Below are 55,744 nucleotides of genomic sequence, written 5' to 3'. Positions count from 1 at the left end.
GACTATGCAGTGCATCGCCGGTATTCATTACAACTTTTCGCTGCCTGAAGATGCCTGGGCACTCTTGAAGCAGACCGAAGATTTTGCCGGTGACGCGCGCGACTACCAGTCGCACTCCTACATCGCGCTGATTCGTAACTTCCGCCGCTACAGTTGGCTGCTGATGTACCTGTTCGGCGCCTCACCGGCGCTGGATGCAGGCTTCCTGCGCGGGCAACCGCACATGCTCGAGCAGTTCGATGGCGATACACTTTACCTGCCCTATGCGACCAGCCTGCGCATGAGCGACCTGGGTTACCAGAGCAACGCTCAGGCCGATCTGACGCCGTGCTACAACGATCTGGTCAGCTACACCGACAGCCTGCGCAAGGCCGTTGCCACGCCCTATGCGCCTTATGTCGAGACCGGCACTCACGACGCCAACGGCGAATGGGTGCAGCTCAACACCAACGTGCTGCAGATCGAGAACGAGTACTACTCCAACATCCGCCCCAAGCGGGTGACCTACACCGGCGAGCGTCCGATTCAGGCACTGATGTCGCGTGGCGTGCAGTACGTCGAAGTCCGCTGCCTGGACATCAACCCGTTTCTGCCGACCGGCATCAGCCTGGAGCAGTCGCGCTTTATTGATGCCTTCGTGCTGTATTGCGCCCTTGAAGAAAGCCCGCAACTGGCCGGCCACGAGTGTTCGAACGCAGGCTCAAACTTCCTGACTGTGGTCAAGGAAGGGCGTCGCCCGGATCTGGAACTGCTGCGCAACAACGACCCGATCAAACTGAAGGACTGGGCCAACGAACTGTTGCAGAAAATCACGCCGATCGCGCAGTTGCTCGACGAAGCTCAAGGCACAGACGAGCATCTGAAATCGATGGCTGTGCAGCATGCGAAGGTTGCCGATGCATCGCTGACGCCTTCGGCGCAGGTGCTGGAAAGCATGAGAGCGCACAACGAAGGCTTTACCGGGTTCTCGTTGCGCCAGAGCCAGCTGCATGCCGAATATTTCCGCGATCACCCTCTGACGGCCGAAGAGCAGGCGCACTTCGAAGAACTGGCGAAAACCTCGATTGCCGAACAGGCCGAACTGGAAGCGACTGAAGAAGTGGTGGATTTCGACACCTTCGTCGGGTCGTATCAGGCGAGTATTCTGGCGATCAGTAACTGAGGGCTGGAATACGAACCACAGGGGAGGCGGCTTCTCGGCCGCTCCATCAGCGACTGAACTGACGCCATCGCCAGCAAGCTGCCTCCCACGGTTTTTACGTCAGACGTCGATCAGATCGCCTTCTCGAATATCTTCGAATTACGCTGGTAGTTATACAACGACGCACGGGCGCTTGGCAGGCGGTCGACGCTGCTTGGCTCGAAGCCACGCTCGCGGAACCAGTGTGCTGTGCGCGTCGTCAGCACGAACAACGTCTTGAGCCCCAGCGCGCGGGCGCGGTTTTCGATGCGTTCGAGCAACTCGTCACCACGACCACCATGACGATATTCGGGATTCACCGCCAGGCACGCCAGTTCGCCCGCCTGAGAATCGGCAATCGGATACAGCGCCGCACAGGCAATGATCAGACCTTCGCGCTCGACCACGCTGAACTGAGTAATCTCGCGCTCCAGCACTTCGCGTGAACGACGCACCAGAATGCCCTGCTCTTCCAGCGGCGTGATCAGATCCATCAACCCGCCCACGTCTTCAATCGCCGCCTCACGCACCAGTTCGAACTGCTCCTGAGCCACCAGCGTACCGCCACCGTCGCGGGTGAACAGTTCGGTCAGCAGCGAGCCGTTTTCGGCGTAGCTGACGATATGACTGCGACCCACGCCGCCACGACAGGCCTCGGCCGCGGCATCGAGCAATTCGGCCTGATAGTTGCTGCCCAGGCGCTGTAAGTGCGCGGGCACCTGCTGAGGACGCAATTCGCGCACCAGATGGCCCTGCTCGTCCAGCAAACCGGTTTCGGCGCCGAACAGCAGCAGCTTGTCGGCCGCCAGATCGATGGCAGCGCGGGTGGCGACATCTTCACAGGCCAGATTGAAGATCTCGCCAGTGGGCGAATAACCCAGGGGCGACAGCAGGACGATATGGCGCTCATCCAGCAAGCGGTTGATACCCTTGCGGTCGACCCGGCGCACTTCGCCGGTGTGCTGGTAATCGACACCTTCCAGTACGCCGATCGGCCGCGCCGTCACCACGTTGCCGCTGGTCACCCGCAGACGCGAGCCCTGCATCGGCGAAGCGGCCATGTCCATCGAAAGGCGCGCCTCGATGGCGATGCGCAACTGACCGACAGCGTCGATCACGCATTCCAGGGTTTCGGTATCGGTGATGCGCATGTCGCGATGGAAGCGCGGGGTGATGCCGCGCTGCGCCAGACGGCTTTCGATCTGCGGACGCGAGCCGTGGACCAGCACCAGCCGCACACCCAGGCTGTGCAGCAACACGAGGTCGTGGACGATGTTGCCGAAGTTGGGGTGCGCGACGCCGTCGCCGGGCAGCATGACGACGAAGGTGCAATCGCGGTGGGCATTGATATAGGGAGACGCATGGCGAAGCCAGTTAACGTATTCGGGCATGACAGCAAGAGCCTGTAGAAAAAATGGACGAAGGGCAGAAACACGCACAACGCTGGGCGGTTATCGTCGGAACAGGCTTGGCAACACGCGCACTCTCCTTTTCAAGGTTTCCGACCCGCCTCACTGCGGGGTCAGGCAATAATGTTCGATCAACTGGCGTAGCAGAAGCACTGTAGGCTCCAGGCGTGACATTTCAAGGTATTCCCCCGGCTGGTGCGCACAGGCGATATCGCCCGGACCCAGCACCAGCGTCTCGCAGCCAAGGCGCTGAAGATAAGGCGCTTCGGTGCCAAATGCTACCGCAGCCGCCGTATGACCGGTCAGTCGTTCAGCTACACGCACCAGTTCAGCGTCGGCCAGCTGTTCAAACGGAGCGCATTCCGGGAACAGCGGCGCGTAATCGATTTTCACCTGATGCATTTCGGCGAGCGGTTGCAGCTTCTGCCGGATCGCCGCGCGCAATACATCCGGGTCCATGCCCGGCAATGGACGCAGGTCAAATTCCAGCGAGCACTGCCCGCAAATACGGTTCGGGTTGTCGCCGCCGTGGATGCAGCCCAGGTTCAGCGTGGGCTGCGGCACGGTGAACTGGGGATTGCGGTATTCGAGCTGCCATTGCTTGCGCAGCCCCTTGAGTTCGCTGATTGCGTCATGCATGGCCTCCAGTGCGCTGTGGCCCAGGCTCGGGTCGGACGAGTGACCGCTGCGCCCGAGAATATCGATGCGCTCCATCATCACGCCTTTATGCATGCGGATCGGTTTGAGCCCGGTCGGCTCGCCGATGACCGCAGCGCGACCCAACGGACGTCCGGCGTCGGCCAGCGCTCTTGCGCCAGCCATGGAGCTTTCTTCATCGCATGTGGCGAGGATCAGCAGCGGCTGCTTGAACGGCTGATCCAGCAGGCCGCGCACCGCTTCGATCACCAGCGCGAAAAACCCCTTCATGTCGCAACTGCCGAGACCGACCCAGCGCCCGTCCACTTCGGTGAGCTTCAAGGGATCGGTTTTCCACAAGGCCTCGTCGAACGGGACGGTGTCGCTGTGCCCGGCCAGTACCAGACCGCCGGGACCGGTGCCGAAGGTCGCCAGCAGGTTGAACTTGCCGGGCGACACTTGTTGAATGTCGCAGGCAAAACCCAGATCGCCGAGCCATCCGGCCAGCAGGTCGATGACCGGGCGATTGGACTGGTCCAGGGAGGGCTGGGTGCAGCTTACCGACGGCGCAGCGATCAAGGCTGCAAACTGGTCTTTCATGGACGGCAAGGGCATGGGCGCTTCCTGTATTCGGGTCGAAACACGTCCATCATAGGGTCATAACGACCCAGGAATAAACCGTTACGGGCCATGTCCTGTACACTGCCGCCCTCAGCAGCCATTCAGTCACGGGCTGCGCTCCCGATATCAGCTTAAGCGTTTGGATTCCCCCGGCCATGCAAAAAGAAACAGAAATCAAACTCCGCGTCAGCCGCGAGACCCTCGCTGCACTGCGCGAACACCCGTTGCTCAAGAAACGCAACAAAAGTGGCTGGGAGCGCCTCGATCTGTCGAACCAGTATTTCGATACGCCCGAGCGTGAGCTGGCCCATGCCAAGGTTGCCCTGCGCATCCGCCGCGACGGGGACCAGATCATTCAGACCATGAAGACGCGTGGTCAGAGTGTGGCCGGCCTGTCCGAGCGCAACGAGTACAACTGGGACCTGCCCAAAGCCAAGCTGGACCTCAAGAAGCTGGAAGGCGACTGCTGGCCCGAGCAACTGGCCGAGCTGGACAAGAAAACCATCAAGCCGCTGTTCACCACCGATTTCGTGCGTGAGAAAGCCGAAATCGCCTGGGGCCGTGGCAAGGCCAAGGTCGTGATCGAAGCCGCGCTGGATCTGGGTCAAGTGGTGGCAGGCAAGCAAAAGGAAGAAATCTGCGAGCTGGAGCTTGAGCTGCGCGAAGGCGAACCTGCCGCGCTGCTGGAACTGGCTGCCGAACTGGCTGCAACCCTGCCACTGATGCCCTGCGACATCAGCAAGGCCGAGCGCGGCTACCGCCTGCTCGACGCCAGCAGCTACTCGCTGAGCCTCGCGGCGCCTGAACTGACGGCCGAGACGTCGCTGGACGACGCTTACTCGGCACTGGCCTGGCACCTGCTGGGCAGCAGCCAGCGTCTGGCCGAGCAATACCGCTTCAATGGTCACTGGCGTCTGCTGCAGGACTGGGTCGAATTGCTCGCCGAACTGCGCGCACTGACCAGCAGTCTGGGTCAGGCCGCGCCACGCGCATCGACTGCTCAATTGCGTACTGCGCTGGACGCCTTGCTGGAAGACTGGCGACCGCTGGTTCTTGCCGGTCAGGAAGACGGTGACGTGCGTGCCGCCGCTCACGAGCAGTTTCTTGAAGAGTTGCAGGACACCCGCTGGGGCGAGTTCTCGCTGAACACGTCGCGCTGGTTGCTGGAGCGCAGCTGGACTGCGGAGCGCAACAACCGTGGCAACCGTCAGGGCGCTGCACTGCTGGCCAGCTGGCTGCCGCGTTTACTGGCCGATGAAGCCACCGCGCTGCAATTGGGTCGTTATCAGCAGCAGCCGGAAGATCTGGCCGAACAGCTGCCACGTATCGAGCGCATTCAGTCCTGGCTGCACTGGGCACGCGGTGCGCTGGACCTGCCGGACCTTGATCGCCTGTACGGCGAGCTGAGAAAGCTGGAAGAGCTGGCCCATCAGGACATCAGCGATGAAGTGCTGGACGCTCGCGTCCATCAAGCACTGACCGTATTCCAGGGTCGCGCATGGAAGACGTTGTTGCGTTTGTAACGACGCGTACCCTGCAGTCTGTGGGAGACGGCTTGCCGGCGAGGCTTTTTCTGAAACGACATCTCGCTGACTGAACTGACGCCATCGCCGGCAAGCCGCCCCACGGCGTATGCATTCAGTCAGCGGCTGGATATCGTTCCCACGCTCTTGCGTGGTAACGCAGAGCTTCGCGGACGTCGCTTTCAGCGTAACGGCAAACTCGTGGTGGATTTGATTTCCGATAGCGCAACGGTTGAATTCACTTCCTGAATGCCCGGCACCAGCGACAGCTTTTCGAAGAAAAACCGCTCGTAAGCTTCAATGTCGGGCGTCACGATGCGCAGCAGAAAGTCCACTGACCCCATCAGCACATAGCACTCCAGTACCTCAGGAAAACCGCGAATCGAGTCGGTGAATTCCGTGAAGTTGGAGCGGCCGTGGGCGTTGAGTTTCACCTCGGCAAATATCTGTGTGTTCAGACCGATCTTCTTGCGATCCAGCAAAGAGACCTGCCGTCGAATCACGCCTTCATCCTTGAGCCGCTGAATGCGCCGCCAGCAAGGCGACTGTGACAGACCGACCTGCTCGGCGATCTGCGCACTGGACAGCGACGCGTCCTCCTGAAGCAAGGCCAGAATCCTGCGATCATAGGCATCCAGCTCGACAGACATAAACAATTCTCCAGAGCCATCAATGGCGCATTAACAAGTCGAATCAAGCGTAATTCATTCCATCATCGACCAGATATTTCTTTTTTCGCGTGCAAGAATTTCCCTCACTCGTATCGGAGAAACCGGCATGCCTGCTCTCGAAACCGTCCTCACCCCTGCACACCGCCCCGACAGTTGGTCGTCCGCCAGTCACACCTGCTGTGTGCGCTATCAGATCCTTGCCGAAGCGGAGCCGGCGCTGTTGTGCCAGGTCTTGAATCTGTTCGCGATGCAGTACCTGACGCCCTGCCATATCGAGGCAACGCGAGAGAACGGACTGCTGGTCATCGATGTGCAGGTCGACGGGTTGAGCTGGCATCGGGCCGGTGTCATCGGTGAAAAAATGCGCAATCTGATCGACGTATGCTCGGTTGAACTGACGCACAGCGAATCGCTGCATCCCGCAGAAACCTTCGTCGCGCTGGCTGCTGGCTGAATCCCCGAAGGCTTTTTGGAAATTCCCGGTCGCATAGAAGGCCCAACACTGGCACGCTTGGCAGCTAGTCTTGTTCATCTTCCGATGATGAACTGCCTCAAGGAGCGTGCATGGCATCCCTGGCCCCGTCTTCACAGGATCGCTGGCTCGATCTGAACGATGTACTCCGTGACCTGGTCGCTCAAGGCCTGCTCAGTCAGGACGACGCAGAAACTGCGGTCACCCAACGGCGCAGCGCCGCGAACATCCAACTGCACCCGCTCGCCTTTCTGGCCAGCCAGCAGTTCGATGACCTGAAACGTCCCGGCAAGAAGCTCGACCTCGAAACGTTGACCGCCTGGCTGGCCAACGCCTGTGGTCAGCCCTACATGCGCATCGACCCGCTGAAGATCAACGTCGCAGCGGTCACGCCGCTGATGTCCTACGCCTTCGCGCAGCGCCACAAGATTCTGGCTGTGGCCGTTGACCGCGAATCGGTCACCATCGCCAGCTCACAACCTTACGTACGCGCCTGGGAAGCCGATCTGGAGCATGTGCTGAAGCTGCCGATCAAACGCGTTGTCGCCAACCCGGTAGACATCCAGCGTGTCGGAGTGGAGTTCTTCAGGCTGGCAAAATCGGTCAGTGGCGCCAGCGCTACCGAACAGAAAGTCAGCAACATGGGCAATTTCGAACAGTTGCTCAAGCTTGGTGCCAGCGATCAGGAGCCCGATGCCAACGACGCGCACATCGTCAACATCGTCGACTGGCTGTTCCAGTACGCGTTCCAGCAGCGCGCCAGCGATATCCATATCGAACCCCGGCGCGAACAAGGCACGGTGCGCTTTCGCATCGATGGCGTGCTGCACAACGTCTACCAGTTTCCGCCGCAAGTGGTCATGGCGATAGTCAGCCGCCTGAAAAGCCTGGGACGCATGAACGTTGCTGAAAAGCGCAAGCCGCAGGATGGTCGGGTGAAGACCACGACACCGGAAGGCGGCGAAGTGGAATTGCGTCTGTCGACGCTGCCCACGGCGTTCGGCGAAAAGATGGTGATGCGGATTTTCGACCCCGAGGTGCTGCTCAAGGATTTCGACCAGTTGGGTTTCTCCAGCGATGACCTGCGGCGCTGGCAGGAAATGACCCGCCAGCCGAACGGCATCATTCTGGTGACCGGGCCGACCGGCTCCGGCAAGACCACGACGCTGTACACCACGCTCAAGAAACTGGCGACCTCGGAGGTCAACCTCTGCACCATCGAAGACCCGATCGAGATGGTCGAGCCTGCCTTCAACCAGATGCAGGTGCAGCACAACATCGACCTGACATTTGCCAGCGGCGTGCGCGCGCTGATGAGGCAGGACCCGGATATCATCATGATCGGCGAGATCCGCGACCTGGAAACGGCTGAAATGGCGATTCAGGCGGCGCTGACCGGCCACTTGGTGCTATCGACCCTGCACACCAATGACGCGCCCAGCGCCATCAGCCGGATGCTGGAACTCGGCGTGCCGCATTACCTGCTCAAGGCCACGATCCTGGGGGTCATGGCCCAGCGTCTGGTGCGCACGCTGTGCCCGCACTGCAAGGCCCCCATCAACCTGAACGAAACCGACTGGCAGACCCTGACACGCCCTTGGCAAGCGCCGGTGCCCTCCGGCGCGCATCAGGCCGTGGGTTGCGTGGAATGCCGCGAAACCGGCTACAGAGGCCGCGCCGGGGTGTACGAGATCATGCTGATGTCAGACGCGGTCAAGTCGCTGATCAGCGCGGATCTGGACCTCACCGCCATGCGCAGACAGGCCTTCAAGGAAGGAACACGCAGCCTGCGTCTGTCCGGTGCCCAGAAAGTGTCTGCCGGATTGACTACCATTGAAGAGGTGCTGCGCGTGACACCGCAAAGCGAACAGCGCTGAAAGCGTGAAGCCATAACGCCTGAGGCCGAACTGCCAGGGCCACGCGGCAGCTAAAATGAACAGGCTGGTACACATTGATTGAACTAGTACGTGGCTTTGGCTATCCAACCCGTCAGAACAACCACAGTTGGAGTACCTCACCATGCGTCTCAAGTTTGCTGTCGCCACCGTTGCCTTGCTTTCCATCCCGATGGGTTCAGCGATGGCTGACACCTTTTGGCGTAACGTGATTTCCTCGGGTGCCACCACTGGCTCGACTTACCTGACCTTCAAGGATCACAAACTGATCGTTGCCGCTCAGGACGACGCAGGCAGCTTCGTTGCCAGCGACGGCGGTATCCGTGGCCCGTTCCTCGAAGCTGCCATCCAGCAGGTTCGTCAGGACAACCCAGGCCTGAAAGCTACCGACATGGAACTGGCCAACGCAATTCTGGACAAGAACCTGGTTGCCGAAAACCAGTAATTGCCGTGATAAAAAAATGCCGCTCGATCGAGCGGCATTTTTTTGTCCGGCGTTTACTCGCCAATCGCGCTTTTGTAACCCGCAGCATCCAGCAGCTTGGCCAGATCGCCTGTCGCGTCGACCGGCTCGAGCTTGAAAATCCACGCGCCGTAAGGCTCGCTGTTGAGGCCTTCAGGCGCATCTTTCAGCCCATCATTGACAGCAATCACTTTGCCAGCAACCGGCGCGTAAATGTCCGAAGCGGCCTTGACCGACTCGACAACGCTTGCAGCATCACCAGCCGCGAAGGTTTTGCCGATTTCCGGCAGCTCGACGAAAACGACATCGCCCAACGCGTCCTGTGCGTGATCCGAGATACCGACCGTTACAGTGCCATCAGCTTCCAGACGCGCCCATTCATGGCTTTCGGCGAAACGCAGTTCGGCGGGAATATTGCTCATTTAGTCATCCTCAACATCGGGGTCAGCGGAAAACCCGCCAGATTAGGTTAGATCAGGGCTTTGCCATGACGCACAAACGCTGGTTGCACGACCCTCACCGGGTACCACTTGCCGCGGATTTCAACCTCGGCGCGGTCAGCGGTGGCCATCGGAACGCGTGCCAGAGCAATCGACTTGCTCAGCGTAGGAGAGAAACTACCACTGGTGATCTCACCTTCGCCAATTTCTGCGATGCGTACCACTTGCCGGGCGCGCAATACACCGCGTTCTTCAAGCACCAGCCCGACCAGCTTGAAGGCGATGCCCTCGGCTCGTTCGGCCTCGAGTGCCCGACGTCCGATGAAATCACGATCGGCCGGCTCCCACGCAATGCTCCAGGCCATGTTCGACACCAGCGGCGAAGCATGTTCGTCGATGTCCTGACCATACAGGTTCATGCCGGCCTCAAGGCGAAGGGTATCGCGCGCGCCAAGGCCAATCGGGGAAATACCGGCACCGACCAGATCATTGAAGAAGCCGGGAGCCTGTTCGGCCGGCAACATGATTTCCAGACCGTCTTCGCCGGTGTAACCGGTGCGGGCGATGAACCAGTCGGCGTTGTCATGACCTTCGAAAGGTTTGAGCTGGCGAATCAGATCGGCACGGGCACTGGACACCAGCTCGGCGATTCTGTTTCGGGCCTGCGGCCCCTGAATCGCCAGCATGGCCATCTCGCTGCGCTCGACCAGTTGTACGTCGAACCCTTCCATCCGGGACTGCATCCAGGCGAAGTCCTTGGCACCGGTCGCCGCATTGACGACCAGTCGATAGCCACTGGTCGTGAGGTAGACGATCATGTCGTCGATGATGCCGCCCTGACTGTCGAGCATGGCGCTGTATAGCGCGCGACCAGGCGTTTTGAGCCTGTCGACGTCATTGGCCAGCAGGTAACGCAGCCAGGCCTTGGCCTGACTGCCGACCACATCGATCACGTTCATGTGCGAGACATCGAAGACCCCACAGTCGCGACGCACCTGATGGTGCTCCTCGACCTGCGATCCGTAATGCAACGGCATGTCCCAGCCACCAAAATCGACCATCTTCGCGCCGAGCGCGAGGTGCAGGTCAAAGAGTGGGGTACGCTGTCCCATGGGTTTCTCCTTCCGGGCGTGGCGAAGGTGCGGGCAGACACATCACGGCAAGCCCCCCGCTGAGTCGGGGTTTGTGACCAATAAAGCGTGTCGAATTGTCTGACAGACCGCACCAATTGCGGCGCATTGTAGCCGCAAGGTGGTGGCCCCGCACCTAGCTAATCTGTCGGGCAGAGCGGCGAATCAGCCCGATGACGGGCAACAGCCCCACCAGCACCAGCGTCAGGGCAGGCAATGCAGCTCGCGCCCACTCGCCTTCACTGGTCATTTCGAAAACGCGCACGGCCAGCGTGTCCCAGCCAAATGGGCGCATCAGAAGGGTTGCCGGCATTTCCTTGAGCACGTCGACAAACACCAGTAACGCGGCACTCAAGGCGCCGGGAACCAGCAACGGCAGATACACGTCGAGAAACAACTTCGGTCCGCTGACGCCCAGACTGCGTGCTGCTTCAGGCAGCGAAGGACGGATACGCGAGAGACTGTTTTCCAGCGGACCGAACGCCACAGCGATGAAACGCACCAGATACGCCAGCAACAAGGCGGACAGGCTGCCCAGCAGCAGTGGCTTACCCGCTCCGCCGAGCCAGCCCGACAAGGGGATGACCAGTTCCCGGTCCAGGTAACTGAACGCCAGCATGATTGACACTGCCAGTACCGACCCCGGCAACGCGTAGCCGAGGTTGGCCAGGCTCACGCCCGAACGGATCGCAGGTGTGGGCGCCATGCGCCGTGCGAAAGCCAGCACCAGCGCGGCGCTGACGGTAATCAACGCAGCCATGCCGCCCAGGTACAGGGTGTGCAGAATCAAGCCGGTGTAACGCTCATCCAGATCGAAGCGACCCCGCTGCCAGACCCAGACCACCAGTTGCAGCACAGGCACGACAAACGCACAGAGAAACACCAGCCCGCACCAGAGGGTCGCAGCCACGGCCTTGAGGCCCCGCAGGTGATAAAGCGCCTTGCCTCGCGGCCGCTCGTTGGTCGCGCGGCTCGCGCCTCTGGCACGACGTTCGCCGTAAAGCAGAATCAGCACCGCCAACAGCAACAGACTGGCCAGTTGCGCCGCGCTGGAGAGGCTGAAGAACCCGTACCAGGTCTTGTAAATGGCAGTGGTGAAGGTGTCGAAATTGAACACGGACACGGCACCGAAATCCGCCAGCGTCTCCATCAGCGCGAGCGCCACGCCCGCACCGATGGCCGGGCGTGCCATCGGCAAGGCCACGCGCCAGAAAGCCTGCAACGGCGATTGTCCAAGCACACGGGCCGCTTCCATCAGGCCTTTGCCCTGAGCCAGAAATGCGGTGCGTGCCAGCAGGTAAACGTAGGGGTAGAACACAAGCACCAGAACGATGATCACCCCGCCCGTGGAGCGCACCCGGGGAAGTCGAAGGCCGCTGCCAAACCATTCGCGCATCAGCGTTTGCACCGGGCCGGAAAAATCCAGCAGACCGACAAAGACAAATGCAAGTACGTAGGCCGGAATCGCAAAAGGCAGCATCAGTGCCCAGTCCAGCCAACGCCGTCCGGGAAACTCACACAGACTGGTCAGCCACGCCAGGCTCACACCCAGCAGCGTGACGCCCACACCGACGCCGACCACCAGAATCAACGTGTTCCCCAGCAGGCGCGTCATCTGGGTGTCGAGCAGGTGCGACCAGATCTGCTGATCGATGCTTTGCCAGGACAGCAGCAACACGCTCAGCGGCAAAAGCACCAGCGCGGCGATGGCAAAGACCAGTGGATACCAACGGCGTTGGGCAGGATGGGCCAAGAGGTTCTCGAAGTCGGTAAAGGAATCGTGATCTTGTGATCGTGCCCACGCTCCGCGTCACATTCGAGAGCGGACGCGGAGCGTCCTGAGCGGCGTTACTGCGCGCAGAGCATGGGAACCTCTGCGCTGCCGCGTATTAAATCAATTCCAGCCCGCGCGATCCATCATGCGAATGGCTTCCGCCTGACGCTTGCCTGCCACTTCGACCGGAATGGTATCGGCCTTGAACTCGCCCCAGCTCGCCACTTCTTCGGATGGAGCCACTTCAGGGTTGGCCGGAAATTCCTGGTTGACGCTGGAGAAGATCTTCTGCGCCTCGGGGCCGGTCATCCATTCAACCAGCGCCTTGGCGGCGTCCGGGTGCGGTGCGTATCTGGTCAGACCAATACCCGACAGATTGACATGCACGCCACGGTCGGCCTGGTTCGGCCAGAACAGCTTTACCGCCAGATCCGGGTTCTGCTTGTGCAGGCGGCCGTAGTAGTAGGTGTTGACGATCCCCACGTCGCACTGCCCGGCGTTGATGGCTTCAAGCACGGCGATGTCGTCGGAGAACACGTCGGTAGAGAGATTATTGACCCAGCCTTTGAGAATTTTCTCGGACGCCTCGGCACCGTGCGTCTCGATCAGCGTGGCAGTCAGCGACTGGTTGTAGACCTTTTTGGCAGTGCGCAGACACAGACGGCCTTCCCAGTTCTTGTCGGCGAGGGCTTCGTATGTCGTCAGTTCAGCAGGCTTCACACGGTCAGTCGAGTAGGCGATGGTCCGCGCCCGCAAACTCAAACCCGTCCATCCATGGGTGGACGAGCGATATTGCGGTGGAATGTTGGCTTCGATGACCGGCGAGGTGAACGGCTGGAGGATGCCCATCTGCTCGGCCTGCCAGAGGTTGCCTGCATCGACGGTCAGCAGCAGGTCGGCGGTCGCGTTCTCACCCTCGGCCTTGATGCGCTGCATCAGCGGCGCTTCCTTGTCGGTGATGAATTTGATCTTCACGCCGGTTTTGGCTGTGTATGCGTCGAACACCGGCTTGATCAGCTCATCGATCCGGGAGGAATACACCACCACTTCGTCGGCTGCCTGAGCGGTGCCGCCCAGCAGGGTCAGTGTCAAAGCAGCCAGAAGACGCTTGCTTGCCTGCATGAAGGTATCTCGCGTTTGCAAATGAGGCGAAATGGTAGTGAATCCCATTTGCTATCTCAATCGAAGAGGCGCTGGAGGCGTTACTGGATGTTGCAGAAAAGAGGGCCCAGAAAACCGATCGTGCACATTACTCCGCGTGAGCGTGGAAACGATAGGCCGAGACCCTACAACCTCGCCAGTTCCGGCAGGTCTCCCGACAACCCCAGTGCCTCGCGAACGAACAGCGCCTTGGCTTCCGGCAGCTTGTTGACCACCTTGAGGCCGGTGTTACGCAGCCAGCGCAGCGGTAATGGATCGGCCTGAAACAGACGTTCAAAACCTTCCATCGCCGCCATCAGCGCGAGGTTGTGCGGCATACGACGACGCTCGTAGCGACCCAGCACGCGCACGTCCGACAGCAACTCGCCACGTGCCGCTGCATGAGTCAGCACTTCGGCCAGCACGGCGGCATCGAGAAACCCGAGGTTCACACCCTGCCCGGCCAGCGGGTGAATGGTGTGCGCCGCATCGCCGATCAGCGCCAGCCCCTTGGCAACGTAGCGCTTGGCGTGACGCTGACGCAGCGGTACGCACAAGCGCGCATCGACGACCAGCACCTGCCCCAAACGCCCTTCAAACGCCTGCTCAAGCTCTTTGCAGAAGACGTCATCGTCCACCGCCATCAGCCGCCCGGACTCGGCAGGCGTCACCGACCAGACAATCGAGCTCCAATGCTCGCCGTCGCGATCAAGCGGCAGAAAGGCCAGCGGCCCCTCGTCAGTGAAACGCTGCCAGGCGGTTTTCCTGTTCGGTTCGGCCGTGCGCACACTGGTCACGATCGCGTTGTGCAGGTAATCCCATTCGCGGGTCGGCGTAGCGGTCAGACGGCGCACCGCAGAGTTTGCGCCATCGGCAGCCACTACCAGCGGCGCGCGAAGCTTGCGGCCGTCAGACAGGGTCAGCAGCCAGTCATCGCCTGAATAGCGCATCTGCTCCAGCCGCGCGTTGGCCAACAAACCGATGTCACTGTCATGCAGGCGGTCGAGCAGCGCATCCTGGACCACCCGGTTTTCGACGATATGACCGAGCACATCGGCATGTACGCTGGAGGCGGAGAAGTGAATATGCCCGGTGCCGCTGCCGTCCCACACATGCATGTGGCTGTAAGGGCTGACGCGCCGCCCGGCAATGCCTTCCCACACATCGAGGCGCTGCAGAATCCGCTGGCTGGCCGCTGACAGGGCGCTGACACGCGGTTCGAACGCGCAGGCCACATCAAACGGCTTGACGCTCAACGCTCCGCCATCGACCACGATGACCTCCAGGCCGCTGCCCTGCAGAGCCAGCGCAAGGGCGCTGCCGACCATGCCGGCACCGACGATCAGCACATCTGCACGCGTTTCCATGTTCAAACCGTTCCCGCTTGCGGCCGCAGCCGTGTTGAAAGTGCCTGATTCAGACATCGGTTCGTGTCCCCAGCCCCATTGCCTGACGGGCAAACCAGCGCTTGGCAGTGGGCAGCAGATCCAGCCCCAGCAAACCGAGATTGCGTCCTGTGGTCACCGCCGACTGCGTGCTGCCGAACAGGCGTGTCACCTTGTCGGAGAACCCCACGGTCAATTGCTGATCGGCCCGCTGACGTTCGCGATAAACCTGCAGCGTCGTCAGATCGCCCAGCGCCGCGTCGCTGTCGAGCAATGTTTCGGCGAGGGCATCAGCATCGCGCAGCGACAGATTGAAGCCCTGCCCGGCAATCGGATGCAGGCTGTGCGCAGCGTTGCCGAGAATCACAAGATGTGAGCGCACCTGCTCTTCGGCTTCAACCAGCGCCAGCGGATAGACATGACGCGCGCCGACCTGACGCAAGGTGCCAAGGCGATAGCCGAACACACCTTGCAGCTCCTCAAGAAAACGGCGGTCGTCCAGCTCGGCAAGGCGCTGGGTGTCATTACCACGACGCGTCCAGACCAACGCGCAGCGGTTGTCCGGCAACGGCAGCAGGGCCATCGGCCCATCATCGGTAAAGCGTTCGAACGCCTGGCCGCAATGGGCCTCGCTCGGCGTGATGTTGGCGATCAATGCGCTCTGGTCGTAAGGCGTCTGCCGAACACCGATGCCCAATTGCTCGCGCAGACTGGAGCGGCCGCCGTCGGCCAGCACCGCAAGATCGCACTCCAGTTCGGTTTCGTCGGCCAGCGTCAGGCGATACCCGTCCGCCAGCGGCTGCATGCTGCGCACCTCGGCGGGCACGCGCCAACTGACGACGTCACGATCCAGCCCGGCCCACAGGCACTGCCCCAGCCAGGCGTTCTCAACCACGTAACCGAGCGCCGGCACGCCTTCCTCGATGGCCGAAAGACGCGTCGCGCCGAAGCGACCGCGGTCGGACACCTGAATCTGCAGAATCGGCTCGGCCCGGCGCGAGATCTGTTGCCAGACGCCCAGCCGCTCGTAAATCCGACGCGCGCCAAACGACAATGCTGAAGAGCGCGCATCGTAGCTGGGCTGATAAGTTTCGCCCGGCGCGAACGGCTCGATCAGAACGATTTTCCAGCCACGCGCCTTGGCACCTGCCTGCAACGCAAGCGCAAGGCTCGCGCCGACCAGTCCACCACCGACGATGGCTATGTTGAAACGGCTCATGCTGCCTGAACCCGTGAGGCGGCCATCAGTGCTTCGATCTCGGCCACGGTTTTGGGCACGTCGCCGGAAAGCACTTCACAGCCTTTCTTGGTTACCACCACGTCGTCCTCGATACGCACGCCGATACCTCGCCATTTCTTTGCGACATTCAGATTGTCGGGAGACACATAAATGCCGGGCTCCACGGTCAGCGCCATGCCGACTTCCAGCACGCGCCATTCTCCGCCGACCTTGTATTCGCCCACATCATGCACATCCATGCCCAGCCAGTGTCCGGCACGGTGCATGTAGAACGCCTTGTAGGCTTCGTCTTCGATCAGCTGGTTCACATCGCCCTGCAACAGACCCAGTTCGACAAGCCCGGCGGTAATTACCTGGACCGTCGCTTCATGCGCCTGGTTCCAGTGCTTGCCCGGACCGATGGCCTCGAAAGCCGCGTACTGGGATTCAAGCACCAGCTCGTAAATAGCCTTCTGTTCCGGTGAGAAGGTGCCGCTGACCGGGAACGTACGGGTAATGTCGCTGGCGTAGCAGTCGATTTCGCAACCCGCATCGATCAGCACCAGATCACCGTCCTTGAGTGCGGCGTCGTTCTGCTGGTAGTGCAGGATGCAGGCATTGCGCCCCGAAGCGACGATGGAGCCATAAGCAGGCATCTTCGCGCCGCCCTTGCGGAACTCATAATCCAGCTCGGCTTCAAGGCTGAACTCATGCAGCCCGGCCCGGCAGGCCTGCATCGCCCGCACGTGCGCACGCGCAGAAATCTGTGCGGCGCTACGCATCACCTTGATCTCGGCTGCCGACTTGTACAGACGCATGTCATGCAGCAGGTGATCCAGCGCGACAAATTCGTTGGGCGGCTGGGCACCCAGATGCGCCTTGGAGCGGATGACGTTGATCCACTCCATGAGGTGGCGATCGAATTCAGGGTTGCTGCCCATGGCCGAGTACACGCGGTCGCGGCCTTCAATCAGGCCTGGCAGGATGTCGTCGATATCGCTGATCGGAAACGCATCGTCCGCACCAAAATCACGAATCGCACCTTCCTGTCCGGCACGCAGACCTTCCCACAGCTCGCGCTCGGCATTGCGTTCGCGGCAGAACAGCACGTACTCGCCATATTCCCGGCCCGGAATCAGCACGACCACCGCTTCCGGCTCGGGAAAGCCACTCAGGTACTGAAAATCGCTGTCCTGACGATAGACGTGCTCCACATCACGATTGCGAATCGCCACAGCCGCAGCCGGCAGAATCGCAATGCTGTTGGGCTCCATCTGGGCCATCAGGGCTTTGCGTCGGCGGGCGTATTCGGCCTTGGGTATATGGATCATCGGCAACGTATGTCCTGATGGCGCGCATCGGTCGAAAATCCGGGCATCGACCGATACGCAATGATGGGCGATCAGTGCAGGGAAGGCTTGGGTTCCGGCGTGGCGGGCTTGTTGCACTCGGTGAACAGCAGCAGCGGCGCAACGCGCAGGTATTCCATGACTTCCATGTAATCGGTTTCGCCGTCTTCGGACTCTTCCAGCGCGTCCTGAACCTGGGCGATGGCCGCCAGATCCTGCAAAACTTCCGTTGCCTCGATGCTCAGCACCTTGTCGCCCGCCGCCAGGCCGAAGCCCGAGAGGAAGCCCTGGCACCACTGACCCAGCGCAGCAGCCCGGTCAGCCAGCGGCTCGTCATCGCCCGGCAGCAACAGCACGACGGTCATGTCGTCGCTGGTGAGTTCGCCCTTGACCATTTCCTGCAGGCCGATCAGCGCCTGGCGAACATTATCCTCTGGCTCGGTTTCCAGCAGCACTGAGGCATCGGCAAACCAGCCTTCGTTGTCGAAGCCGGCCCCCGCGCAGCTGCGGCCCAGCAGCAGGCCATGAAGTTCGGCGGGAGAAACCGGATGGCCACTGCCGTTGAGCAGGGTGGCGAATGCTTTGTACGGAGAATTCTGAATGGGCATGGGTAGCTAGTCGCCAAACGGCGCAATGTCTAGAATGAAGGCCTTGTATCCTAGACTATCCGCGCGCCAAGATCATCAACGCGACGGTTTGGGCTTGAGCGTGAACATGACACCCCTGCCATTCATCAGAAAGTACTCAGTGGAAAACAATGGAAGACACCGACCTGCAAGCGCTGATGAAACGAGTGGAGCTGCTGCTCAAGCACGCCGAGCAACTTAAATCCCAAAATGCACTCCTATTAGCTCAGGAAAAGTCCTGGCGCGAGGAACGCGCCCACCTCATTGAAAAGAACGAAATCGCCCGGCAGAAGGTCGAGTCAATGATTTCGCGCCTCAAAGCTTTGGAGCAAGACTCATGAGTAATGGCAACAGCGTGACCGTTCAGATCCTCGACAAGGAATATTCCATCATCTGCCCTCAGGAGGAGCGCACGAATCTGGTCAGCGCTGCCCGCTACCTGGATGGAAAGATGCGTGAAATCCGTAGCAGCGGCAAAGTCATCGGCGCCGATCGCATTGCGGTAATGGCCGCTCTGAATATCACCCACGATCTGCTGCACAAGCAGGATCTGCCTGACGTACAGGCCAGCGGGTCGACCCGTGAACAGGTCCGCGACCTCCTCGACAAGGTCGATCTGGTACTGGCCACCGACACGCCTGGAACACCGGATTCCACACGGGGCTGATTATTTCGGGGCGTTTCTGTATACTTGCGCCGCTCCCTGGAGTGCTTGCCAGTCGGTCATGTCCCTGAGCCGATACGCACAACCACGGGGGTTGCACGTTGGGGTTGGTGTGCATGTCCGCTCGACGGAAAGCCTTAAAACCTCCTGCAATCTCCACCTTGAACTTTCGGGTTCAAGGGCTACACCGACAGCGGTTCGTCGGGGAGTCCTCATTCAATCCATTGCCAGCTCAGTTGTCTGGCAATGACGATCCTGCCTTGATACTCACCTCAAGGACCCATCTTCCGGATCAGCCTGCATGATCGCTTGCTCATGACCAGCGCACCTTCGCTCTCACGCCCGCAATTGCGCCGCCAGTTGCGCAAGGCTCGTCGATCCCTGACCCGCAGCCAGCAGCGCGAAGCCGCCCGCGGCCTCTATCGGCAACTGGCGCAGCATCCCTTGTTCAGACGCGCCCGACATGTCTCGCTGTACCTGCCCATGGACGGCGAGATCGATCCCCGCCTGCTGCTGCGTGCGGCACAGCGTCGCGGCAAGGCGACTTACCTGCCTGTTCTCAATGCCTGGCCAAGAACCCGCATGGTCTTTCAGCGCGTGCGCCCCGGCGAGACATTCAGACCCAACCGCTTTCGCATTCCCGAGCCGCGTATCAACCGCGCAAAGCAGCGCAGGATCTGGGCACTTGATCTGGTGCTGATGCCGCTGGTGGGGTTCGATGACGAAGGTGGACGCCTGGGCATGGGTGGCGGCTTCTATGACCGCAGCCTCGCTTACCGGGCGCGCAGAAGTACATGGCGCAAGCCGGTGCTGCTCGGGCTGGCTCATGAGTGTCAGAAGGTGGAGCGATTGGCGCAGGCCAGCTGGGATGTTCCGTTGCAGGGTACGGTGTCGGACAAACGCTGGTATCTGGCCCAGGCACTCTGACCAGTCAGATTTCTTGCGAAAGCATGAAGAAGGTCAGAGCCAAAAAAGGACGTTTCGGTGTCAGCTCAAGGCCGACCGGGGACTTTCTGCTGTTGCTGGGTGATATCGACAGGCATGTCTGCCTTGCTTGTCCACAGGCTCTGCGCATAACCGGTTGTCACGACACCCAAGCCAAACAATACGACCAGAATCCAGAGTAAATCAGGCTTGCGTTTCATTGACTGCCCTCCTTAGGCAAATCAATACGGTGTCAGCAGCGGTTTTCTACGAGCCGTGCAGCAGCGTGGTGCTTGAAATGGCGGCATTCTGCGATAACGTGAACCAGTACGCAAATGCTGACGCCAACCGACTGTCGGTTTGTCATCAAACTCACATGAACTTATTACTTGAGGAGCAAACCGCAATGGCCTACTGGCTGATGAAGTCCGAGCCCGACGAGCTCTCGATCAGCGATTTGCGACGTCTGGGCAAGACCCGCTGGGACGGCGTACGCAACTATCAGGCACGCAACTTCATCAGGTCCATGGCGGCGGGCGACGAATTCTTTTTCTATCATTCCAGCTGCCCCGAACCCGGCATCGCGGGGATTGCGAAGATCACTGAAGCCGCTTACCCGGACCCTACCGCGCTGGACCCTGACAGTCATTACCACGACGCCAAAGCCACGCCCGAAAAGAATCCCTGGAGCGCCATCGACGTGGAGTTCGTGGAACACTTTGGCAACGTGCTCGGCCTCGGCTACCTGAAACAGCAAAGCCAGCTGGAGCAACTCCCTCTGGTGCAAAAGGGCAGCCGACTTTCGGTCATGCCGGTCACCGCCGAACAATGGGCGGCGATTCTGGCGCTGCGCTGATCGGGCTTACTGGACGATGAAGTTGTTGAACAGCAGGTCTTCAACGACCGGCTTGCCCTCTTCATCATTCATGACGCGCTGGACCTGCTTGAGCGCTTCCTGACGAATGTTCTCTTTCGCTTCGGCGCTGCTCATGGTGTCCACCGTCTGCTGCGTGAACAGCGACACCAACTGGTTACGAATCAGCGCATCGTTACGCTTCACGGCAGCTTCAGCGTCGGCACCGGTGACACGCAGGGCGATGTCGGCCTTGTAGACGCGCAGCTTCGGGCCGCCATCCAGTGCGTAATTGCCCACGAACGGTGGTGTCAGAGACACATAGGCCGCCTTGGGCGGACCTTCTTCCTTGGCTTCTTCCTGCGCCATGACGGGCAACGACAAGGCCAGCAACATCAGAATCCACGCTTTCACAGTCCACTCCTTAATACGGTTCGCCGCATAGCTTATACAGCCGATATAGCTTATGTGTACTTATCAGGCCGAGTCATGCTCATTGACCCATACACCCGCTTAACTGACTTTATCGGCCATCTCTGGAAAAGGAATAGCCCCGATGAAAGCCCTGTTGTGCAAAGCCTTCGGCCCCGCCAGTACGCTGGTGCTTGAAGACATCCCCGCTCCTGACGTCAAGAAGAACGAAATCCTGCTCGACGTTCGCGCCGCCGGGGTCAACTTTCCGGACACCCTCATCATAGAAGGCAAATATCAGTTCAAGCCGCCTTTTCCGTTTTCACCGGGCGGTGAAGCTGCGGGCGTCATCTCGGCGGTCGGCGAAAAAGTCACCCACCTCAAACCTGGCGACCGCGTCATGGCGCTCACCGGCTGGGGCAGCTTCGCTGAACAGGTCGCGGTACCGAACTACAACGTGCTACCGATTCCCGAGCGCATGGACTTCACCATTGCAGCCGCCTTCAGCATGACCTACGGCACCTCGATGCACGCCCTCAAGCAACGTGCCAACCTGCAGCCCGGCGAAACCTTGCTGGTGCTTGGTGCATCCGGTGGCGTCGGTCTGGCTGCGGTGGAAATCGGCAAGGCCCTGGGCGCCCGCGTCATCGCCGCCGCAAGTTCGGCAGAGAAACTCGACGTCGCCAAAAACGCAGGCGCCGACGAACTGATCAACTACACCGACACGAACCTCAAGGACGAAATCAAACGCCTCACCAATGGCAATGGCGTGGACGTGATCTACGACCCGGTCGGCGGCGACCTCTTCGACCAGGCCATCCGCTCCATCGCCTGGAACGGACGCCTGCTGGTCGTCGGTTTCGCCAGCGGCCGCATCCCCGAACTGCCGGTCAACCTCGCCCTGCTCAAGGGTGCCTCGGTGGTGGGGGTGTTCTGGGGTTCTTTTGCACAGCGTCAGCCGCAGGATAACGCCGCAAACTTCAAGCAGCTGTTTGCGTGGTTTGAAGAGGGAAAGTTGAAGCCGCTGGTGTCGCAGGTCTATCCGCTGGAGCGCGCTGGGGAGGCGATTGATGCGTTGGGTGAGCGCAGGGCGGTGGGGAAGGTAGTGGTTTCGATTGGTTGAGATATCTGAACCCAGTCTCGGCGGCCGGACACCGTTCCTGTAAAGATATAGCTGACAGAACCGCAAGCTTCTTACTATGGAACAGGCCTGAAAATTCGGCCTACTGATGCTTGATAACGGAAGACAAATGGCATGTCGACTAACGTGTGGCGAACCGACGTCACCACCGCATAAGATTTTCTAATAAAGATGCGATGACCCAGTCGATTGCTGGCACATTCAAAAATGCCCGTATCGAAAGATACGGGCATTTTTCGTCCAAAGACCACAATAAGATGATGGATAGCGTTTCAGGCTCAGTAATAATTTTCAGAGAGTTTACTCGCCTGTGCGCGAAAAACTGCGGACACATCCTGCTGCCAAGCTGAATCGTTAAACCTGCGAAGCGTTCATAAAACAACACGCCCAAGCCCCGATTTACGGGGTTTTTCAGTCAAAAGGCAGTGCTTTTTTCTGTAACGAAAATGTAATATTCGCTTTCGCAAAAAAATAAGAACCCGGAGCGTCTCTATGTTTGCGTTTTTCCGCCCTGCCAGGCACAAGGCACCCCTTCCCGAAGAGAAAGTCGACAGCACGTATCGCCGTCTGCGCTGGCAGATTTTCGCGGGTATTTTCATTGGCTATGCCGGTTACTACCTGCTGCGCAAAAACTTTTCGCTGGCGATGCCTTATCTGATTGAAGAGGGTTACACACGCGGTCAGCTGGGCGTGGCGATGTCAGCAATTGCGATTGCCTACGGTCTGTCGAAGTTCTTGATGGGGATCATCTCCGACCGGTCCAACCCGCGCTATTTCCTGCCCTTCGGCCTGCTGGTGTCGGCCGGGATCATGTTCATCTTCGGTTTCGCGCCGTGGGCGACGTCCAGTGTCACGATCATGTTCGTGCTGCTGTTCATCAACGGCTGGGCACAAGGCATGGGCTGGCCGCCGAGCGGACGGACGATGGTGCACTGGTGGTCGCAGAAAGAGCGCGGCGGCGTGGTGTCGGTGTGGAACGTGGCGCACAACGTCGGTGGCGGCCTGATCGGTCCGCTGTTCCTGCTGGGCATGGGCTGGACCAACGACTGGCACGCCGCATTCTACGTCCCGGCTGCAGTGGCTTTGCTGGTTGCCGTGTTCGCGTTTGCAACAATGCGCGACACACCGCAATCGGTGGGCCTGCCGCCTATCGAGCACTACAAGAACGATTACCCGGAAGGCTACGATGCCAGCCATGAAGAAGAATTCAGCGCCAAGGAAATCTTCGTCAAATACGTGCTGCGCAACAAATTCCTCTGGTACATCGCCATGGCCAACGTGTTCGTCTATCTGCTGCGCTACGGCGTACTGGACTGGGCGCCGACCTACCTCAAGGAAGCCAAGCACTTCACGGTCGACAAGACCTCGTGGGCCTATTTCCTGTACGAGTGGGCGGGCATTCCGGGCACGCTGCTGTGCGGCTGGATGTCGGACAAAATCTTCAAGGGCAATCGCGGCCTGACCGGCATGGTGTTCATGTTCCTGGTGACCATCGCCACGCTGGTGTACTGGCTGAATCCGGAAGGCAACCCGACGGTCGACATGATCGCGCTGGTGTCCATCGGCTTCCTGATCTACGGCCCGGTGATGCTGATCGGCCTGCAGGCGCTGGAACTGGCGCCCAAGAAGGCGGCAGGAACGGCGGCAGGTTTTACCGGCCTGTTCGGTTATCTGGGCGGCTCGGTCGCGGCGAGTGCGGCGATGGGCTATACCGTGGACCACTTCGGCTGGGACGGCGGCTTCGTGCTGTTGATCGGCGCGTGCATTCTGGCCATGGTTTTCCTGGCCCCGACGCTGCGTCACAAACAGGTCGCCAGCACCTCGCGTGAAGCCAAGGCCTGATTCAGGCCGTCGCTGACTGGCATCGCTTGAGCCGCGCCTCCAGATGCCGATCCGGCATGGCGTGGCTGCGCAGAGCGATGGCGGTCTGCTCGACGTAATCGCGGGTGGTTCCATACCGCCCGCTTGCGCTGGCCAGCACCTGGCTCAGCACACTGTCCGGCAGGTTGCCGGCATAGCTCGGCAAATGCCGCTCCAGCACGAACCCCAACGCCTGAACCTGCCTGCCATCTTCGAGACGGCAGCTGAGCCAGTGTGGGCGATAGGAGGGATAAGGCATCTCGCGTTGCCAGAGAGCCAGCAACGAGTCTTCCAGGCACTCGTCCGGCAGCCGATAGGCAAAGCCGGTGCAGGAACCGCCACGGTCCAGACCAAACACCAGCCCCGGAACCTCCGGCGTGCCGCGGTGTTCGTGGGACCATAGGTACAAACCGCGATGGTATCCATGCACGCGTCCGCGTTGACGCTCGACGGCGGTGCATTCAGGTCGCCAGATCAGTGAGCCGTAGGCGAACAGCCAGACCGGACCACCCTTGTGACGCTTCATCGTGGCGTCCATGGATGCGAGCAACTGCTCGCGCGTGAGTTGCGGGCCAAGATCGATGACAGGTGGATACGTCAGGCCCAGACCGTCGTGTACAGCTACGGCCAGTTCGTTGATTGGGTTCTCCATTTGCCTCCCTGACAGTCTGACTGCCAGTCTTTGCCGAGCCCCGCTGAATCGCTCACGGGCGAGCGGCATCAGGGTGTCGTGGTACGTTCTTCGCTGCAGGCCAGTGGCCTTTGTGCCAAAAAGAATCTGGCGACGATTTGACATCGCCAGACGCTATAAGGGTGATCCAAGCAATTTACAATCCAGCCGGACCGCCGTCAGTCAGGTATCAGGAACGTGGCGCGTAGGCAAACACGTCCGCACGCATCTGATGGGCGTCCATGCCGGCGCTGACCAGCGCGTCGAGGGTGCCGTAGATCATCGCAGGCGAGCCGCTGCCGTAGACGTGCACTGCCGAAAGATCCTTGATGTCGTCGCAGACGGCCTCGTGCAGCATGCCGCAGCGCCCTTCCCAGCTGCAAAGATCACTGACGACCTTGTGCAGGAACAGGTTGGGCAGCTTCGCCCATTCATCCCAATGGCTGATTTCGTAGAAGTCTTCGGGACGTCGCACGCCCCAGTACAGGTGCACCGGGTGACTGAAGCCGGTGACGCGGCAATGTTCAATGAGGCTGCTCATCTGCGCCATGCCTGTGCCTGCGGCGATCAGAACCAATGGCCCGTCAGGCAGCTCGGCCAGGTGCGTGTCACCAAATGGCAGTTCGACACGAGCCATCGCGTTGCGCTGCAATTGTTCGATAAGGCTGCGCGCGCTGTCTTCACGCACCAGAACGTGCAGTTCCAGATCGCGCCCTCGATGAGGCGCCGAAGCAATGGAGAACGCTGACTTCTCGCCGCTCTCACGCTCGATCATCAGGTATTGCCCGGCGTGGTAGCGCGGTGCCTTGCCGGCCGGAGCCCGCAGCCCGACACGCCAGACATCGCCGCCCACCTCTACACACTCACTCAGTTGGCAGGCAAAGCTGCGCACCGGCAGCTCGCCTTTGGCCAACACGCCGTCCCACAGCACCACGCAGTCCTCCAGAGGTTCGGCAAGGCAGGTGTAGATCTCGCCGTGATCGTGCTCCTGACCCGACTGCATGACACGCCCTTCGACCAGCAGCGCCGAGCAGACGTGACAATTGCCATTGCGACAGCTCTGCGGGCACTCATAGCCCAGACGCTGTGCAGCGTCGAGAATCCGTTCACCCGGCAAGGCTTCCAGCACGGCCCCGGAGGGCTGCAAGGTTACGCGCATCACTTGATTCCCAACTGATCCCAGATCTCGTCGACCCGACGTGTCGTGGCTTCATCCTTGACGATAGCCCTTCCCCACTCCCGACTGGTTTCGCCAGGCCACTTGTTGGTCGCATCCAGGCCCATCTTGGAGCCCAGACCTGATACGGGCGATGCAAAGTCCAGGTAATCGATTGGCGTGTTGTCGATCATCACGGTGTCACGCTTGGGGTCCATGCGTGTGGTGATCGCCCAGATCACGTCATTCCAGTCGCGGGCATTGATGTCGTCGTCGGTGACGATCACGAACTTGGTGTACATGAACTGCCGCAGGAACGACCAGACGCCCAGCATTACGCGCTTGGCATGGCCGGGGTACTGTTTCTTGATGGTCACGACGGCCATGCGGTACGAGCAGCCTTCAGGCGGCAGGTAGAAATCGACGATTTCCGGAAACTGTTTCTGCAGGATCGGCACAAACACTTCGTTCAGGGCAACGCCCAGAATCGCGGGCTCATCCGGTGGACGGCCGGTATAGGTGCTGTGGTAAATCGGCTTGATACGGTGCGTGATGCGCTCGACGGTCAGTACCGGAAAGCTGTCCACTTCGTTGTAATAGCCAGTGTGGTCGCCATAGGGACCTTCATCCGCCATCTCGCCCGGATGGATAACGCCTTCAAGCACGATTTCGGCGCTGGCGGGCACTTGCAGGTTGCTGCCTCGGCACTTGATCAGTTCAGTGCGCGAGCCGCGCAACAGACCTGCGAAGGCGTATTCGGAGAGACTGTCCGGCACCGGGGTCACGGCACCCAGGATAGTGGCCGGGTCAGCGCCCAACGCGACGGCGACCGGATAAGGCTCGCCCGGATGCTTGGCGCACCACTCACGGAAATCCAGCGCGCCGCCACGATGGCTGAGCCAGCGCATGATGATCTTGTTGCGACCGATGACCTGCTGGCGATAGATGCCCAGGTTCTGACGTTCCTTGTTCGGGCCTTTGGTAACGGTCAAACCCCAGGTGATCAGCGGGGCAACGTCGCCCGGCCAGCAGGTCTGGACCGGCAGCATGCCGAGGTCGACATCGTCGCCTTCGATGACCACTTCCTGGCAGGGCGCGTCTTTCAAGACCTTGGGCGCCATCGCGATGACCTTGCGGAAGATCGGCAGCTTGGACCAGGCGTCTTTCAAACCCTTGGGCGGCTCGGGCTCCTTGAGGAAAGCCAGCAGTTTGCCGATCTCACGCAGTTCGCTGACCGCCTCGGCGCCCATGCCCATGGCGACGCGCTCTGGCGTGCCGAACAGGTTGCCCAGCACCGGGATGTCGAAGCCGACCGGCTTTTCGAACAACAGGGCCGGGCCCTTGGCGCGCAAGGTGCGATCACAGATCTCGGTCATTTCCAGCACGGGCGAAATCGGCATCTGAATGCGTTTCAGCTCTCCGCGCTGCTCAAGTTGCTGTACGAAATCCCTTAGATCTTTGAATTTCATTAACCCGGCCATTTATCCAAATAGACGCACATCGTACCTGCTCTGAGCTTTCAAGGCAGCTAATGAGCCAAACGGCGGCCAAAAAAAATGGCACCCCGAAGGATGCCATTTCTTGAAACGACCCGTCTGTTACTTGCGTTTCATCGACAGGAAGAATTCATCGTTGGTCTTGGTCTGCTTGAGCTTGTCGATCAGGAACTCGATAGCGGCGACTTCGTCCATCGGGTGCAGCAGCTTGCGCAGGATCCACATGCGCTGCAGCTCGTCATCAGCGGTCAACAGCTCTTCGCGGCGTGTGCCGGAGCGGTTGATGTTGATAGCCGGGAACACGCGCTTCTCTGCGATCTTGCGATCCAGAGGCAGCTCCATGTTGCCTGTACCCTTGAACTCTTCGTAGATGACTTCATCCATCTTCGAGCCGGTTTCAACCAGCGCGGTGGCGATGATCGTCAGCGAACCGCCTTCTTCGATGTTACGTGCAGCACCGAAGAAACGCTTTGGCTTCTCCAGGGCGTGCGCATCGACACCACCGGTCAACACCTTGCCGGAGCTCGGGATGACGGTGTTGTAGGCACGAGCCAGACGGGTGATGGAGTCCAGCAGAATAACGACGTCTTTCTTGTGCTCGACCAGGCGCTTGGCCTTTTCGATCACCATTTCGGCAACCTGTACGTGACGGGTTGGCGGTTCGTCGAATGTCGAGGCAACCACTTCGCCGCGCACGGTGCGCTGCATTTCGGTCACTTCTTCCGGACGCTCGTCGATCAGCAGAACGATCAGGTGCACTTCCGGATTGTTACGCGTGATGTTCGACGCGATGTTCTGCAGCATGATGGTCTTGCCCGCCTTCGGCGGCGCAACGATCAGACCACGCTGACCTTTACCGATCGGTGCACACAGGTCGATGACACGACCGGTGAGATCTTCGGTGGAACCGTTACCGGCTTCCATCTTCATGCGCACGTTCGGGAACAGCGGCGTCAGGTTTTCGAACAGAATCTTGTTCTTGGCGTTTTCCGGACGGTCGTAGTTGATCGTGTCGACCTTGAGCAGAGCGAAATAACGCTCACCTTCTTTCGGAGGACGGATCTTGCCAACGATGGTGTCGCCGGTACGCAGGTTGAAGCGGCGAATCTGGCTAGGGGAGACATAGATGTCGTCCGGACCGGCCAGGTAGGAAGCGTCTGCAGAGCGCAGGAAGCCGAAGCCGTCCTGGAGGATCTCCAGCACGCCATCACCTGAAATTTCCTCGCCACTTTTAGCGTGCCTTTTGAGCAGGGAGAAAATCACATCCTGCTTGCGCGAACGGGCCATATTTTCTATGCCAGCCTGTTCGGCCATTTCGAGCAGATCGGTAATCGGCTTTTGCTTGAGTTCAGTCAGATTCATATGGGAATGACGTAATCGTGTATGGAGGGGGAAATTAAGCTTTTGGCTTAATGAGGCCGCGCCGCAGAGAAGGCGACAGGATCGCGTACTAAATCGAAAGGAGAGCGTCGGCGACGGCTAGCAGGGGGCAACGGAGAAGCCGTTGCGGGGCCGAATGTACCACTCGATTTTGAAGGAGTCTAGTACGGCATATCAAAAAAAGCCCCGCTATTCGCAGGGCTTTGGAGCACTTCAGATGTTGGCGTCGAGAAACGCAGCAAGCTGCGACTTCGACAGAGCGCCCACTTTAGTGGCCTCGACGTTGCCATTCTTGAACAGCATCAGAGTCGGGATACCGCGAACGCCGTGCTTGGCCGGGGTTTCCTGATTTTCGTCGATGTTCAGTTTGGCGACGGTCAGTTTGCCTTCGTAAGTGCTGGCAATTTCGTCCAGAACCGGGGCAATCATCTTGCAAGGGCCACACCACTCAGCCCAGTAGTCGACCAGTACAGGGCCCTGAGCCTTCAGTACATCGGCTTCGAAGCTGGCGTCGGTGACGTGTTTGATCTTGTCGCTACTCATGGATGTCTCCGAGTTCGTAGGCTAAAAACGACGCTCATCATAGCGGGCCTTATGACATTCAGGAAGCGAAGGATCATTGAGTCTGGCTATGACGGTTTATGAGTCAGGTTATAGCTCATCACTGGTTCGAAGGCGAAACGAAAACGATGCCGGTGCGCAAGGCAGCACCTCTGATGTGTTCCTGCATGGCCTTTTGCGCAGGTCCTGATGCGTGTCTGGCCAGCGCTCGAAGGATCTTGCGGTGCTCCTGCCAGGTTTCCATCACCCTTGCAGCCCTTATGAACGGCATCTTCTGGCTTTCCAGAAAGATATCGGCACCTGCCGTCACGATTCCCAGCATGGCCTGATTTCCGCTGGCCACCAGAATATGCCGGTGGAACTCGAAATCCAGACGTGCGGCCGCTTCAAAATCGCCGGCACGCAACTCCAGACGCATGGCCTCGACATTATCTTCCAGCACGTCCCGCTCGTCGGCAGTCAACGTCACAGCGGCCAGACCGGCAGCAAACCCTTCCAGCGCATAGCGCAGTTGAAACGTATCAGCTGGAGAAACCTGTGCATCGAAAGGCCAGGAAAATCCGCTCGTGCGCCGTTCTGGTTCAGAAAACGACTGCACGAACACACCTTTGCCGGGCTGCACGCTGACTACGCCCAACGCACTGAGCGATGACAGCGCCTCGCGCAGCGAGGCACGGCTGACACCCAGCAATGCCGCCAGATCGCGCTGCGACGGCAGGCTGTCGCCAGGTTTATAGCCTTGTTCGTCAATCAGCTTGCGGATGGCCCTGAGGGCTGATTCCGGTACGGCGAGCGAATTTTGCGGCATCACTGTTCAGGCCAGTCAGTCCAGTAAAAATCCCTTTTAGCGCCATCCCGATCATTCGGCAAGCGACGCCCAGCGCTGGGGCGGCGCGGCTTTCAGGCGCTCCAAAGCGGGGCGCGCCGTCTGTCAACTGTTCAGACCAGTAAGACCAAAAACAGGCTGAACACCTTGAGTTACGGCGTGAAAGGAGTGGGTGGCATGGGCTGTGCACTGGGTGAACGGCCAACATCTTTCGTTCCGTCCGGAGAGTTCTCATGACCAAGCGTTACAGCGCCCTGCTTACTGCCTTGTTTGCCAGCCTGATGCTGAGCCAGGCGCCAGCCCATGCCAATGGCCTGGAAGACGTCGTAGCGCGCGGCACTCTGAAAGTTGCCGTTCCGCAGGATTTCCCGCCATTCGGTTCAGTCGGCCCGGACATGAAGCCTCGCGGCCTGGACATCGACACGGCCCAATTGCTGGCCGACAAGCTGAAGGTCAAGCTTGAGCTGACGCCGGTCAACAGCACCAACCGCATCCCGTTCCTGACCACCGGCAAGGTCGATCTGGTGATTTCGAGCCTGGGCAAGAACCCGGACCGCGAGAAAGTCATCGACTTCTCCCGCGCCTATGCGCCGTTTTACCTGGCTGTGTTCGGTCCGCCTGATTCGCCAGTCAAGGAAATCGCCGACCTGAACGGCAAGACCATCAGCGTCACTCGCGGCGCAATCGAAGACATCGAGTTGTCGGCTGTTGCTCCGCAGGGCGCGACCATCAAGCGTTTTGAAGACAACAACTCCACCATCGCCGCCTACCTGGCTGGCCAGACCGACCTGATCGCCAGCGGCAACGTGGTGATGGTCGCCATCAGCGAGCGCAACCCCAAACGCATCCCGGCGCTGAAAGTGAAACTCAAGGACTCGCCTGTCTATGTCGGCGTGAACAAGGGTCAGCCGGAACTGCTGGGCAAGGTCAACGAGATCCTGAACGCCGCCAAGGCTGACGGCACGCTGGAAAAGGCTTCCACCACCTGGCTGAAGCAGCCACTGCCAGCCGACCTCTGATCACCGTTTTCTGATTCACAGGGTTTGCCAATGGCTTATCACTTCGACTTTGCACCGGTTCTGCAGAACATTGATCTGCTGTTGCGCGGCGCATTATTCACACTGGAATTGACGGCCATTGGCACCGTGCTCGGCGTCAGCCTGGGGATCGTCGGTGCGGTCGTGAGGGCTTGGAAGATCCAGCCCTTTGCGACGATCTTTGCGGTGTACGTGGAGCTGATCCGCAATACACCGTTTCTGGTCCAGCTGTTCTTCATCTTTTTCGGCCTGCCCTCGCTGGGCATGCAGATATCGGAATGGCAGGCCGCCGTGCTGGCGATGGTGATCAATCTGGGGGCCTACTCGACGGAAATCATCCGGGCAGGCATCCAGGCGATCCCGAAAGGACAGCTTGAAGCCTCGGCCGCCCTGGCAATGAGTCGCTACGAGACCTTTCGCTATGTGGTGCTGGTTCCGGCCCTGCGCAAGGTATGGCCCGCGCTGAGCAGCCAGATCATCATTGTGATGCTGGGCTCGGCGGTCTGCTCGCAGATCGCGACGGAGGAGCTGAGCTTTTTCGCCAACTTCGTCCAGTCACGCAACTTCCGCTCGTTCGAGACCTACATCGTGACCACGCTGATCTATCTGGGCATGGCGCTGCTGATTCGTCAGTTGCTGGCCTGGATCGGACGTCGCTACATCTCGAGGAGCAGCTGATGGACTTTACCCTCTGGGACATCCTGCGCAATCTATTGACCGGCCTGCAATGGACGGTGGCCCTGTCGCTGGTGGCTTTTATCGGTGGCGGGCTGATCGGCCTGCTGGTAATGGGCATGCGCACCTCGGAGAAATCCGGGCCGCGTGTGGCAGCCAGCTTATATATAGAGCTGTTTCAAGGCACACCGCTTTTGATGCAGCTGTTTCTGGTGTTCTTCGGCGTTGCGCTGATGGGGATGGATATTTCCCCGTGGGCCGCAGCCGCTCTGGCACTGACGCTGTTCACCAGCGCCTATCTGGCTGAAATCTGGCGCGGGTGCGTCGAATCGATTTCCAAGGGCCAGTGGGAAGCGTCGGCCAGTCTGGCCCTGAGCCCGTTCGAGCAGATGCGCTACGTGATCCTGCCACAGGCGTTGCGTATTGCAATTGCGCCAACGGTCGGCTTCTCGGTGCAGGTGGTCAAAGGTACGGCCGTGACCTCGATCATCGGCTTCACCGAATTGACCAAGACCGGCAGCATGCTGGCCAACGCCACCTTCGAACCTTTCATGGTCTATGGCTTCGTTGCCCTGGGCTATTTCATCCTTTGCTATCCGTTGTCGCTCTGCGCGCGCCATCTGGAAAGGAGACTGCATGCCTCTGCTTAGAATTTCCGCCCTGCACAAGTACTACGGCGACCATCACGTTCTCAAAGGCATCGACCTCTCCGTGGAAGAAGGCCAGGTGGTGGCGATCATCGGTCGCAGCGGCTCGGGCAAGAGCACGCTGCTGCGCACGCTGAACGGGCTGGAGTCGATCAACGACGGTGTGATCGAGGTCGATGGCGAGTATCTGGACGCCGCCCGCGCCGATCTGCGTACGTTGCGGCAGAAGGTCGGCATGGTGTTCCAGCAGTTCAACCTGTTCCCGCACCTGAGCGTGGGCGAAAACGTGATGCTCGCGCCACAGGTCGTGCAGAAAGTGCCCAAGGCAGAAGCTGCGAAGCTGGCGAGGCAGATGCTGGAGCGCGTCGGGCTGGGTGAGAAGTTCGATGCATTCCCGGATCGTCTTTCGGGCGGACAACAGCAACGCGTAGCGATAGCCCGTGCGCTGGCCATGTCGCCAAAGGTGCTGCTGTGCGACGAGATCACTTCGGCGCTGGACCCGGAGTTGGTCAACGAGGTGCTCAGCGTCGTGCGCCAGTTGGCGGCCGATGGCATGACCCTGATCATGGTCACCCACGAAATGCGCTTCGCCCGGGAAGTGGGCGACAAACTGGTGTTCATGCACCAGGGCAAGGTGCATGAAGTGGGCGACCCGAAAGAACTGTTCGCCAACCCGAAGACGCCGGAACTGGCCAACTTCATCGGGACGGTGGAACAGGCGTGAAACACATCACCAGCCCCTGACTGATCGCACATCACATCAAGGGGCGCACGCGAAGTGGGTGTGTGACCACAGAACGAAGTAATACCGGGTATTTCCGCCGCCTGGACAGCTTCGCGTTGGCGGCAGAGGTGGATCGTGGCACGATGGCGCGGTTATCGAACGGGATTGCCAGACCATGCCGCACTCTAAACCCAAGAATCTTTCACTGATCGCCGCTATCGACCTGGGCTCCAACAGCTTCCATATGGTTGTGGCAAAAGCCAATCAGGGCGAAATTCGCATTCTTGAGCGCCTGGGCGAGAAGGTGCAGTTGGCAGCCGGAATTACCGAAGAGCGCCAGCTCACTGAAGAATCGATGCAGCGAGGCCTCGACTGCCTCAAGCGCTTCGCCCAACTGATCAACGGCCTGCCGCTCGGCGCCGTGCGCATCGTGGGCACCAACGCCCTGCGCGAAGCCCGCAACCGCAACGAATTCATTCACCGCGCCGAAGAAATCCTCGGCCATCCGGTGGAAGTCATCTCCGGTCGTGAAGAAGCACGCCTCATTTATCTGGGCGTCTCCCACACACTGGCAGACACCCCCGGCAAACGCCTCGTCGCCGATATCGGCGGTGGCAGTACCGAGTTCATCATCGGCCAGCGTTTCGAACCGCTGCTGCGCGAAAGCCTGCAGATGGGCTGCGTGAGTTTCACTCAGCGCTACTTCCGCGACGGCAAGGTGACGCCGGCCCGCTACGCCCAGGCCTACACCGCTGCCCGACTGGAAATCATGAGCATCGAGCACGCGCTGCATCGCCTGAAGTGGGATGAAGCCATCGGCTCGTCCGGCACCATTCGCGCAATTGGCGTGGCACTCAAGACCAATGGCTATGGCGCAGGCGAGGTCAACGCCGAAGGGCTGGCCTGGCTCAAGCGCAAACTGTTCAAGCTGGGCGACGTCGAGAAGATCGACTTCGACGGCATCAAGCCCGACCGCCGTGCGATTTTCCCGGCCGGTCTGGCGATTCTGGAGGCGATTTTCGACGCCCTCGAACTCAAGCGCATGGACCATTGCGAAGGTGCGCTGCGTGAAGGCGTGTTGTATGACCTGATGGGTCGCCATCACCACGAAGACGTGCGCGAACGCACGCTGACGTCGCTGATGGAGCGCTACCACGTCGACATGGAGCAGGCTGCTCGCGTCGAAGCCAAGGCGTTGCATGCGCTGGAGCAGGTCGCCGACAGTTGGGACCTGCAGCACGAGAGTTATGCCGAGCTGTTGAGCTGGGCCGCCAAGGTGCATGAAGTGGGGCTGGACATCGCCCACTATCATTACCACAAGCATGGCGCTTACTTGATCGAGCACTCTGACCTGGCCGGTTTCTCACGCGAAGACCAGCAAATGCTCGCGCTGTTGGTGCGCGGTCATCGCCGTAACATTCCCAAGGACAAGTTCGCCGAGTTCGGCGATGAAGGCATCAAGCTGATTCGCCTGTGCGTGCTGCTGCGCTTCGCGATTCTGTTCCACCACATTCGCGGCACCCAGGAGATGCCACGTGTGGTGCTGCGCGCCGACGGTCCGAATCTGGATGCAGAGTTCCCGGACGGCTGGCTGGAAAACAACCAGCTGACTCAGGCCGACTTCGCGCTGGAAGCGGAGTGGCTGACCCGAGTCGGCATCGTCTTCAGCGTACGCTGAGGACCGGGTTGCTCAGGCGCTCCAGCAGGGTCGCCTGGGCGCTTCGAGCGTTCTGGTTACCGGTCGGCGTGCTGCGCACGTAACGGCCGTCAGACTGCAACAGCCAGCTGTGGGTGTTGTCGGTCAGGTAGCTTTCCAGCTCCTTCTTCACCCGCAGGATCAACTTCTTGCCTTCCACCGGGAAGCAGGTCTCGACACGCTTGTCGAGGTTGCGCTCCATCCAGTCGGCACTGGACAGGAACATCTGCTCGTCGCCGCCATTGAGGAAGTAGAAGACCCGCGTGTGCTCCAGAAAGCGTCCGATAATCGAGCGCACATGAATATTGTGCGAGACCCCGGCGATGCCCGGACGCAGGCAGCACATGCCGCGCACCACCAGATCGATACGCACCCCTGACTGACTGGCCTTGTACAGCGCGCGGATGATCTTCGGATCGGTCAACGAATTGAACTTGGCAATGATGTGCGCAGGCTTGCCATCGACCGCGAACTGCGTTTCGCGGGCAATCATGTCGAGCATGCCTTTCTTGAGCGTGAACGGCGCGTGCAGCAGCTTTTTCATGCGTAGCGTCTTGCCCATGCCGATCAGTTGGCTGAACAGCTTGCCAACGTCCTCGCACAGCGCATCATCCGAGGTCAGCAGGCTGTAGTCGGTGTAAAGACGGGCGTTACCAGCGTGATAGTTGCCGGTACCCAGGTGCGCGTAACGCACGATCTCGCCCGCCTCGCGACGCAGGATCAGCATCATCTTGGCGTGGGTCTTGAAACCAACCACACCGTAGATCACCACCGCGCCGGCAGCCTGCAGACGGCTGGCCAGTTGCAGGTTGGATTCTTCGTCGAAGCGGGCACGCAACTCGATCACCGCCGTGACTTCCTTGCCGTTACGCGCCGCATCAACCAGCGCATCGACAATTTCCGAGTTCGCGCCGCTGCGATACAGCGTCTGACGCACGGCCAGTACATGCGGGTCTTTCGCGGCCTGACGCAGCAAATCCACGACCGGCGTGAAGGACTCGAAAGGGTGCAGCAAGAGAATGTCCTGCTTGCTGATCACGCTGAAGATGTTTTCGCTGTTCTGCAGCAGCTTGGGAATCGCCGGAGTGAACGGCAGGTACTGCAGCTCCGGATGGCTGTCCAGACCGGTAATGCTGAACAGACGCGTGAGGTTGACCGGGCCATTGACCTGATACAGCTCGGACTCGGTCAGATTGAACTGCTTGAGCAGGTAGTCGGACAGGTGCTTGGGACAGGTGTCCGCCACTTCCAGACGCACCGCGTCGCCATAACGACGCGAGAACAGTTCGCCGCGCAGGGCACGCGCAAGGTCTTCCACGTCTTCCGAATCCAGTGCCAGGTCGGCGTTACGGGTCAGTCGGAACTGGTAGCAGCCCTTGACCTTCATGCCCTGGAACAGGTCATCAGCGTGAGCGTGAATCATCGACGACAGGAACACGAAATTGTCGCCCGGCCCGCAGACCTCTTCCGGCACCTTGATGATGCGCGGCAACAGACGAGGCGCCGGGATGATCGCCAGACCCGAATCGCGACCGAACGCATCGATACCTTCGAGCTCGACGATGAAGTTCAGGCTCTTGTTGACCAGCAAAGGGAACGGGTGCGTCGGGTCCAGGCCGATCGGGGTGATGATCGGTGCAATCTCGTCGCGGAAATAACGACGAACCCAGGCCTTCAGCTTCGCGGTCCAGTGACGGCGACGAATGAAACGGACCTGGTGTTTCTCCAGTTCCGGCAGAAGAATATCGTTGAGGATCGCGTACTGACGGTCGACATGACCGTGAACCAGTTCGCTGATACGGGCCAGCGCCTGATGCGGTTGCAAGCCGTCGGCACCGGCCTGTTCGCGAGCAAAGGTAATCTGCTTCTTGAGGCCCGCGACACGAATCTCGAAGAACTCATCGAGGTTGCTGGAGAAGATCAGCAAAAACTTCAGCCGCTCCAGCAACGGGTAGGACTCATCGAGCGCCTGCTCCAGAACCCGTATGTTGAACTGCAACTGGGACAGTTCGCGATGAATATACAGGCTGCTGTCGTCCAGGTTCGGCGCGACAACGGCAGGCACCACGGCAGCCGGAGCCTCGATGGTCGTTATTACCTCGATGTCAGGGTCAACCATGGGTGCAGTCTCCTGAATATCGACTTCAACAGCGGCTTCGATGAGTCCTTCGGTATTCATGAATGTTCCTGTGAGGCTATTGCCCTTTCAGCAGTTGAGCAGCGCGTACGGCAAAATACGTGAGAATGCCGTCAGCTCCTGCGCGTTTGAAGGCGGTGAGGGACTCCAGAATCACCCCTTCACTCAGCCAGCCGTTCTGGATTGCAGCCATGTGCATGGCATATTCGCCACTGACCTGATACACAAAGGTCGGCACCTTGAACTCATCCTTGACCCGATGAAGGATGTCCAGGTACGGCATACCCGGTTTGACCATCACCATGTCCGCGCCCTCGGACAGATCCGCCGCCACTTCATGCAGCGCTTCATTGCTGTTGGCCGGGTCCATCTGATAGGACGCCTTGTTGGCCTTGCCCAGGTTCAGTGAAGAACCTACCGCATCGCGGAACGGACCGTAATAGGCGCTGGCGTATTTCGCCGAGTAGGCCATGATCCGTACGTTGACGTGCCCGGCCAGTTCCAACGCTTCACGAATTGCCTGGATACGACCGTCCATCATGTCGGACGGGGCAACCACCTGCGCGCCGGCATCGGCATGGGACAAGGCCTGCTTGACCAGCGCGTCGACCGTAATGTCGTTCTGCACGTAGCCTTCTTCGTCGAGAATGCCGTCCTGCCCGTGCGTGGTAAACGGATCCAGCGCCACGTCAGTGATGACGCCCAGCTCGGGAAAGCGGTCACGCAGGGCGCGGGTCGCACGCTGGGCAATGCCTTCCGGGTTCCAGGCTTCAGCGCCATCCAGGGATTTCTTTTCAGGCGGCGTCACCGGAAACAGCGCCAGCGCAGGAATGCCCAGCGCGACCCAGCTTTCGGCTTCCTTGAGCAGCAGGTCGACACTCAGACGCTCGACGCCTGGCATCGAGGCCACGGTTTCACGACGGTTTTCACCATCGAGTACGAATACGGGAAGAATCAGGTCGTCGACGGTAACAACGTTTTCGCGGACCAGCCGACGGGAAAAGTCGTCGCGGCGATTACGGCGCAGACGAGTGAGAGGAAACAGGCGGTTAGCGGGGGTAAAGCTCACGGCGAGACTCCTGAGCCCGCTTACGCGGGCAAGCGCGACAGTTATAAGCCGCCATTATGACCAATGTGTGACAGTCATGGTTCGACCTGCGACTGCAGGCCGCAGCGGCGCAACTGGAGAGAAAGGATCATTGTCACTGCAAGAATCTTTAACGTCGAGACACATATGGACACTTTCATCCTTGCGTTGGGCGCGTTAGGCTGCGCGTTCATTTCGCCAGCATCCAGACAATGCTCCAGAATTTCTTGAATGAGTTCGGCTACTTCGCCCTCTTCCTCGGCACCTTCTTTGAAGGCGAGACCATTCTGGTTCTTGCCGGATTTCTGGCTTTCCGTGGATACATGGATCTCAACATCGTCATCCTCGTGGCCTTCTGCGGAAGCTACGCGGGCGATCAGCTGTGGTACTTCATGGGGCGCAAGCACGGTCGCAAACTGCTTGCCCGAAAACCTCGCTGGCAGCTCATGGGCGACAAGGCGCTGAGGCTCGTGCGCAAACACCCGGACATCTGGGTGCTGAGCTTTCGCTTCGTCTACGGACTGCGAACCGTCATGCCGGTGGCCATCGGTCTGTCCGGCTACCCGCCAGGACGCTACCTGCTGCTCAACGGCATCGGCGCGGCAGTCTGGGCCGCAGCGCTGGGCTCGGCGGCGTACCATTTCGGCGCGGTGCTGGAAGGTCTGCTGGGTAACGTCAAGAAATACGAACTCTGGGTGCTCGGTGCCCTGATTCTTCTGGGCCTGGGTCTGTGGCTGCGTCGCCGCATCAAGAATGCCCGCATCGCCCGCGAGGCCCGTGCAGAGCGACAATGCTGCGCATCGTCAGCGGCTTCCGATCTGGACATGCCGGTCGAGGTCCCGCTGGACCTGAAGAAAAAATCCGACGACTGAACACCTGTCGATTTCTCCGGGCGCAGGCCAGAACACCTCGCCCGAATGCTGCACCCTTCCCTGCCGGATCCCGCCTCGACATGACGCGACACTGAACAGATGACGCTCAATGTGTTCCATTGGTAGATGCGTCATGACCAGGGAGTCGAAATCATGCAAAAGAAAGTGGCTGTGATCCTGTCCGGCTGCGGCGTCTATGACGGTGCCGAAATCCACGAAAGCGTCCTGACCCTGCTGCGCCTCGATCAGCGTGGCGCACAGGTGCAGTGTTTCGCGCCGAACATCGCGCAGCACCATGTCGTCAATCACCTGACCGGCGAAGAAATGCCTGAGACCCGCAATGTGCTGGTCGAGTCGGCACGCATTGCACGTGGCGAAGTGAAAGACCTGCGTGAGGCTGACGTCAACGATTTCGACGCACTGATCGTGCCGGGCGGCTTTGGCTCGGCGAAGAATCTGTCGGACTTTGCACAGCAGGGCCAGGCGTGTCAGGTGAACGCCGAACTGCTGGCACTGGCCGAAGCCTTTGCTCTGGCGAGCAAGCCGGTTGGGCTGATCTGCATCACGCCAGCCCTCGCCGCCAAGATCTACGGTCCGGGCGTGACCTGCACCATCGGCAACGACCCGGAAACGGCAGCCGCGATCACCAAAATGGGCGGGGCGCATCAGGACTGTGACGTGTCGGAGATCGTGGAAGACGAGGCGCGAAAACTGGTCAGCACCCCGGCCTACATGGTCGCCAAAAGCATCAGCGAAGCGGCGTCCGGCATCAACAAGCTGGTTGATCGCGTGCTGGAACTGACCCAGGAACAGGGTGCGTAACGGACGTTATTACGCTCCGCGCTCTACGCAAGCCTCATTGGATGAATTCACATCTGTGGGAGGCGGCTTGCCAGCGATGCGACCTGTCAGACAACCTTTCGCAACCTGACCTGACGCGATCGCCGGCAGCCGCCTCCCACGATGTTGTACTTTTTAGCCCGGCCTCTGATCAGCCATTTGAAGCCTGCGCCTCTCCGCCAGACGACTGCGGCCATAGAGCACTGCAATCGCTGTCAGTGCGACAGCCTGCGCGCCGAGCGAGTAGGCGTCGGCATGAATCCCCAGCCAGTCGAATTCGAAGAACGGCACTGGCCGTGTGCCGAACACGCCGGCTTCCTGCAAGGCTTTGACGCCATGACCGGCAAACACCACCGAAAGCGCGCACAGCAGGGCTGCATTGATACCGAAGAACAGCGTCAATGGCAGTTTCGCCGAGCCGCGCAGGATGATCCACGCCAGACCGACCAGCAACACCAGCGCTGTTGCGCCGCCCGCCAGCACCGCGTTATGCCCTGCAGGACCTGCCTGGAGCCATAGGGTCTCGTAAAACAGGATGACCTCGAACAGTTCGCGGTACACCGAGAAGAACGCCAGTACGGCGAAGCCGAAACGCCCTCCGCCTCCAACCAGACTGCTCTTCACGTAATCCTGCCAGGCCGCGGCATGACGTCGGTCATGCATCCACACACCCAGCCACAGCACCATCACACTGGCGAACAACGCAGTCGCGCCCTCCAGCAGCTCGCGCTGCGCGCCACTCACGTCGATCACGTAGGCTGCCAGCGCCCAGGTTGCAAGGCCTGCCAGCAGCGCCAGGCCCCAGCCTACGTTGACGCTGCGCACCGCCGATTGCTGTCCGGTGTTGCGCAGAAATGCCAGAATGGCGGCCAACACCAGAATGGCTTCCAGCCCTTCGCGCAGCAGAATCAGCAGACCGGAAATGTAGCTCAAGGACAGGCTCAGGCCATCGCTGCCCAGCAGGTCAGCGGACTGCTTGAGTTTGGCCTTTGCCGCTTCCAGCTTCTGCGCCGCCTGCGCCACCGGCAGGCCGTCCTGCAACGACTGACGATAAGCCATCAGGCTCTTTTCAGTGTCCTTGCGCACGTCCGCATCGACGTTGTCCAGCGAGCTTTCGACCAGTTCGAAGCCTTCCAGGTAGGCCGCAACCGACAAGTCGTAAGCCTGCTCGCGATCACCCGACCGGTAAGCAGCCAGACTCTTGTCCAGGGTCGCGCTGGTGTAGTCGAGCAACTGCGCGGGGCCGCGTTGAACCTGCGGTGGCTGTGAACGCTGAGCACGGAATGTGGCCGCAGCTTCAGGGCCTTCGGCTGCCTGAATCTCCGCAGGCGTCTGGCGCGCCAGGTCCGCCAGATTGAATGTCTTGGTCGGGTTGGCGACAGGTTGTGCGCTGAAGCTGGCGATGTAGGTTGCGATGTCCCAGCGCTGGCGGTCATCCAGCTGGTCGGCGAAGGCTGGCATGTCGGTGCCCGCAATGCCCAGCCCCGTAGCGCTGTAAAGGCTGTAAAGACTCAGGCGATCCAGTCGTGCGGCGTCGCGCAGGTTTCCTGGCGCTGGCTCAAGGCCAATACCGGCGGGACCGTCACCGGCGCCCGTGTCGCCATGGCAAACCGAACAATGCTGCGCGTACAGCGGCGCACCGCGCGCAGGATCCGGGGTGATGGCCGGTGCCTGACTGACTTCATAGGCGAGCGCCAGCCTTGCACCCAGTTGTCTGGCCTGACGAGCCACGAGCGTGCCGTCCTGTCGTTTGTCCACGACGCCCTTGAGGTCTGCTGCGCCCTTCTCCAACTCGGCACGTTCGGTCCGCTGCGGCAGCGCAACGATCAGGCTTTGAAGCGCGCTCAACGCGTCGATCTGCTTCTGGTACCCGGCACCGTCGATGACCTTGCCGTCCGCAACCGTCGCCGGATAGTCCGCACTGAGGTAATCCAGCACATGCAGCGCCTGGGCTGCGCCCTCAACGGGGTCGGCCAACGCACCGAAGCTGCAGAGCAACAGCATGGACGCCAGCAGCCGGACAAGTGAACGAGAGAGCAGGTGCATTGGTGAATCTCAATAAGAATGCGATGCGTTGCATTGTTCACGTCAAACAGACGCTACTCAATACTCCGGACGCATTTTTGTTACAGCGTTTTACAAAACCCGCCGTGCCTGATGTGATTCGAAGGTCCCTTGCGCAGCCAAGGTAAGACTTGCTCCGCCTGCCAGGTAGGAATTGCCTGTAATCAGCGTGCGATATCAAAAAGCCATTGTCATACCGTTTTACCGGCTTATAATCCCGCGCCCGCTTGCTGGATCCAGTCAGCCAAAGCGGCCTCATGATTCGAACAGAGCCTGTTCGACCACGGCAGGCCTTGTCGCCTCGCTTGTCATCTAAGGGAATAGAACGTCCATGCCTCCTCGCGCCCTGACTACGCTCGTGCTGATTTCCGCTGTGCAACTGGCAGGCTGTTCTGCCTTTCGCAGCTACGACAACGAGTTGAAGGAAACCAATCAGCAACTGGCCACCGGCAATGTCGACGCGGCGATCGGCAACCTCGAAAAGAACAACACGGGCGAAGACAAGGACCTTCTCTATTACTTCGAGAAAGGCGAGTTGCTGCGGGCGAAAGGTGACTTCGCCGGCAGCCAGACGGCCTGGCGCGCGGCTGATCAAGTGGTCCTCAAGTGGGAAGAATCCGTCCGCCTCGATACCGACAAATACCTGGCCCAGTTCGGCAGCTTCCTGATCAACGACAAGGTGCGTCGCTACGAAGGCTATGACTATGAAAAAGTCATGCTGACCACCCAGATGGCGCTCAACCAGTTGGCGCGCAACGATTTCGATGGCGCCCGCACCGAGATCAAGAAGACGCACGAGCGCGAAGCCGTGATCGCCGAGTTGCGTGACAAGGAATACCTCAAGAGCGAACAGGAAGCCGAAAACCGGGGCGTGAAGACCGAGTTCAAGGACCTGCGCGGTTACCCGGTCGCCTCACTGAATGCACCGGAAGTGGTCAGCCTGAAAAACAGCTACCAGAGTGCGTTCAGTCATTACCTGTCGGGCTTTGTCTACGAAGCCCTCGGGGAAAAAGGCCTCGCAGCCCCCGGCTATCGCAAGGCCGCAGAATTGCGCCCCAATACGCCGCTACTGGAACAGGCCCTTCAAGACCTCGACGCCGCCGCCAGCAAAGACGGCAACAGTGACGTGCTGATTGTTGTGCAAAGCGGCTTCGCCCCGGCTCGCGATTCAGTGAGCATTCCGTTGCCGCTGCCCATCAGCGGCAATCTGGTCATCACGCCGCTGTCGTTCCCGGTCATCAGGCCCGACACCACGACACCGTCCTTCAACCAGATTACCCTGGACGGGAAACCACTGAACCTGACCTTGCTCAACAGCACCACTGACATGTCCCGCCGTGCCCTGCGCGATGACATGCCCGGCATCATTCTGCGCACCACCGTGCGAGCCATTACCCGAGGCGTCGCCCAGAAGCAGATCAATGACACCAACCCGCTGGCCGGCCTGGCCGTCGGTATCGCCTCGGCCATCACCGAAGGCGCGGACACCCGTACATGGCGTACGTTGCCCGACAACACACTGGTGGCGCGCCTGCGCCTGACGCACGGCGAACACCAGATCATTCTGCCCAACGCACTGGGCGGCTCGCATGTACGGGTCAATGTCGATCAGCGCTATCAGGTGATCCCGTTGCGGGCGCTGGGCAGTCAGGTCTATGCGGGCAGTCTGGCCGCTCAGGTCATGCCGTCGAACGTGCCGCAAGCCCTCGCCACCGTCAAACAACCTTGATCGGAGATATTCCATGCGCATGAAGATTCTCGGCGCGCTGAGCCTGGCCGTGTTGGCCGGCTGCGCAACGCAACCACCGCCCGCTCCGGGCAGCGCCGCCAGCAAAGTGGTGGCGATGGGTGACATCAAACACATCGAAGTCGGCGCCATGCGCGTAGCGCGTGAAAACGGTTTTCTGACCGTCAAGGCGCAACTGACCAACACCAGCAGCCGCAACCGAATGATGTATTACCGCTTTGCCTGGCTGGGCAATGACGGCTTCCCTGTCGCCGATGAAGAAAGCTGGAAAAGCATGACGCTGTACGGCTCACAGAGCACCGTGCTGCCAGCCATCGCGCCGGTTCCTCGCGCCACTGATTTCCGTATCGAAATCAACACGCCTTGATCGGCCCACTCTTTCGCCCAGTTCTGGAGAACCTTCATATGTTTACCCGCTTCTGCTCCATCGCCACTGTTGCTCTGCTGGTCACCGGCTGTGCCAACAACTCGCCGGGTCTTGGCAGCAAGAACATCAGCTACGGCGACACCAAGGCTGTCGAGACGATCACCAATGAGTTCGGCTCCACCGACCTGCAGATGATCGCCGAAAGCATGACCCGCTCCCTTGCGCAGTCCGGCGTTCTGCAAGGTCGTCCGGTGGTTCAGGTCTACGATGTGAAGAACAAGACCAGCGAGTACATCGATACCCGCGAGATCACCACGTCGATCAAGACCCAGTTGATGAAAAGCGGCACCGCCCGTTTCGCCAGCGATGACAACCAGATGCAGAATCAGGTCGATCAGCTCAAGCTGCAGAACCAGAGTGGCCTGTACAAGAAAAACACCGTCGCCAAGACCGGCAACATGATCGCCGCCCAATACCGCCTGGAAGGTTCGATCAGTTCCATCGTCAAGCGCAGCAGCGACTACAAGGACGTCTTTTACAAATTCAGCCTGCAACTGGTCGACGTCGAAAGCGGTCTGGCCGAGTGGATGGACGAGAAAGAAATTCGCAAAACCACGGAGCGTTAACAGATGCGCGCATGGATCGGCATTATCGGCATCGTCTGCGCTTTCGGAGCGCACGCTGCGCCAAAAATCGCAGTGACAGACATGGCTTTTCAGGAACGTGTGGAGCAGTACATCCACACTGTTTCGTCTCGCAGTAACATGCAGGCCAACTACTACAGCGCCAGCGGCTCGTCGAGCTATGACGAGTACGAGTCGCGAACCAGCTACATCGAGCAGAGCGAACTGCGCAAGTTCAGCGGCGACATCAAGGGCGAGATCATCAAATCCGGGATGTTCCAGCTGGTGCAGGCCACGCCATACACTGCCGGCGCCAAGGAAGATGTCTACGACGTCATCAAGCGCATCAAGAATGGCAACTTCAAGGGCGCGGACTATGTGCTGTTCGGCACCCTGTCCGACATCGACTTCCAGCAGGACGTCGGCGATATCGCCAACACCAACGCCTACTCGGCCACGCTGGGGCTGACCCTGGTCGCCGATTTCAGCCTGATCGACACGCGCACTTACGAAATCACCTCGGCCTTCACCGCCATGGGTGAGGGCCAGGACACCAAGCTGGTGAACAGCCGCGATATCAAAGTCTCGCTGAACCGCCCCAGGGTGGTCCGCGACGTTTCGAAATCGATTGGTGAGGACGTGGCGCGCCAGTTGCGTGAACAGCTGCGGGGCGAAGTGGAATACACCGGGCAACCTTCGCCACAGAACAGCCTGCCAAGAGACGAAGCCCCGAAAATCCTGCGCTGAGTGCAGGTTTCAGGGCTTGGGAACTTGGGAAGGGGTTGATCAGGCGCGATGCAGGGTCGCGATGAAACCGGCAGCCCCGACGAACAGACTGGCAAAGGTCCGGTTCAGACGACGCTGCTGGCGTGGCGTCTTCAAGGTGCGCAGAATTTTCGACGCCAGTCCGGTGTAGCCCGCCATCACGATCAGGTCCACCACGACCATGGTCGCCGCAATGATCACGTACTGCATCAGCATGGGCGCGGCCGGATCGACGAACTGAGGCAGGATCGCCAGCATGAACACCATCGCCTTGGGGTTGCTGATGTTGACCAGAAAACCACGCAGCGCCAGTTCCATCGGTGTTCCGGCCGGACGGTCCGCCGACTCATCGGAAAGGTCCATCGGCAGCGCCCGCCACTGCTTGACGCCCAGGTAGATCAGATACGCCACGCCAAACCACTTGATCAGGGTGAACGCCAGTTCGGAAGCCGCAAGCACGGCGCCCAGTCCGGCCGCGACAATCGCGATCTGCGTGACGAGCGCTACTTGCAGCCCCAATGCGTTCCAGTAGCCGCGCAGAAAACCGAAGCGCAGGCCGCAGGACATCGAGGCAATTGCACCCGCGCCCGGAGAAAGACTGATAATCCAGCAGGCCGCAAAGAAGCCCAGCCACGTTTCAAACGTCATCACACACCTCAAGCGCCATCGAATGCTCGCTAAATTAGTGCGTAATCCGTCGCGTGACTAATGATTTCTAATCCTGCTCGTCGTGCGGGGCAGAAACCGTGGCCTGAGGATACAGTTCGCTCCCGCGCCAGCGGCGAACCGACTTCTGGAAGAACTGGCTGTTGGGCACCTGAACCAGCGCTCCGCCGGCTTCGGGTGTTTCGATCAGGGTCGTGAACATCAGGTTGATTGCAACCACACGGCCCTTCACGCCCGGCTTGTCCAGCGTGTCGACCAGCTCGACCAGATCACCGATGCGGAACGGTCCGATGGTGAAGATCAGGATCGCGCACAGCAGGTTGGACAGCACACTCCACATGGCAAAGAACGCCACCGCAGCAACCGCCACAAACCCGGATAAGGCCGTCCACAATACAGTGGCTGAAACGCCGAGACGCCCCAGCACAAAGACGAAGGCACTGCCCATGATCAGCCAGCGCAGGCCGCCACGTACCGGCACCAGAAGCTCGGGCGGCAACGGGTAGCGCTCGCCCAGACCGGTCAGAAAACGTCCAACGACCCGCTGCAGTACATAACCTGCCAACAGAATCAGCAGGATTTGCAAGCCCAGCAGTATCGGCTCTACCCAGTAAGCGGAGACCGGCAAACCCAACATCTCCATCACGACAAGGCTTCCAGCTCGGCCTGCATCGACTCCAGCAACTCCAGCGCCTGCATCCAGGCGTCTTCCAGCTCGGACTCGCGCACTTTCAGTTTTGCCTGTTCGGCCAGCAGGTCGCGCAGCTTGTCCTTGTTGGCGGCATCGTAGTTGGCGCTGTCGGCCAGTGCCTCTTCAACCTTGGCGAGCTTTTCGTGCAGCGTGCCCAGATCGCGCTCCAGCTTGTCGGCCTCGCGTTTGTGTGGGGCCAGTTGCTGACGCAGGGCAGCAGCCTGCTGACGCTGGGCTTTCTTGTCGGTCTTGTCGGCGTTGACCGGTGTATTGCTGACCGGCGCGTTGCGCAATCGATAGTCAGCCAGCCAGCGCGTGTAGTCGTCCAGATCGCCATCGAACTCCTGAACGCGACCGTCAGCCACAAGCAGGAAGTCGTCGGTGGTGCTTTTGAGCAAGTGCCGGTCGTGGGAAACCACCAGTACCGCGCCGCCAAACTCCTGAAGCGCCATGGTCAGCGCCAGACGCATTTCCAGATCCAGGTGGTTGGTGGGTTCGTCGAGCAGCAACAGGTTGGGCTTTTCCCAGGCAATAAGGGCCAGCGCCAGACGCGCCTTTTCGCCACCTGAGAAATTCAGTACCGGCTCGTCCAGACGCGCGCCGCGGAAGTCGAAGCCGCCGAGGAAGTCGCGCAGGGTCTGCTCACGCTCGGTCGGCGCAAGGCGCTGCAAGTGCAGCAACGGCGTGGCCTTGGCGTCCAGCGAGTCAAGCTGATGCTGGGCAAAGTAGCCCACGGTCAGGTTCTCGCCACGTACCAGTCGGCCGCTCTGAGGGGAGAGCTCGCCTGCCAGGTTCTTGATCAGCGTCGACTTGCCAGCGCCGTTGGGCCCCAGCAGGCCGATACGTGCGCCTGGCGTCAGTTGCAGCTTGACCTTCTCCAGGACGGTCTTATCGCCGTAGCCCAGACGCGCTTCGGACAGATCCAGCAATGGGCTGGAGATCTTGTCGGACTCACGGAAAACGAAGTTGAAAGGCGAATCCACATGCGCAGCGGACAGCTCTTCCATGCGCTCCAGCGCCTTGATCCGGCTCTGGGCCTGACGGGCCTTGGTGGCCTGGGCCTTGAAGCGCGCAATGTATTTTTCCATGTGCGCCCGCTGCACCTGCTGCTTCTCGTAGGCCTGTTGCTGCTGGGCCAGACGTTCCGCACGGGCACGCTCGAATGCGCTGTAGCCGCCGCGGTAGAGCGTGATCTTGCGTTGCTCGACATGCGCGATGTGATCGACCACGGCATCGAGAAAGTCCCGGTCGTGGGAGATCAGCAGCAGCGTGCCGGGATAGCTTTTCAGCCAGTCTTCGAGCCACAGGATCGCATCGAGGTCCAAGTGGTTGGTCGGTTCATCGAGCAGCAGCAGATCCGATGGACACATCAGGGCCTGCGCCAGGTTCAGGCGCATGCGCCAGCCACCCGAGAAGCTGCCGACCTGACGCTCCATCTGTTCGTTGGTGAACCCGAGGCCCGCCAGCAGTTTGCGAGCGCGGGCGTCGGCGGTATAACCGTCGGCGCTGTCGAGCTCCGAGTGCAGACGCGCCTGAGCGGCACCGTCCTGCGCCGCTTCGGCTTCAGCCAGCAGGCGCTGAACCTCGCGCAGACGCACGTCGCCGTCGAGCACGTAGTCCACGCCCAGGCGCTCGAGCGTGTCGACCTCCTGACGCATGTGAGCGATGCGCCAGTCAGCGGGCAACAGACAGTCACCGGCATCGGGCGTAAGCTCGCCGCGCAGCAAGGCGAACAGACTGGATTTACCGGCACCGTTGGCACCGATCAGACCGGCTTTATGGCCGGCGTGCAGGGTCAGCTCGGCGTCTTCTAGCAGACGTTGCGGACCACGCTGTAAGGTAAGGCTTTGAAGTCGAATCATAATGGCGGCGGAGTCTACCAGCTTCGTCCCGGACAGGTAGATCACTATGCCTACAGACCTTTGGAGTTTCACCCTGGATTTTTACGCCCGACCGGGTGTGGAGCAGGCCTGCCTGACGCTACAGGCCAGCGGGGCCAACGTATGCGCGGTATTGTGTGGTGTGTGGCTGGGACTGCGCGGGGTTGAGTGCGATGCGCAACGATTGTCCGAAATCGGACAGTTGGCGACGCCTTGGCACGATGACGTCGTGCGGCCGCTGCGGGAAGTGCGCACCCAATGGCGGACCGCGGCTCAGGATGACGCCGTTCTGAGCGAGCTGCGAAACAGGGTCAAGGCATTGGAACTGGAGGCCGAACACACGCTGCTGACCCGACTTGAGGCATTGACCCACGCCTGGCCAGACGCAAACGGGAAGGATGTCGCCGGATGGCTTGCGGGAATCGTCGAAAGCAGGACACAAAAAAGCCGCGATGCGCTGCAAGTGCTGCGCATCGCGGCTGATGTCACCGACGCTTAGGAGGCGCTGGTAGGCGTTGCGCCATGGGCAGCTGCCGGAGCAGGCGCGGCGGCTGGAGCTGCAGGCGCTGGCGCTGCTGCCGGCTTGGCCGCAGGCGCGGTGGTCGCTGCTGGCTTGGCGGCTGCAGGTTTTGCAGCAGGCTTGGCAGCGGCTGGCTTGGGCGCCGCTTTTACCGGAGCCTTGGCAGGTGCTTTTGCCGGTGCCTTGGCGGCTGGCTTGGCAGCAGCGGGGGCTTTGGCGGCCGCAGCCTTGGAGGCTGCCGGTTTCGCAGCAGCAGGCTTGGCCGACGCCTTGGCGGCAACGGGTTTGGCCGCAGCGGTTTTTGCAGGCGCTGATTTGGCAACTGCTGTTTTCGCAGCAACAGGCTTGGCAGCAGCAGGGGCCTTGGCGGCGGGTTTCGCAGCAGCCTTGGCCGGAGCTTTGGCCGCGGCAGGCTTGGCGGCGGTTCTGGCAGCAGGTTTGGCAGCCGCTTTAACCGGTGCCTTGGCGGCAGCAGCCGTTTTGGCTACCGATGCCTTGGCAACGGTCTTGGCAGCAGGCTTGGCGGCGGCCGCTTTGGCCGGTGCAGCAGGCTTGGCTTCGCGAGTCGTGAGGATCTTGCCGACTGCTTCCTTGACGCGACCAATGCCCTGAGCAAGCTTCAGGCTTTCTTGCGCGTCACGCTTGAGGTGCAGAATGTAGGTACGGGTTTCGGTCTGACGGTCCTTGAGTGCATCCAGCAATTCTTCCAGTTCAGACACGGCGCTCTTGGCCTTGGTCTGCGCCTTGGCCTTACCGACCGTGGCGGCATCCTGCAACTTGGTACGCGACTTGTGCAGTTTTTCCTGCGCTTTGCCGCGTTGTTTTTCGAGCTTGGCGAGCAGTTTCTCGGCATCAGCCAAAGCTTGTGAGCAGGCGTCTTCCAGATGCTCGAGCAAGCTGCCCGATAGTTGTTGGAGCAAATGCAACGGAGTATTTACTGGCTTCTTTTTGGCCGACATGACTTACCTCCTGGCTGACGAAATTGCGGCTCATACTAGACTTCTGCTCGCACCGCCGCTAGGGCATCTTGACACCATGATCGGCGCCCTGTTGCATGCTGAAAAAAATGATTGTCGGGCCCGTTTCCAGGCCTCTGCGAAATTCACCTTGCAAGACACGTCACCACAGGCGCTTGCACTGGCATAATCGCTGACTTCCCAGGCCGGAGAGCATCCATGTCGCGCTACCTGTTAACGTCGTTGTTTCTCTTGCTACCACTGGCTCAGGCCGCTGAAACCCCTCCGAACACGGATGCCCACGATCTTGCCTACAGCCTGGGCGCAAGCCTGGGTGAACGCCTGCATCAGGAAGTCCCGGATCTTGACCTGAAGGCCTTGGTAGAGGGCCTGAGACAGGCCTATCAGGGCAAGCCTCTGGCGCTCAAGCAGGAGCGCATCGACCAGATCCTGCGCGAGCACGATGCTGCCATGGCCCAGGCCGAGACCACAGGAACAGACGCGCCGACCGAAGCTGCGCTGAGTGCCGAAAAGCGTTTCATGGAAAGCGAGAAGGCCAAGCCCGGCGTCAAGGTACTGGCTGACGGCATCCTGATGACGGAACTCACGCCGGGCACCGGGCCGAAGCCGGATGTGAATGGCAGGGTCGAAGTTCGCTATGTGGGTCGTCTGCCGGACGGCACGATCTTCGATCAAAGCACACAGCCACAATGGTTCAGGCTCGACAGTGTGATCAGCGGCTGGACCAGCGCACTGCAGGGCATGCCGACCGGAGCCAAATGGCGGCTGGTGATTCCATCGGATCAGGCGTATGGCGCAGAGGGCGCAGGTGACCTGATCGATCCGTTCACGCCGCTGGTATTCGAGATCGAGCTGATCGCTGTTTCGCAGTAATCCGCTCCCGCAGAAACGCGAAAGGGTGCAAAAGCACCCTTGGCAACGATAGATCCCATGGACATCAGGAAAAGGTCAGGCCTGAGCTGCGGCCTCTTCCTTGTGGGAGTTGTGCAGCACTTCGATCAGGCAGTCTTCAAGCTCGAAACGCTCATGCAGAAGACCGCCCAGCTTGTTGAACTCCTTTGCCACGATGGAGCAGTCCGAGCAGTCACCCTTGTCACACCGGTCGTTGAACGCCAGCGCAAGCTCGGTGATGACATTCAGGCGTGGGTAGAGGGTATCTGCCAGCTCAAGCCCGCGCTCGTCATTGAAGGCCTTGGCCTCATTGCCAAGCTGTTCGTAGACTTCGAAGTGACCGGCCGAAACGTAGTCGACCAGAATCCCGCAAAAGTTCTGCAGTGCCGCACGATCGGCTGCGAGCGCCTCGGGCGTGTCGCCCAACGCATCGTAGGCATTGATCAGTTCACGGCGGCATTCCAACCAGCGGTCAATCAACAGATTGACACCACCCCAGCGTTCCTGAGCATTCTGACAACTTTCCAGCATGATGTTCTCTCTTCCCTTCAGGGGCATGCGGTCCTGTGCCAGCCCTAATCGATTTTTAAGGGCGTGGCCTGATGAAAGCGTCAGGACAGCATACTTCCAATGACGCGTGCGGCTCAGATTATGCCCGCTCGACGAGGCCATCAAGGTACGCAGGAGATAAAGTTCATACAAGCGTTTAATAGTCTGTCCGACTTCCGGTAGATATCCACAGGCTCAGTTCGCTGAGAAGCGGATACAGCGGCAATATCACAAGCCCGACGAATGCCAGCAGGCTCCACTCCGGAAGACTGAGCCCGAACAGTGACCAGGTAATCTGAGCACAGAACGCAGCGTTGCCCCGAAGGCTGTCATTCCACCCGCCCAACGCGATGCTGTCGAGCGCATGTTCCACTGCGGCGAGCACCGGGATCAGCTCATCCGCCGAAGCGGTCTGCAGCCATACCTGAACCCCCGCCATGGACGCGCCAGCGAGCGCAATCACCAGCAAGGCCACACAGTAACGGTGCCAGCCGGTTGCGCCAGGTGAGTGACAGGCTGCCGCCAGCGTCAGCACACCGCAACTGACCATGGCCGCCCGCTGTGACAGGCAAAGCAGGCAAGGGTCAAGGCCGACAGCGTGTTGCAGATAAAGAACAGCGGCAATGATCAGCGCACAGGTCAGGAATGCCAGAAAGAACAACGAACGTGTGCGAGCCAGATGCATGGCAAATCCGTAACAAAAGACGAGGCGTTAACGGTAGAGGAAAGGGCCGGACGCTTTCAAGGCGACGCCGTACAGATACGTCGCTGCAAAATGTGGAAACAACACACGTGACGATAGGGCTTCTTAACGAGTTGGGGTAGGAATATTCCCACCTCACCCGAACGGACTTTAAACATGCGTGTTTCGTAACATGAGCCCTGTTGTCAGGGCTCATGCAGTCACACTGTCAGACGCCGGAAAGTGCGGGTAGCGGGCGGGTCAGCAGGCGCTCGTCGAGCAGGCCCAAGCCTTCCTGAAACAGCTGATTGCTGCGATCGGTTTCACCCAGTTGAGCAAGCAGCCGCGCCAACTCGGCGCAGGTCTCAGGGTTACGCTCCAGCCGCAGACTGCTTTCCAGATAGTCACGCGCCTTGCCCCAGAGCCGACTTTGCAGACAGATACGGCCCAGGCTCAGCAAAAGGCTCGGATCGCCCGGATGGTGCTTGAGCCAGCCTTCAGCGGTTTGCAGCTGTTTCGAAGGGTCACCCCCACGCACCAACCCATACAACCGGGCCAGGTGACTGTTGTAATCACGTTTGAGCGCGGAGCGCAGCACTTCTTCAGCCTGCGCCTCGGCACCGAGACGACGCAACTGGTCGGCATACGCCAGTATCAGTTGTGGCTCCTGACGCTGTGCGGAGGACAGGCCCTGCCAGGCTTTTTCAAGAGAGGGCAGACCGGTCAACGCGCCCTCGCCTTCTTCCCGATAGGCCGCCAGCGTCAGGTTCTCACCCCAGGCACGACGCTCCAGCTCGGCAAGTTCACGAGGTGGCAGCACCTTGTCCTTGCGAAGCTCCGGCATCAGACGGATCAACGCCGACCAGTCGCCGCGCTGCTGGTACAGGCGCTGCAACTGACGCAGCACCTGAGGATTATGCGGATGACGCTCGTGCATGGCCTGAAGCGTGGTCAATGCACCATCGGTGTCGCCACGATCCTGTTGCAACTGTGCGTGATTCAGCGCAATCGCCAGTTCCGCCTGCGGCTGCCGGGTCAGGGCGCGCTCAAGCAGGTTGTCACAATCCTCGTAACGCCCCTGCTCATTGGCCGCTCGTGCGGCACCGATGTAATAGAGCAACGGGTGAGCGTCGGCTTCGGCAGCACGATGCAAATGGCGTTGCGCGCTGGACCAGCGACCTTCGGCAAGGTCCATCTGGCCCTGCTCGATCGCAATCTGCACACGGCGGCGACGATTGCGACGCGACCACGGGTTGACCACCCCGCCCGAGGTGGTCAGCAGATTGATAACCAGACGGATGAGCAGGATCACCAGCAGAAAGACGATCAGCAGCGCCAGCGTCGCCCACAGGCTCGATTCGTAGCGGAAGTTCTGATAGGCGATCAGTACGTACCCGGAGTGCTCGGCGATGGCTACACCAATCAGCGCAGCAGCAGCGATGGCAATGAACAGCAGTACATAGAATCGCTTCATGGGCTGGTCCCTCGCATCGTCTCGGCAGGCTGACTCGACGCGTGACGGCGTTCGAGATAGGCCTGAACGGCACTCAGGCTCTGCGCCAGATCGGGTGTCTTGACGGCCACTGGCTGAGCGGCGACAGCATCAAGGCGCGCGCCCAGCAGTTTGCCTTGCGGATCGTCCTGATTGAAGTTGGACTGCAGGACGCTTTTGGCCTCGGCCAGCGCACGGGAATACACCTCGGGTTCGCCATTGAGCGCCGCCCACTGCGCCTGCTCAAGCGCCAGGCTCAGGGCCAGACGGACCTGAGAAAGACTCTGTCCCGCCAGAACCGGGCGGATGTCTTTGTCTGCGTTGAAATCGATACGGAAGTAATGGGAAAGCTGCTCCCACCAGCGCGACCATGTGTTGTCGTCGCTGGCATCGGCGGTCAGACCCGGCAGGGTGTCGCCCTTGTCTTCATATTCAGGCGCCAGCTTATTGAGCTGTACGGCCTGATCACGCAACGCGGCCAATTGCAGGAACAGTCCGGTACGGTCCGGCTGCTCAATGCTGCGCAGGGCGCCGAGGCTTTTGGCGAGTTGTTCACGAGCGGCAAAAGAGCCCGGGTCGTCCTGCTCGCGCAGGATTTCGTCGGCACCCTGCACCAGCGCCTCGGCGCTGTTGATGTCCTGCAGTGCAGAGAGACGCAGGCTGGCCAGACGCAGCAAGTGCTCGGCCTCGGCCAGACGCCAGTCCTTGCGACTGGCACCAAGGACCGTCTCCAGACGCTGGCTCAGACGCTGCTGGTCGCCCTGCAGTTGCGCCACAAGACGACGGCTGTCTTCAAGCTGATCGGCAGGCGGAAACTGCGCGAGACGAGCCGTCAGTTGCTGGTCACTCTGCGCCAGCGCCAGGGTCTGTTCGGCGATGTCCTGAACCTCACCACGCTGCTGCTGATGCCCGGCCTGCAACATGCGCAGTTGCCAAACGCCCCAGCCTGCAACGGCCACGCCTGCGATTCCCAGCAACAGGGCAAGGATCACCAGGCCGCTGCTGCGATTGCCCGAACGCTCGGGGCGCACGGGATCAGGGGTGGAGGCCGGTGTTTTGACTACCGATTCATCGTCTTTAGGCAAGGCAGTTTCGCTCACGTATCCCATCCTTTGCATGTTGGCGTAATAGCGTAAACGACAAAAAGTCGATCAATACGCCTCGACGGCAGGCTGAGGTCGATCCCGCAACGCTGCCAGCAGTGCCCCGGCGCTCGCGCCATGGCAATCAATCACATTCAGAGCCCCCGCAGCACGAGCCATCTCGGCCACTCGGGGACTGGGTACAAACAACGGCAGACCTGCCAGACTTGGCCAGCGCTCACCTGCGAGCGCGAGCAGATGTTCAAAACCCTGCCCACTGCTGACCACCAGCCCGTTCAAGCGTTCCAACTCGACACGCTGCGGCAGTACCGATGCCGGGTACTGTGGCAGATAGCGACGGTACAACGGCAGGTAATCGACTGTCACACCCTGTTCGCGCAAACGCTCGGCCAGCAGCTCGCGCCCCTCGTCGCCACGCATGATCAGCACACGACTTCCCGGTACGGCAATTGCGGCCTGCAATCGCGGCAGATCGAGCAGGGCTTCGCTGTCATCACCCTGCTCGGGCCAACTGACATCCAGACCATAGTCGATCAGTATCTGTCCGGTCGCCGCGCCGACGCTGAACCAGGGCTGGATCGGCGGCTGGGGCCAGACTTCGTCGACCAGTTCGATGGCCAGACGGGCAGCCGGCTTGCTCACGACAATGACAGCGCAGTAATTGAGCAGCTCGAAAATGATCGAGCGCTGAGCTGGCGTCAACGTCAGCGGCTCGGTTTCAAGCAGGGGCAGGCTGCTGCTGAAGATACCGGCGTCGGCCAGAGTCCTGGCCAGCGCCGCCGATTCCTCGGCAGGACGGGTCAGCAGCAGACGCCAGTTGCTCATTTGTCGTCAGCCTCGCCGTAGACGGCCTTGAGGATTTTGGCGGCCCCCTGAGCCAGTAGCGCTTCGGCAACCTCGACACCCAAAGCCTGTGCGGCAGTCTGCGGGGCTCGGGCTTCTGCGCGCAGCAACAGGCTGCCGGAGGGGTCCCCAACCATGCCGCGCAACCAGACTTGATCGTCCTCAAGCACGGCGTAGCAGGCAATCGGCACCTGACAGCCACCATTGAGGTGCTTGTTCATTGCGCGCTCGGCAATCACGCGTACCGCGGTATCCTCGTGATGCAAGGGCGCAAGCAGGGCATGAATCTGCGCA

The 55,744-nt window shown here is 60.3% G+C and carries 56 protein-coding genes and 1 other RNA gene (2 of these 57 only partly in view); 25 read left to right on the top strand and 32 right to left on the bottom strand.

The window, feature by feature from the left end:
- On the top strand, positions 1–1,162 hold the 3' portion of the coding sequence (gene gshA / locus JTJ32_RS10445; protein WP_210041960.1) for a glutamate--cysteine ligase. The gene continues 428 nt to the left of window position 1, outside the view; the window shows 1,162 of its 1,590 coding nt (coding positions 429–1,590); the start codon falls outside the window, past its left edge; it ends in the stop codon at positions 1,160–1,162.
- Positions 1,163–1,272: 110 nt separating this feature from the next.
- Here gshA and argA read toward each other — a convergent pair whose 3' ends face one another.
- Both argA and argE read right to left on the bottom strand, forming a co-directional pair.
- Complete coding sequence (argA, locus tag JTJ32_RS10440) at positions 1,273–2,571, bottom strand: amino-acid N-acetyltransferase (RefSeq protein ID WP_083186462.1); 1,299 nt, start codon at positions 2,569–2,571, stop codon at positions 1,273–1,275.
- A 120-nt stretch (positions 2,572–2,691) separates the two neighbouring features.
- A complete protein-coding gene (gene argE / locus JTJ32_RS10435) occupies positions 2,692–3,840 on the bottom strand; it encodes an acetylornithine deacetylase (RefSeq protein ID WP_099228836.1) in 1,149 nt (382 codons plus the stop codon).
- 161 nt (positions 3,841–4,001) lie between these two features.
- Here argE and JTJ32_RS10430 point away from each other — a divergent pair, with 161 nt between their 5' ends.
- The gene (locus tag JTJ32_RS10430; RefSeq protein ID WP_099228837.1) at positions 4,002–5,369 is read left to right on the top strand and encodes a CYTH domain-containing protein; all 1,368 of its coding nucleotides are present in this window, start codon (positions 4,002–4,004) and stop codon (positions 5,367–5,369) included.
- 182 nt (positions 5,370–5,551) lie between these two features.
- Here JTJ32_RS10430 and JTJ32_RS10425 read toward each other — a convergent pair whose 3' ends face one another.
- On the bottom strand, positions 5,552–6,019 hold the full coding sequence (locus JTJ32_RS10425; RefSeq protein WP_029242932.1) for an Lrp/AsnC family transcriptional regulator: 468 nt from the start codon (positions 6,017–6,019) through the stop codon (positions 5,552–5,554).
- Between the two features lie 127 nt (positions 6,020–6,146).
- Here JTJ32_RS10425 and JTJ32_RS10420 point away from each other — a divergent pair, with 127 nt between their 5' ends.
- The 3 genes from JTJ32_RS10420 (at position 6,147) to JTJ32_RS10410 (ending at position 8,852) form a co-directional block, all read left to right on the top strand.
- Positions 6,147–6,494: an ACT-like domain-containing protein gene (locus tag JTJ32_RS10420; RefSeq protein WP_210041959.1), complete on the top strand. Its 348-nt coding sequence runs from the start codon at positions 6,147–6,149 to the stop codon at positions 6,492–6,494.
- Between the two features lie 110 nt (positions 6,495–6,604).
- On the top strand, positions 6,605–8,389 hold the full coding sequence (locus JTJ32_RS10415; protein ID WP_099228839.1) for a type IV pilus assembly ATPase TfpB: 1,785 nt from the start codon (positions 6,605–6,607) through the stop codon (positions 8,387–8,389).
- Between the two features lie 142 nt (positions 8,390–8,531).
- On the top strand, positions 8,532–8,852 hold the full coding sequence (locus JTJ32_RS10410) for a DUF2388 domain-containing protein (protein ID WP_004880598.1): 321 nt from the start codon (positions 8,532–8,534) through the stop codon (positions 8,850–8,852).
- A gap of 53 nt (positions 8,853–8,905) precedes the next feature.
- Here JTJ32_RS10410 and gcvH read toward each other — a convergent pair whose 3' ends face one another.
- The 8 genes from gcvH to JTJ32_RS10370 all read right to left on the bottom strand — a co-directional run bounded on the left by gcvH (position 8,906) and on the right by JTJ32_RS10370 (position 17,915).
- Complete coding sequence (gcvH, locus tag JTJ32_RS10405) at positions 8,906–9,292, bottom strand: glycine cleavage system protein GcvH (RefSeq protein WP_184322358.1); 387 nt, start codon at positions 9,290–9,292, stop codon at positions 8,906–8,908.
- A gap of 47 nt (positions 9,293–9,339) precedes the next feature.
- Positions 9,340–10,422 (bottom strand): glycine cleavage system aminomethyltransferase GcvT, encoded by a 1,083-nt coding sequence (gene gcvT / locus JTJ32_RS10400; protein ID WP_099228841.1) that lies wholly within the window; start codon positions 10,420–10,422, stop codon positions 9,340–9,342.
- Positions 10,423–10,576: 154 nt separating this feature from the next.
- Positions 10,577–12,193, bottom strand: coding sequence for an ABC transporter permease (locus JTJ32_RS10395; RefSeq protein WP_210041958.1), 1,617 nt, complete (start codon positions 12,191–12,193; stop codon positions 10,577–10,579).
- 141 nt (positions 12,194–12,334) lie between these two features.
- Positions 12,335–13,336, bottom strand: coding sequence for an extracellular solute-binding protein (locus JTJ32_RS10390; RefSeq protein WP_210041957.1), 1,002 nt, complete (start codon positions 13,334–13,336; stop codon positions 12,335–12,337).
- A 164-nt stretch (positions 13,337–13,500) separates the two neighbouring features.
- Positions 13,501–14,721, bottom strand: a complete 1,221-nt coding sequence (locus tag JTJ32_RS10385; RefSeq protein ID WP_210041956.1) for a 2-octaprenyl-3-methyl-6-methoxy-1,4-benzoquinol hydroxylase — start codon at positions 14,719–14,721, stop codon at positions 13,501–13,503.
- Positions 14,722–14,770: 49 nt separating this feature from the next.
- Positions 14,771–15,958 carry a 2-octaprenyl-6-methoxyphenyl hydroxylase gene (gene ubiH / locus JTJ32_RS10380; RefSeq protein WP_099228844.1) on the bottom strand — a complete coding sequence of 396 codons (1,188 nt, stop codon included), beginning with the start codon at positions 15,956–15,958 and terminating at the stop codon, positions 14,771–14,773.
- Entirely contained in the window at positions 15,955–17,289 is a 1,335-nt protein-coding gene (gene pepP / locus JTJ32_RS10375) for a Xaa-Pro aminopeptidase (RefSeq protein ID WP_184322364.1), read from the bottom strand. Before pepP ends, ubiH begins: the two co-directional genes overlap by 4 nt.
- A gap of 71 nt (positions 17,290–17,360) precedes the next feature.
- A complete protein-coding gene (locus JTJ32_RS10370; RefSeq protein ID WP_004886783.1) occupies positions 17,361–17,915 on the bottom strand; it encodes a YecA/YgfB family protein in 555 nt (184 codons plus the stop codon).
- A 149-nt stretch (positions 17,916–18,064) separates the two neighbouring features.
- On the opposite strand from JTJ32_RS10370, the gene JTJ32_RS10365 reads away from it, so the two are divergent.
- From JTJ32_RS10365 to JTJ32_RS10350, 4 genes are all read left to right on the top strand, one after another.
- Positions 18,065–18,274: a TIGR02449 family protein gene (locus JTJ32_RS10365; protein ID WP_099228846.1), complete on the top strand. Its 210-nt coding sequence runs from the start codon at positions 18,065–18,067 to the stop codon at positions 18,272–18,274.
- A complete protein-coding gene (locus tag JTJ32_RS10360; protein ID WP_004886792.1) occupies positions 18,271–18,600 on the top strand; it encodes a cell division protein ZapA in 330 nt (109 codons plus the stop codon). The genes JTJ32_RS10365 and JTJ32_RS10360 overlap by 4 nt, the downstream gene beginning before the upstream one ends.
- Positions 18,601–18,630: 30 nt before the next feature.
- A non-coding RNA gene (gene ssrS / locus JTJ32_RS10355) (6S RNA) lies at positions 18,631–18,809 on the top strand.
- Positions 18,810–18,912: 103 nt separating this feature from the next.
- On the top strand, positions 18,913–19,524 hold the full coding sequence (locus JTJ32_RS10350) for a 5-formyltetrahydrofolate cyclo-ligase (RefSeq protein WP_210041954.1): 612 nt from the start codon (positions 18,913–18,915) through the stop codon (positions 19,522–19,524).
- A gap of 65 nt (positions 19,525–19,589) precedes the next feature.
- Here JTJ32_RS10350 and JTJ32_RS10345 read toward each other — a convergent pair whose 3' ends face one another.
- Complete coding sequence (locus JTJ32_RS10345; protein WP_210041952.1) at positions 19,590–19,742, bottom strand: hypothetical protein; 153 nt, start codon at positions 19,740–19,742, stop codon at positions 19,590–19,592.
- A gap of 185 nt (positions 19,743–19,927) precedes the next feature.
- Here JTJ32_RS10345 and JTJ32_RS10340 point away from each other — a divergent pair, with 185 nt between their 5' ends.
- The gene (locus tag JTJ32_RS10340; protein WP_210042204.1) at positions 19,928–20,377 is read left to right on the top strand and encodes an EVE domain-containing protein; all 450 of its coding nucleotides are present in this window, start codon (positions 19,928–19,930) and stop codon (positions 20,375–20,377) included.
- Between the two features lie 6 nt (positions 20,378–20,383).
- Here the strand turns inward: JTJ32_RS10340 and JTJ32_RS10335 are convergent, their stop codons facing one another.
- Positions 20,384–20,788 carry a flagellar basal body-associated protein FliL gene (locus JTJ32_RS10335; protein WP_004886802.1) on the bottom strand — a complete coding sequence of 135 codons (405 nt, stop codon included), beginning with the start codon at positions 20,786–20,788 and terminating at the stop codon, positions 20,384–20,386.
- Between the two features lie 142 nt (positions 20,789–20,930).
- Between JTJ32_RS10335 and JTJ32_RS10330 the strand changes: the two genes are divergently transcribed.
- Both JTJ32_RS10330 and glpT read left to right on the top strand, forming a co-directional pair.
- Positions 20,931–21,908 (top strand): NADPH:quinone oxidoreductase family protein, encoded by a 978-nt coding sequence (locus JTJ32_RS10330; protein WP_210041951.1) that lies wholly within the window; start codon positions 20,931–20,933, stop codon positions 21,906–21,908.
- 510 nt (positions 21,909–22,418) lie between these two features.
- On the top strand, positions 22,419–23,768 hold the full coding sequence (gene glpT, locus JTJ32_RS10325) for a glycerol-3-phosphate transporter (protein ID WP_025996719.1): 1,350 nt from the start codon (positions 22,419–22,421) through the stop codon (positions 23,766–23,768).
- Between the two features lies 1 nt (position 23,769).
- On the opposite strand, the gene JTJ32_RS10320 is transcribed toward glpT, so the two are convergent.
- The 6 genes from JTJ32_RS10320 to JTJ32_RS10295 form a co-directional block, all read right to left on the bottom strand.
- Positions 23,770–24,438, bottom strand: a complete 669-nt coding sequence (locus JTJ32_RS10320) for a gamma-glutamylcyclotransferase (RefSeq protein ID WP_099228851.1) — start codon at positions 24,436–24,438, stop codon at positions 23,770–23,772.
- Between the two features lie 208 nt (positions 24,439–24,646).
- On the bottom strand, positions 24,647–25,615 hold the full coding sequence (locus JTJ32_RS10315; protein ID WP_210041950.1) for a CDP-6-deoxy-delta-3,4-glucoseen reductase: 969 nt from the start codon (positions 25,613–25,615) through the stop codon (positions 24,647–24,649).
- Positions 25,615–27,081, bottom strand: coding sequence for a 4-hydroxy-3-polyprenylbenzoate decarboxylase (ubiD, locus tag JTJ32_RS10310; RefSeq protein WP_099228853.1), 1,467 nt, complete (start codon positions 27,079–27,081; stop codon positions 25,615–25,617). Before ubiD ends, JTJ32_RS10315 begins: the two co-directional genes overlap by 1 nt.
- Positions 27,082–27,210: 129 nt before the next feature.
- Positions 27,211–28,470, bottom strand: a complete 1,260-nt coding sequence (gene rho / locus JTJ32_RS10305) for a transcription termination factor Rho (RefSeq protein WP_004886821.1) — start codon at positions 28,468–28,470, stop codon at positions 27,211–27,213.
- Positions 28,471–28,701: 231 nt separating this feature from the next.
- The gene (gene trxA / locus JTJ32_RS10300; protein WP_004886824.1) at positions 28,702–29,031 is read right to left on the bottom strand and encodes a thioredoxin TrxA; all 330 of its coding nucleotides are present in this window, start codon (positions 29,029–29,031) and stop codon (positions 28,702–28,704) included.
- Between the two features lie 118 nt (positions 29,032–29,149).
- Positions 29,150–29,857, bottom strand: a complete 708-nt coding sequence (locus JTJ32_RS10295; protein ID WP_210041949.1) for a FadR/GntR family transcriptional regulator — start codon at positions 29,855–29,857, stop codon at positions 29,150–29,152.
- 251 nt (positions 29,858–30,108) lie between these two features.
- Here JTJ32_RS10295 and JTJ32_RS10290 point away from each other — a divergent pair, with 251 nt between their 5' ends.
- The 5 genes from JTJ32_RS10290 to ppx all read left to right on the top strand — a co-directional run bounded on the left by JTJ32_RS10290 (position 30,109) and on the right by ppx (position 34,636).
- Entirely contained in the window at positions 30,109–30,894 is a 786-nt protein-coding gene (locus JTJ32_RS10290; protein WP_099228855.1) for a transporter substrate-binding domain-containing protein, read from the top strand.
- 30 nt (positions 30,895–30,924) lie between these two features.
- Positions 30,925–31,590 (top strand): amino acid ABC transporter permease, encoded by a 666-nt coding sequence (locus JTJ32_RS10285; protein WP_099228856.1) that lies wholly within the window; start codon positions 30,925–30,927, stop codon positions 31,588–31,590.
- A complete protein-coding gene (locus tag JTJ32_RS10280; RefSeq protein ID WP_180274361.1) occupies positions 31,587–32,237 on the top strand; it encodes an amino acid ABC transporter permease in 651 nt (216 codons plus the stop codon). The genes JTJ32_RS10285 and JTJ32_RS10280 overlap by 4 nt, the downstream gene beginning before the upstream one ends.
- Entirely contained in the window at positions 32,224–32,958 is a 735-nt protein-coding gene (locus tag JTJ32_RS10275; RefSeq protein WP_073170856.1) for an amino acid ABC transporter ATP-binding protein, read from the top strand. Before JTJ32_RS10280 ends, JTJ32_RS10275 begins: the two co-directional genes overlap by 14 nt.
- Positions 32,959–33,133: 175 nt before the next feature.
- Positions 33,134–34,636, top strand: a complete 1,503-nt coding sequence (gene ppx / locus JTJ32_RS10270) for an exopolyphosphatase (RefSeq protein WP_099228858.1) — start codon at positions 33,134–33,136, stop codon at positions 34,634–34,636.
- Here ppx and ppk1 read toward each other — a convergent pair.
- Both ppk1 and hemB read right to left on the bottom strand, forming a co-directional pair.
- Positions 34,623–36,773, bottom strand: coding sequence for a polyphosphate kinase 1 (gene ppk1, locus JTJ32_RS10265; protein WP_236059271.1), 2,151 nt, complete (start codon positions 36,771–36,773; stop codon positions 34,623–34,625). The genes ppx and ppk1 overlap by 14 nt on opposite strands.
- 76 nt (positions 36,774–36,849) lie before the next feature.
- A complete protein-coding gene (gene hemB, locus JTJ32_RS10260) occupies positions 36,850–37,860 on the bottom strand; it encodes a porphobilinogen synthase (RefSeq protein WP_004886850.1) in 1,011 nt (336 codons plus the stop codon).
- 230 nt (positions 37,861–38,090) lie between these two features.
- Here hemB and JTJ32_RS10255 point away from each other — a divergent pair, with 230 nt between their 5' ends.
- A complete protein-coding gene (locus JTJ32_RS10255; RefSeq protein ID WP_099228860.1) occupies positions 38,091–38,750 on the top strand; it encodes a DedA family protein in 660 nt (219 codons plus the stop codon).
- Between the two features lie 153 nt (positions 38,751–38,903).
- Positions 38,904–39,572: an isoprenoid biosynthesis glyoxalase ElbB gene (gene elbB / locus JTJ32_RS10250; RefSeq protein WP_210041948.1), complete on the top strand. Its 669-nt coding sequence runs from the start codon at positions 38,904–38,906 to the stop codon at positions 39,570–39,572.
- Positions 39,573–39,725: 153 nt separating this feature from the next.
- Here the strand turns inward: elbB and JTJ32_RS10245 are convergent, their stop codons facing one another.
- Positions 39,726–41,636 carry a cytochrome c/FTR1 family iron permease gene (locus JTJ32_RS10245; protein ID WP_210041947.1) on the bottom strand — a complete coding sequence of 637 codons (1,911 nt, stop codon included), beginning with the start codon at positions 41,634–41,636 and terminating at the stop codon, positions 39,726–39,728.
- A gap of 349 nt (positions 41,637–41,985) precedes the next feature.
- Between JTJ32_RS10245 and JTJ32_RS10240 the strand changes: the two genes are divergently transcribed.
- From JTJ32_RS10240 to JTJ32_RS10225, 4 genes are read left to right on the top strand one after another with little or no spacing between them, the layout of a single operon-like run.
- Positions 41,986–43,383: a COG3014 family protein gene (locus tag JTJ32_RS10240; RefSeq protein ID WP_210041946.1), complete on the top strand. Its 1,398-nt coding sequence runs from the start codon at positions 41,986–41,988 to the stop codon at positions 43,381–43,383.
- Positions 43,384–43,396: 13 nt separating this feature from the next.
- Complete coding sequence (locus tag JTJ32_RS10235) at positions 43,397–43,768, top strand: YcfL family putative periplasmic lipoprotein (protein ID WP_210041945.1); 372 nt, start codon at positions 43,397–43,399, stop codon at positions 43,766–43,768.
- A 38-nt stretch (positions 43,769–43,806) separates the two neighbouring features.
- Positions 43,807–44,394: a penicillin-binding protein activator LpoB gene (lpoB, locus tag JTJ32_RS10230; protein WP_099228864.1), complete on the top strand. Its 588-nt coding sequence runs from the start codon at positions 43,807–43,809 to the stop codon at positions 44,392–44,394.
- A gap of 3 nt (positions 44,395–44,397) precedes the next feature.
- A complete protein-coding gene (locus tag JTJ32_RS10225; RefSeq protein ID WP_210041944.1) occupies positions 44,398–45,138 on the top strand; it encodes a penicillin-binding protein activator LpoB in 741 nt (246 codons plus the stop codon).
- Positions 45,139–45,177: 39 nt separating this feature from the next.
- On the opposite strand, the gene JTJ32_RS10220 is transcribed toward JTJ32_RS10225, so the two are convergent.
- The 3 genes from JTJ32_RS10220 to JTJ32_RS10210 form a co-directional block, all read right to left on the bottom strand.
- A complete protein-coding gene (locus JTJ32_RS10220) occupies positions 45,178–45,804 on the bottom strand; it encodes a LysE family transporter (RefSeq protein WP_083183531.1) in 627 nt (208 codons plus the stop codon).
- A gap of 67 nt (positions 45,805–45,871) precedes the next feature.
- Positions 45,872–46,465: a mechanosensitive ion channel family protein gene (locus JTJ32_RS10215; RefSeq protein WP_099228866.1), complete on the bottom strand. Its 594-nt coding sequence runs from the start codon at positions 46,463–46,465 to the stop codon at positions 45,872–45,874.
- The gene (locus tag JTJ32_RS10210) at positions 46,465–48,375 is read right to left on the bottom strand and encodes an ATP-binding cassette domain-containing protein (RefSeq protein ID WP_122571914.1); all 1,911 of its coding nucleotides are present in this window, start codon (positions 48,373–48,375) and stop codon (positions 46,465–46,467) included. The genes JTJ32_RS10215 and JTJ32_RS10210 overlap by 1 nt, the downstream gene beginning before the upstream one ends.
- Before the next feature lie 46 nt (positions 48,376–48,421).
- Between JTJ32_RS10210 and JTJ32_RS10205 the strand changes: the two genes are divergently transcribed.
- Positions 48,422–48,892, top strand: coding sequence for a TIGR02444 family protein (locus JTJ32_RS10205; RefSeq protein WP_210041942.1), 471 nt, complete (start codon positions 48,422–48,424; stop codon positions 48,890–48,892).
- On the opposite strand, the gene JTJ32_RS10200 is transcribed toward JTJ32_RS10205, so the two are convergent.
- Positions 48,889–49,872, bottom strand: a complete 984-nt coding sequence (locus tag JTJ32_RS10200) for an AlgP family protein (protein WP_210041941.1) — start codon at positions 49,870–49,872, stop codon at positions 48,889–48,891. The two genes, JTJ32_RS10205 and JTJ32_RS10200, sit on opposite strands and share 4 nt — an antisense overlap.
- Positions 49,873–50,088: 216 nt before the next feature.
- On the opposite strand from JTJ32_RS10200, the gene JTJ32_RS10195 reads away from it, so the two are divergent.
- Entirely contained in the window at positions 50,089–50,763 is a 675-nt protein-coding gene (locus JTJ32_RS10195; protein WP_210041940.1) for an FKBP-type peptidyl-prolyl cis-trans isomerase, read from the top strand.
- A gap of 75 nt (positions 50,764–50,838) precedes the next feature.
- On the opposite strand, the gene rsd is transcribed toward JTJ32_RS10195, so the two are convergent.
- The 6 genes from rsd to hemC all read right to left on the bottom strand — a co-directional run.
- Positions 50,839–51,312, bottom strand: coding sequence for a sigma D regulator (gene rsd / locus JTJ32_RS10190; RefSeq protein ID WP_099228922.1), 474 nt, complete (start codon positions 51,310–51,312; stop codon positions 50,839–50,841).
- A gap of 175 nt (positions 51,313–51,487) precedes the next feature.
- Entirely contained in the window at positions 51,488–52,015 is a 528-nt protein-coding gene (locus tag JTJ32_RS10185; RefSeq protein ID WP_099228871.1) for a disulfide bond formation protein B, read from the bottom strand.
- A gap of 226 nt (positions 52,016–52,241) precedes the next feature.
- Positions 52,242–53,486, bottom strand: a complete 1,245-nt coding sequence (locus tag JTJ32_RS10180; RefSeq protein WP_210041939.1) for a heme biosynthesis protein HemY — start codon at positions 53,484–53,486, stop codon at positions 52,242–52,244.
- Complete coding sequence (locus tag JTJ32_RS10175) at positions 53,483–54,604, bottom strand: uroporphyrinogen-III C-methyltransferase (protein WP_180274355.1); 1,122 nt, start codon at positions 54,602–54,604, stop codon at positions 53,483–53,485. Before JTJ32_RS10175 ends, JTJ32_RS10180 begins: the two co-directional genes overlap by 4 nt.
- A gap of 51 nt (positions 54,605–54,655) precedes the next feature.
- A complete protein-coding gene (locus tag JTJ32_RS10170; RefSeq protein ID WP_099228874.1) occupies positions 54,656–55,432 on the bottom strand; it encodes a uroporphyrinogen-III synthase in 777 nt (258 codons plus the stop codon).
- Positions 55,429–55,744, bottom strand: partial view of a hydroxymethylbilane synthase gene (gene hemC / locus JTJ32_RS10165; protein ID WP_210041938.1) — the 3' end only. It continues 626 nt past the right edge of the window; 316 of the gene's 942 nt are visible here — the last part of the coding sequence; its start codon lies beyond the right edge, outside the window; its stop codon occupies positions 55,429–55,431. Before hemC ends, JTJ32_RS10170 begins: the two co-directional genes overlap by 4 nt.

Origin of the sequence: Pseudomonas alliivorans, from assembly GCF_017826695.1 — a bacterium.
Taxonomy (GTDB): Bacteria; Pseudomonadota; Gammaproteobacteria; order Pseudomonadales; family Pseudomonadaceae; genus Aquipseudomonas; species Aquipseudomonas alliivorans.
Note: the sequence above shows the minus strand (reverse complement) of the source record. Positions and strands in the feature narration are given on the sequence as shown.

Excerpts from the sequence above, each read along its gene's own strand:
- JTJ32_RS10240 (WP_210041946.1), top strand. The coding sequence starts at position 41,986 with ATGCCTCCTCGCGCCCTGACTACGCTCGTGCTGATTTCCGCTGTGCAA.
- gcvT (WP_099228841.1), bottom strand. The coding sequence starts at position 10,422 with ATGGGACAGCGTACCCCACTCTTTGACCTGCACCTCGCGCTCGGCGCG.
- JTJ32_RS10275 (WP_073170856.1), top strand. The coding sequence starts at position 32,224 with ATGCCTCTGCTTAGAATTTCCGCCCTGCACAAGTACTACGGCGACCAT.
- JTJ32_RS10430 (WP_099228837.1), top strand. The coding sequence starts at position 4,002 with ATGCAAAAAGAAACAGAAATCAAACTCCGCGTCAGCCGCGAGACCCTC.
- trxA (WP_004886824.1), bottom strand. The coding sequence starts at position 29,031 with ATGAGTAGCGACAAGATCAAACACGTCACCGACGCCAGCTTCGAAGCC.
- ppk1 (WP_236059271.1), bottom strand. The coding sequence starts at position 36,773 with ATGGTTGACCCTGACATCGAGGTAATAACGACCATCGAGGCTCCGGCT.
- JTJ32_RS10330 (WP_210041951.1), top strand. The coding sequence starts at position 20,931 with ATGAAAGCCCTGTTGTGCAAAGCCTTCGGCCCCGCCAGTACGCTGGTG.
- JTJ32_RS10365 (WP_099228846.1), top strand. The coding sequence starts at position 18,065 with ATGGAAGACACCGACCTGCAAGCGCTGATGAAACGAGTGGAGCTGCTG.
- JTJ32_RS10225 (WP_210041944.1), top strand. The coding sequence starts at position 44,398 with ATGCGCGCATGGATCGGCATTATCGGCATCGTCTGCGCTTTCGGAGCG.
- argE (WP_099228836.1), bottom strand. The coding sequence starts at position 3,840 with ATGCCCTTGCCGTCCATGAAAGACCAGTTTGCAGCCTTGATCGCTGCG.
- JTJ32_RS10410 (WP_004880598.1), top strand. The coding sequence starts at position 8,532 with ATGCGTCTCAAGTTTGCTGTCGCCACCGTTGCCTTGCTTTCCATCCCG.
- JTJ32_RS10345 (WP_210041952.1), bottom strand. The coding sequence starts at position 19,742 with ATGAAACGCAAGCCTGATTTACTCTGGATTCTGGTCGTATTGTTTGGC.
- JTJ32_RS10420 (WP_210041959.1), top strand. The coding sequence starts at position 6,147 with ATGCCTGCTCTCGAAACCGTCCTCACCCCTGCACACCGCCCCGACAGT.
- JTJ32_RS10350 (WP_210041954.1), top strand. The coding sequence starts at position 18,913 with ATGACCAGCGCACCTTCGCTCTCACGCCCGCAATTGCGCCGCCAGTTG.
- JTJ32_RS10360 (WP_004886792.1), top strand. The coding sequence starts at position 18,271 with ATGAGTAATGGCAACAGCGTGACCGTTCAGATCCTCGACAAGGAATAT.
- rsd (WP_099228922.1), bottom strand. The coding sequence starts at position 51,312 with ATGCTGGAAAGTTGTCAGAATGCTCAGGAACGCTGGGGTGGTGTCAAT.
- JTJ32_RS10205 (WP_210041942.1), top strand. The coding sequence starts at position 48,422 with ATGCCTACAGACCTTTGGAGTTTCACCCTGGATTTTTACGCCCGACCG.
- JTJ32_RS10285 (WP_099228856.1), top strand. The coding sequence starts at position 30,925 with ATGGCTTATCACTTCGACTTTGCACCGGTTCTGCAGAACATTGATCTG.
- JTJ32_RS10415 (WP_099228839.1), top strand. The coding sequence starts at position 6,605 with ATGGCATCCCTGGCCCCGTCTTCACAGGATCGCTGGCTCGATCTGAAC.
- JTJ32_RS10185 (WP_099228871.1), bottom strand. The coding sequence starts at position 52,015 with ATGCATCTGGCTCGCACACGTTCGTTGTTCTTTCTGGCATTCCTGACC.
- JTJ32_RS10290 (WP_099228855.1), top strand. The coding sequence starts at position 30,109 with ATGACCAAGCGTTACAGCGCCCTGCTTACTGCCTTGTTTGCCAGCCTG.
- elbB (WP_210041948.1), top strand. The coding sequence starts at position 38,904 with ATGCAAAAGAAAGTGGCTGTGATCCTGTCCGGCTGCGGCGTCTATGAC.
- JTJ32_RS10370 (WP_004886783.1), bottom strand. The coding sequence starts at position 17,915 with ATGCCCATTCAGAATTCTCCGTACAAAGCATTCGCCACCCTGCTCAAC.
- JTJ32_RS10220 (WP_083183531.1), bottom strand. The coding sequence starts at position 45,804 with ATGACGTTTGAAACGTGGCTGGGCTTCTTTGCGGCCTGCTGGATTATC.
- rho (WP_004886821.1), bottom strand. The coding sequence starts at position 28,470 with ATGAATCTGACTGAACTCAAGCAAAAGCCGATTACCGATCTGCTCGAA.
- JTJ32_RS10215 (WP_099228866.1), bottom strand. The coding sequence starts at position 46,465 with ATGGAGATGTTGGGTTTGCCGGTCTCCGCTTACTGGGTAGAGCCGATA.
- JTJ32_RS10180 (WP_210041939.1), bottom strand. The coding sequence starts at position 53,486 with ATGAAGCGATTCTATGTACTGCTGTTCATTGCCATCGCTGCTGCTGCG.
- ppx (WP_099228858.1), top strand. The coding sequence starts at position 33,134 with ATGCCGCACTCTAAACCCAAGAATCTTTCACTGATCGCCGCTATCGAC.
- JTJ32_RS10235 (WP_210041945.1), top strand. The coding sequence starts at position 43,397 with ATGCGCATGAAGATTCTCGGCGCGCTGAGCCTGGCCGTGTTGGCCGGC.
- JTJ32_RS10295 (WP_210041949.1), bottom strand. The coding sequence starts at position 29,857 with ATGCCGCAAAATTCGCTCGCCGTACCGGAATCAGCCCTCAGGGCCATC.
- JTJ32_RS10170 (WP_099228874.1), bottom strand. The coding sequence starts at position 55,432 with ATGAGCAACTGGCGTCTGCTGCTGACCCGTCCTGCCGAGGAATCGGCG.
- JTJ32_RS10195 (WP_210041940.1), top strand. The coding sequence starts at position 50,089 with ATGTCGCGCTACCTGTTAACGTCGTTGTTTCTCTTGCTACCACTGGCT.
- glpT (WP_025996719.1), top strand. The coding sequence starts at position 22,419 with ATGTTTGCGTTTTTCCGCCCTGCCAGGCACAAGGCACCCCTTCCCGAA.
- argA (WP_083186462.1), bottom strand. The coding sequence starts at position 2,571 with ATGCCCGAATACGTTAACTGGCTTCGCCATGCGTCTCCCTATATCAAT.
- JTJ32_RS10210 (WP_122571914.1), bottom strand. The coding sequence starts at position 48,375 with ATGATTCGACTTCAAAGCCTTACCTTACAGCGTGGTCCGCAACGTCTG.
- JTJ32_RS10340 (WP_210042204.1), top strand. The coding sequence starts at position 19,928 with ATGGCCTACTGGCTGATGAAGTCCGAGCCCGACGAGCTCTCGATCAGC.
- pepP (WP_184322364.1), bottom strand. The coding sequence starts at position 17,289 with ATGATCCATATACCCAAGGCCGAATACGCCCGCCGACGCAAAGCCCTG.
- JTJ32_RS10200 (WP_210041941.1), bottom strand. The coding sequence starts at position 49,872 with ATGTCGGCCAAAAAGAAGCCAGTAAATACTCCGTTGCATTTGCTCCAA.
- JTJ32_RS10255 (WP_099228860.1), top strand. The coding sequence starts at position 38,091 with ATGCTCCAGAATTTCTTGAATGAGTTCGGCTACTTCGCCCTCTTCCTC.
- JTJ32_RS10245 (WP_210041947.1), bottom strand. The coding sequence starts at position 41,636 with ATGCACCTGCTCTCTCGTTCACTTGTCCGGCTGCTGGCGTCCATGCTG.
- gcvH (WP_184322358.1), bottom strand. The coding sequence starts at position 9,292 with ATGAGCAATATTCCCGCCGAACTGCGTTTCGCCGAAAGCCATGAATGG.
- ubiD (WP_099228853.1), bottom strand. The coding sequence starts at position 27,081 with ATGAAATTCAAAGATCTAAGGGATTTCGTACAGCAACTTGAGCAGCGC.
- JTJ32_RS10425 (WP_029242932.1), bottom strand. The coding sequence starts at position 6,019 with ATGTCTGTCGAGCTGGATGCCTATGATCGCAGGATTCTGGCCTTGCTT.
- lpoB (WP_099228864.1), top strand. The coding sequence starts at position 43,807 with ATGTTTACCCGCTTCTGCTCCATCGCCACTGTTGCTCTGCTGGTCACC.
- JTJ32_RS10390 (WP_210041957.1), bottom strand. The coding sequence starts at position 13,336 with ATGCAGGCAAGCAAGCGTCTTCTGGCTGCTTTGACACTGACCCTGCTG.
- JTJ32_RS10385 (WP_210041956.1), bottom strand. The coding sequence starts at position 14,721 with ATGGAAACGCGTGCAGATGTGCTGATCGTCGGTGCCGGCATGGTCGGC.
- JTJ32_RS10315 (WP_210041950.1), bottom strand. The coding sequence starts at position 25,615 with ATGCGCGTAACCTTGCAGCCCTCCGGGGCCGTGCTGGAAGCCTTGCCG.
- JTJ32_RS10320 (WP_099228851.1), bottom strand. The coding sequence starts at position 24,438 with ATGGAGAACCCAATCAACGAACTGGCCGTAGCTGTACACGACGGTCTG.
- ubiH (WP_099228844.1), bottom strand. The coding sequence starts at position 15,958 with ATGAGCCGTTTCAACATAGCCATCGTCGGTGGTGGACTGGTCGGCGCG.